Origin of the sequence: Rossellomorea aquimaris, assembly GCF_008180865.1 — a bacterium.
GTDB lineage: Bacteria > Bacillota > Bacilli > Bacillales > Bacillaceae_B > Rossellomorea > Rossellomorea yichunensis.
Map to the genome: position 1 here is coordinate 2,501 of NZ_VTEX01000003.1, position 57,671 is coordinate 60,171.

Annotated in this window: 60 protein-coding genes and 1 tRNA gene (2 of these 61 running past the window's edge); 17 read left to right on the plus strand and 44 right to left on the minus strand. The window is 42.5% G+C overall.

Annotated elements, in window-relative coordinates; translation table 11 throughout:
- Together FZC88_RS12755 and FZC88_RS12760 are read right to left on the minus strand one after the other, a co-directional pair.
- Positions 1-294 carry the 5' portion of a GNAT family N-acetyltransferase gene (locus FZC88_RS12755; RefSeq protein WP_148995189.1) on the minus strand. The gene continues 207 nt to the left of window position 1, outside the view, so 294 of the gene's 501 nt are visible here — the first part of the coding sequence; the start codon lies at positions 292-294; its stop codon lies off the left edge, out of view.
- The gene (locus tag FZC88_RS12760) at positions 275-1,204 is read right to left on the minus strand and encodes a DMT family transporter (RefSeq protein WP_148995190.1); all 930 of its coding nucleotides are present in this window, start codon (positions 1,202-1,204) and stop codon (positions 275-277) included. Before FZC88_RS12760 ends, FZC88_RS12755 begins: the two co-directional genes overlap by 20 nt.
- A gap of 102 nt (positions 1,205-1,306) precedes the next feature.
- Between FZC88_RS12760 and FZC88_RS12765 the strand changes: the two genes are divergently transcribed.
- Positions 1,307-1,999, plus strand: coding sequence for an MgtC/SapB family protein (locus FZC88_RS12765; RefSeq protein WP_148995191.1), 693 nt, complete (start codon positions 1,307-1,309; stop codon positions 1,997-1,999).
- 40 nt (positions 2,000-2,039) lie between these two features.
- Here the strand turns inward: FZC88_RS12765 and FZC88_RS12770 are convergent, their stop codons facing one another.
- The 12 genes from FZC88_RS12770 to FZC88_RS12825 form a co-directional block, all read right to left on the minus strand.
- Positions 2,040-2,771, minus strand: coding sequence for an MgtC/SapB family protein (locus FZC88_RS12770; RefSeq protein ID WP_148995192.1), 732 nt, complete (start codon positions 2,769-2,771; stop codon positions 2,040-2,042).
- 106 nt (positions 2,772-2,877) lie between these two features.
- The gene (locus tag FZC88_RS12775) at positions 2,878-4,749 is read right to left on the minus strand and encodes a PTS fructose transporter subunit IIABC (protein ID WP_148995193.1); all 1,872 of its coding nucleotides are present in this window, start codon (positions 4,747-4,749) and stop codon (positions 2,878-2,880) included.
- A gap of 12 nt (positions 4,750-4,761) precedes the next feature.
- On the minus strand, positions 4,762-5,673 hold the full coding sequence (pfkB, locus tag FZC88_RS12780) for a 1-phosphofructokinase (protein WP_148995194.1): 912 nt from the start codon (positions 5,671-5,673) through the stop codon (positions 4,762-4,764).
- On the minus strand, positions 5,670-6,422 hold the full coding sequence (locus FZC88_RS12785; RefSeq protein ID WP_148995195.1) for a DeoR/GlpR family DNA-binding transcription regulator: 753 nt from the start codon (positions 6,420-6,422) through the stop codon (positions 5,670-5,672). The genes pfkB and FZC88_RS12785 overlap by 4 nt, the downstream gene beginning before the upstream one ends.
- A gap of 343 nt (positions 6,423-6,765) precedes the next feature.
- Positions 6,766-8,745, minus strand: coding sequence for a lipoteichoic acid synthase (gene ltaS, locus FZC88_RS12790; protein ID WP_222928945.1), 1,980 nt, complete (start codon positions 8,743-8,745; stop codon positions 6,766-6,768).
- 422 nt (positions 8,746-9,167) lie between these two features.
- Positions 9,168-10,175 carry an ABC transporter permease gene (locus FZC88_RS12795; RefSeq protein WP_148995196.1) on the minus strand — a complete coding sequence of 336 codons (1,008 nt, stop codon included), beginning with the start codon at positions 10,173-10,175 and terminating at the stop codon, positions 9,168-9,170.
- A 1-nt stretch (position 10,176) separates the two neighbouring features.
- A complete protein-coding gene (locus FZC88_RS12800; protein ID WP_187443616.1) occupies positions 10,177-11,052 on the minus strand; it encodes an ABC transporter permease subunit in 876 nt (291 codons plus the stop codon).
- Positions 11,053-11,725: 673 nt separating this feature from the next.
- Positions 11,726-13,207, minus strand: coding sequence for a C40 family peptidase (locus FZC88_RS12805; RefSeq protein ID WP_148995198.1), 1,482 nt, complete (start codon positions 13,205-13,207; stop codon positions 11,726-11,728).
- Between the two features lie 151 nt (positions 13,208-13,358).
- On the minus strand, positions 13,359-14,744 hold the full coding sequence (locus tag FZC88_RS12810; protein WP_148995199.1) for a Mur ligase family protein: 1,386 nt from the start codon (positions 14,742-14,744) through the stop codon (positions 13,359-13,361).
- Between the two features lie 21 nt (positions 14,745-14,765).
- Positions 14,766-16,181, minus strand: coding sequence for a Mur ligase family protein (locus FZC88_RS12815; RefSeq protein ID WP_187443617.1), 1,416 nt, complete (start codon positions 16,179-16,181; stop codon positions 14,766-14,768).
- A 23-nt stretch (positions 16,182-16,204) separates the two neighbouring features.
- Complete coding sequence (locus FZC88_RS12820; RefSeq protein ID WP_187443618.1) at positions 16,205-17,599, minus strand: UDP-N-acetylmuramoyl-tripeptide--D-alanyl-D-alanine ligase; 1,395 nt, start codon at positions 17,597-17,599, stop codon at positions 16,205-16,207.
- A gap of 26 nt (positions 17,600-17,625) precedes the next feature.
- Entirely contained in the window at positions 17,626-18,018 is a 393-nt protein-coding gene (locus tag FZC88_RS12825; protein ID WP_148995202.1) for a GNAT family N-acetyltransferase, read from the minus strand.
- Between the two features lie 272 nt (positions 18,019-18,290).
- Here FZC88_RS12825 and FZC88_RS12830 point away from each other — a divergent pair, with 272 nt between their 5' ends.
- The 3 genes from FZC88_RS12830 to FZC88_RS24500 all read left to right on the plus strand — a co-directional run bounded on the left by FZC88_RS12830 (position 18,291) and on the right by FZC88_RS24500 (position 22,574).
- The gene (locus tag FZC88_RS12830; protein ID WP_148995203.1) at positions 18,291-20,294 is read left to right on the plus strand and encodes a DUF2817 domain-containing protein; all 2,004 of its coding nucleotides are present in this window, start codon (positions 18,291-18,293) and stop codon (positions 20,292-20,294) included.
- 109 nt (positions 20,295-20,403) lie between these two features.
- The gene (locus tag FZC88_RS24495; protein ID WP_262371865.1) at positions 20,404-21,447 is read left to right on the plus strand and encodes a YheC/YheD family endospore coat-associated protein; all 1,044 of its coding nucleotides are present in this window, start codon (positions 20,404-20,406) and stop codon (positions 21,445-21,447) included.
- Positions 21,448-21,467: 20 nt separating this feature from the next.
- Entirely contained in the window at positions 21,468-22,574 is a 1,107-nt protein-coding gene (locus tag FZC88_RS24500) for a UDP-N-acetylmuramoyl-tripeptide--D-alanyl-D-alanine ligase (RefSeq protein ID WP_262371866.1), read from the plus strand.
- Positions 22,575-22,735: 161 nt separating this feature from the next.
- On the opposite strand, the gene FZC88_RS12840 is transcribed toward FZC88_RS24500, so the two are convergent.
- Positions 22,736-23,986, minus strand: a complete 1,251-nt coding sequence (locus FZC88_RS12840; protein ID WP_148995204.1) for an ATP-grasp domain-containing protein — start codon at positions 23,984-23,986, stop codon at positions 22,736-22,738.
- A 329-nt stretch (positions 23,987-24,315) separates the two neighbouring features.
- Here FZC88_RS12840 and FZC88_RS12845 point away from each other — a divergent pair, with 329 nt between their 5' ends.
- Positions 24,316-25,518: an ATP-grasp domain-containing protein gene (locus tag FZC88_RS12845; protein ID WP_148995205.1), complete on the plus strand. Its 1,203-nt coding sequence runs from the start codon at positions 24,316-24,318 to the stop codon at positions 25,516-25,518.
- An 81-nt stretch (positions 25,519-25,599) separates the two neighbouring features.
- Positions 25,600-26,037 carry a CotY/CotZ family spore coat protein gene (locus tag FZC88_RS12850; protein ID WP_148970703.1) on the plus strand — a complete coding sequence of 146 codons (438 nt, stop codon included), beginning with the start codon at positions 25,600-25,602 and terminating at the stop codon, positions 26,035-26,037.
- Positions 26,038-26,124: 87 nt separating this feature from the next.
- Here FZC88_RS12850 and FZC88_RS12855 read toward each other — a convergent pair whose 3' ends face one another.
- From FZC88_RS12855 to FZC88_RS12875, 5 genes are all read right to left on the minus strand, one after another.
- Positions 26,125-26,946, minus strand: a complete 822-nt coding sequence (locus FZC88_RS12855) for a Cof-type HAD-IIB family hydrolase (protein ID WP_148995524.1) — start codon at positions 26,944-26,946, stop codon at positions 26,125-26,127.
- A gap of 95 nt (positions 26,947-27,041) precedes the next feature.
- Positions 27,042-28,499: a glycoside hydrolase family 32 protein gene (locus tag FZC88_RS12860; RefSeq protein ID WP_148995206.1), complete on the minus strand. Its 1,458-nt coding sequence runs from the start codon at positions 28,497-28,499 to the stop codon at positions 27,042-27,044.
- On the minus strand, positions 28,499-29,455 hold the full coding sequence (locus FZC88_RS12865) for an aminoimidazole riboside kinase (RefSeq protein ID WP_148995207.1): 957 nt from the start codon (positions 29,453-29,455) through the stop codon (positions 28,499-28,501). Before FZC88_RS12865 ends, FZC88_RS12860 begins: the two co-directional genes overlap by 1 nt.
- An 84-nt stretch (positions 29,456-29,539) precedes the next feature.
- On the minus strand, positions 29,540-30,913 hold the full coding sequence (locus FZC88_RS12870; RefSeq protein WP_148995525.1) for a sucrose-specific PTS transporter subunit IIBC: 1,374 nt from the start codon (positions 30,911-30,913) through the stop codon (positions 29,540-29,542).
- Positions 30,914-31,652: 739 nt separating this feature from the next.
- Positions 31,653-32,477 (minus strand): PRD domain-containing protein, encoded by an 825-nt coding sequence (locus FZC88_RS12875; protein ID WP_148995208.1) that lies wholly within the window; start codon positions 32,475-32,477, stop codon positions 31,653-31,655.
- A 147-nt stretch (positions 32,478-32,624) separates the two neighbouring features.
- Between FZC88_RS12875 and FZC88_RS12880 the strand changes: the two genes are divergently transcribed.
- Both FZC88_RS12880 and FZC88_RS12885 read left to right on the plus strand, forming a co-directional pair.
- Positions 32,625-32,858 carry a YczI family protein gene (locus FZC88_RS12880; protein WP_148970707.1) on the plus strand — a complete coding sequence of 78 codons (234 nt, stop codon included), beginning with the start codon at positions 32,625-32,627 and terminating at the stop codon, positions 32,856-32,858.
- Positions 32,859-32,911: 53 nt separating this feature from the next.
- The gene (locus FZC88_RS12885; RefSeq protein ID WP_148995209.1) at positions 32,912-33,655 is read left to right on the plus strand and encodes an SIS domain-containing protein; all 744 of its coding nucleotides are present in this window, start codon (positions 32,912-32,914) and stop codon (positions 33,653-33,655) included.
- Between the two features lie 43 nt (positions 33,656-33,698).
- Here FZC88_RS12885 and FZC88_RS12890 read toward each other — a convergent pair whose 3' ends face one another.
- Positions 33,699-34,424 (minus strand): GntR family transcriptional regulator, encoded by a 726-nt coding sequence (locus FZC88_RS12890; RefSeq protein ID WP_148970709.1) that lies wholly within the window; start codon positions 34,422-34,424, stop codon positions 33,699-33,701.
- A gap of 139 nt (positions 34,425-34,563) precedes the next feature.
- Positions 34,564-35,946, minus strand: coding sequence for an N-acetylglucosamine-specific PTS transporter subunit IIBC (nagE, locus tag FZC88_RS12895; protein ID WP_148970710.1), 1,383 nt, complete (start codon positions 35,944-35,946; stop codon positions 34,564-34,566).
- A 229-nt stretch (positions 35,947-36,175) separates the two neighbouring features.
- Here nagE and nagA point away from each other — a divergent pair, with 229 nt between their 5' ends.
- The 6 genes from nagA to FZC88_RS12925 all read left to right on the plus strand — a co-directional run bounded on the left by nagA (position 36,176) and on the right by FZC88_RS12925 (position 40,988).
- Positions 36,176-37,384 (plus strand): N-acetylglucosamine-6-phosphate deacetylase, encoded by a 1,209-nt coding sequence (gene nagA / locus FZC88_RS12900; protein WP_148995210.1) that lies wholly within the window; start codon positions 36,176-36,178, stop codon positions 37,382-37,384.
- Entirely contained in the window at positions 37,371-38,120 is a 750-nt protein-coding gene (gene nagB, locus FZC88_RS12905) for a glucosamine-6-phosphate deaminase (protein WP_148995211.1), read from the plus strand. The genes nagA and nagB overlap by 14 nt, the downstream gene beginning before the upstream one ends.
- A 154-nt stretch (positions 38,121-38,274) precedes the next feature.
- A tRNA-Ala gene (locus FZC88_RS12910) sits at positions 38,275-38,347 on the plus strand.
- Between the two features lie 119 nt (positions 38,348-38,466).
- Positions 38,467-39,519 carry a tyrosine-type recombinase/integrase gene (locus tag FZC88_RS12915; RefSeq protein WP_148995212.1) on the plus strand — a complete coding sequence of 351 codons (1,053 nt, stop codon included), beginning with the start codon at positions 38,467-38,469 and terminating at the stop codon, positions 39,517-39,519.
- A 133-nt stretch (positions 39,520-39,652) separates the two neighbouring features.
- Positions 39,653-40,426, plus strand: a complete 774-nt coding sequence (locus FZC88_RS12920) for a helix-turn-helix domain-containing protein (RefSeq protein ID WP_148995213.1) — start codon at positions 39,653-39,655, stop codon at positions 40,424-40,426.
- 85 nt (positions 40,427-40,511) lie between these two features.
- Entirely contained in the window at positions 40,512-40,988 is a 477-nt protein-coding gene (locus tag FZC88_RS12925) for a hypothetical protein (protein WP_148995214.1), read from the plus strand.
- Between the two features lie 48 nt (positions 40,989-41,036).
- On the opposite strand, the gene FZC88_RS12930 is transcribed toward FZC88_RS12925, so the two are convergent.
- From FZC88_RS12930 to FZC88_RS13005, 18 genes are all read right to left on the minus strand, one after another.
- Positions 41,037-43,838 carry a phage tail tape measure protein gene (locus FZC88_RS12930; protein ID WP_148995215.1) on the minus strand — a complete coding sequence of 934 codons (2,802 nt, stop codon included), beginning with the start codon at positions 43,836-43,838 and terminating at the stop codon, positions 41,037-41,039.
- Positions 43,838-44,038, minus strand: coding sequence for a hypothetical protein (locus FZC88_RS12935; RefSeq protein ID WP_148995216.1), 201 nt, complete (start codon positions 44,036-44,038; stop codon positions 43,838-43,840). The genes FZC88_RS12930 and FZC88_RS12935 overlap by 1 nt, the downstream gene beginning before the upstream one ends.
- Positions 44,039-44,097: 59 nt before the next feature.
- Complete coding sequence (locus FZC88_RS12940; RefSeq protein WP_148995217.1) at positions 44,098-44,337, minus strand: hypothetical protein; 240 nt, start codon at positions 44,335-44,337, stop codon at positions 44,098-44,100.
- Positions 44,338-44,460: 123 nt separating this feature from the next.
- Complete coding sequence (locus tag FZC88_RS12945) at positions 44,461-45,228, minus strand: hypothetical protein (RefSeq protein ID WP_148995218.1); 768 nt, start codon at positions 45,226-45,228, stop codon at positions 44,461-44,463.
- Between the two features lie 16 nt (positions 45,229-45,244).
- Positions 45,245-45,643 carry a hypothetical protein gene (locus FZC88_RS12950; RefSeq protein ID WP_148995219.1) on the minus strand — a complete coding sequence of 133 codons (399 nt, stop codon included), beginning with the start codon at positions 45,641-45,643 and terminating at the stop codon, positions 45,245-45,247.
- Positions 45,633-45,800 (minus strand): hypothetical protein, encoded by a 168-nt coding sequence (locus tag FZC88_RS24060; protein ID WP_187443619.1) that lies wholly within the window; start codon positions 45,798-45,800, stop codon positions 45,633-45,635. Before FZC88_RS24060 ends, FZC88_RS12950 begins: the two co-directional genes overlap by 11 nt.
- A complete protein-coding gene (locus FZC88_RS12955; protein ID WP_148995220.1) occupies positions 45,800-45,997 on the minus strand; it encodes a hypothetical protein in 198 nt (65 codons plus the stop codon). The genes FZC88_RS24060 and FZC88_RS12955 overlap by 1 nt, the downstream gene beginning before the upstream one ends.
- Before the next feature lie 130 nt (positions 45,998-46,127).
- A complete protein-coding gene (locus FZC88_RS12960; protein WP_148995221.1) occupies positions 46,128-46,682 on the minus strand; it encodes an HNH endonuclease in 555 nt (184 codons plus the stop codon).
- A 122-nt stretch (positions 46,683-46,804) separates the two neighbouring features.
- Complete coding sequence (locus FZC88_RS24065; RefSeq protein WP_187443620.1) at positions 46,805-46,942, minus strand: hypothetical protein; 138 nt, start codon at positions 46,940-46,942, stop codon at positions 46,805-46,807.
- Between the two features lie 32 nt (positions 46,943-46,974).
- Positions 46,975-47,304: a hypothetical protein gene (locus FZC88_RS12965; RefSeq protein WP_148995222.1), complete on the minus strand. Its 330-nt coding sequence runs from the start codon at positions 47,302-47,304 to the stop codon at positions 46,975-46,977.
- A 47-nt stretch (positions 47,305-47,351) separates the two neighbouring features.
- Positions 47,352-47,564 (minus strand): helix-turn-helix domain-containing protein, encoded by a 213-nt coding sequence (locus FZC88_RS12970; RefSeq protein ID WP_148995223.1) that lies wholly within the window; start codon positions 47,562-47,564, stop codon positions 47,352-47,354.
- Positions 47,565-47,635: 71 nt separating this feature from the next.
- The gene (locus tag FZC88_RS12975; protein ID WP_187443621.1) at positions 47,636-48,298 is read right to left on the minus strand and encodes a hypothetical protein; all 663 of its coding nucleotides are present in this window, start codon (positions 48,296-48,298) and stop codon (positions 47,636-47,638) included.
- Between the two features lie 247 nt (positions 48,299-48,545).
- Entirely contained in the window at positions 48,546-48,971 is a 426-nt protein-coding gene (locus FZC88_RS12980; RefSeq protein WP_187443622.1) for a helix-turn-helix domain-containing protein, read from the minus strand.
- A gap of 12 nt (positions 48,972-48,983) precedes the next feature.
- Positions 48,984-49,190 (minus strand): helix-turn-helix domain-containing protein, encoded by a 207-nt coding sequence (locus FZC88_RS12985; RefSeq protein ID WP_187443623.1) that lies wholly within the window; start codon positions 49,188-49,190, stop codon positions 48,984-48,986.
- 634 nt (positions 49,191-49,824) lie between these two features.
- Positions 49,825-50,217 carry a hypothetical protein gene (locus tag FZC88_RS12990; RefSeq protein ID WP_148995227.1) on the minus strand — a complete coding sequence of 131 codons (393 nt, stop codon included), beginning with the start codon at positions 50,215-50,217 and terminating at the stop codon, positions 49,825-49,827.
- Positions 50,218-50,382: 165 nt separating this feature from the next.
- The gene (locus tag FZC88_RS12995; protein ID WP_148995228.1) at positions 50,383-50,637 is read right to left on the minus strand and encodes a hypothetical protein; all 255 of its coding nucleotides are present in this window, start codon (positions 50,635-50,637) and stop codon (positions 50,383-50,385) included.
- Complete coding sequence (locus FZC88_RS13000; protein WP_148995229.1) at positions 50,634-50,924, minus strand: hypothetical protein; 291 nt, start codon at positions 50,922-50,924, stop codon at positions 50,634-50,636. The genes FZC88_RS12995 and FZC88_RS13000 overlap by 4 nt, the downstream gene beginning before the upstream one ends.
- 92 nt (positions 50,925-51,016) lie before the next feature.
- Positions 51,017-51,577: a hypothetical protein gene (locus FZC88_RS13005; protein ID WP_148995230.1), complete on the minus strand. Its 561-nt coding sequence runs from the start codon at positions 51,575-51,577 to the stop codon at positions 51,017-51,019.
- A gap of 93 nt (positions 51,578-51,670) precedes the next feature.
- On the opposite strand from FZC88_RS13005, the gene FZC88_RS13010 reads away from it, so the two are divergent.
- Positions 51,671-51,955: a helix-turn-helix domain-containing protein gene (locus FZC88_RS13010; RefSeq protein WP_148995231.1), complete on the plus strand. Its 285-nt coding sequence runs from the start codon at positions 51,671-51,673 to the stop codon at positions 51,953-51,955.
- A 155-nt stretch (positions 51,956-52,110) separates the two neighbouring features.
- Here the strand turns inward: FZC88_RS13010 and FZC88_RS13015 are convergent, their stop codons facing one another.
- The 4 genes from FZC88_RS13015 to FZC88_RS24070 form a co-directional block, all read right to left on the minus strand.
- Complete coding sequence (locus tag FZC88_RS13015; protein WP_148995232.1) at positions 52,111-52,530, minus strand: hypothetical protein; 420 nt, start codon at positions 52,528-52,530, stop codon at positions 52,111-52,113.
- A gap of 232 nt (positions 52,531-52,762) precedes the next feature.
- Positions 52,763-53,245 carry a hypothetical protein gene (locus tag FZC88_RS13020; protein ID WP_148995233.1) on the minus strand — a complete coding sequence of 161 codons (483 nt, stop codon included), beginning with the start codon at positions 53,243-53,245 and terminating at the stop codon, positions 52,763-52,765.
- A gap of 116 nt (positions 53,246-53,361) precedes the next feature.
- A complete protein-coding gene (locus FZC88_RS13025) occupies positions 53,362-53,670 on the minus strand; it encodes a hypothetical protein (RefSeq protein WP_148995234.1) in 309 nt (102 codons plus the stop codon).
- A 494-nt stretch (positions 53,671-54,164) separates the two neighbouring features.
- Positions 54,165-54,317, minus strand: coding sequence for a hypothetical protein (locus tag FZC88_RS24070; protein WP_187443624.1), 153 nt, complete (start codon positions 54,315-54,317; stop codon positions 54,165-54,167).
- Between the two features lie 1,558 nt (positions 54,318-55,875).
- Between FZC88_RS24070 and FZC88_RS13030 the strand changes: the two genes are divergently transcribed.
- Both FZC88_RS13030 and FZC88_RS13035 read left to right on the plus strand, forming a co-directional pair.
- Positions 55,876-57,093: a lactate 2-monooxygenase gene (locus FZC88_RS13030; protein WP_148995235.1), complete on the plus strand. Its 1,218-nt coding sequence runs from the start codon at positions 55,876-55,878 to the stop codon at positions 57,091-57,093.
- 186 nt (positions 57,094-57,279) lie between these two features.
- Positions 57,280-57,671 carry the 5' portion of a GNAT family N-acetyltransferase gene (locus FZC88_RS13035; protein WP_187443625.1) on the plus strand. Its footprint extends 160 nt past the window's final position, so only the first 392 of its 552 coding nucleotides appear in the window; it begins with the start codon at positions 57,280-57,282; its stop codon lies off the right edge, out of view.

Here is a 57,671-nt window from a genome sequence, read left to right on the forward strand (position 1 = left end):
TTGATATTCTTCCAGAAGATAAATGGCATACAATTCCCCTTCATACTCGCCTGAACGCTCTTTCCCAAATGAAACAAAGCCGATGATTTTCCCATCATCCAATTCACATACATACGTATTATGAGTTCCGGAAAGGATTTGTACCCACTTTTGTTCTCTTTCTTCTATTGATAAAGACTGAAGATAGTTTTCTGAAACGATTCCTTTGTACGTCGTTCTCCAGCTATGGACGTGTACGTATGCTAACCCGGGTGAGTCTTGAAGGTTTGCCTTTCTAAAGCGGAAGTTCTTCATTCTTTTTCACCTCGTTGACTTTTTGGACCATCTTTTTTAATTTCCTTTCTTCTATTAAGAAGAAGGTAACGCCGATAATTATGACAAGACCTCCAACCACTTGAGTCATCATCACTTTTTCAGCTAAGAGCCAATATGCAAGGATTGAAGCGCCGATTGGTTCAAATAGGATGGCCATAGAGATGGTTGAGGTGCTTAACCACTTCAGGGACCAGTTGAATAATGAATGACCTAATAGCGTCGGGATAATGGCAAGCAATAGAAAGTAGACCCAATCCTCTTTCGGATATGGCCCAAGGCTTTCGGAACGCATCATGACATATAAGAATAAAACGACTGAGCTGATCGCATAGACCAAATACGTGTAGGTAATGAGGGATAGCCGTTTTCTTATCGTCTGCCCGAATAACAGGTATCCTGTTACGAGAGCGCATGCCACCAATGCTAAAATATCTCCCCATAGCGCGCTTCCGCTTATTTTAAAATCTCCCCAGCTTATGATGATACTCCCACTAACAGCTAAAACCGCCGAGATGATGGCTCTCCCTGTTAGTTTTTCCTGAAAGAACAAGTAAGCCCCGATAAAAGCGAATAATGGCTGCAATGTGACGAGTACCGTAGAACTGGCAACCGAAGTATAATTTAAGGATTCAAACCAGAGTATGAAGTGAAAGGCCAGAAAGACCCCGGCTAAAATTGAAAACATCCAATCTCTTAGAGTAATAACTTTCAGTTCCTTCACATACTTTAAGAAAAATACTGGGGACATTAATAGAACTGTGAAAAACAACCGGTAAAAGGCCAAAACACCTGCTGGCGCACTCGATACTTTTACCAGGATGGCAGAGGTTGATACGGAGATGACTCCGATTGCGAGTAATAGATATGGATTAACCTTTGTGTCTGACATGACAGACCTCCTGATATGTATTCGTTGCTCCTATTTTATAATCAGCAGGGGTAAATTACTACATGAATTTTCAGGGATACACGTAGAACTGGAGGGGGCTTGATGGAACTATTAGATACAACATTCATGATAAAGCTGGGTGTATCTGCGGTTTTAGGATTAATCATAGGGCTTGAGAGAGAATTAAAGCGAAAGCCTGTAGGTTTAAAGACGTCTCTCGTTATATGTATCGTGAGTTGTTTATTAACGATTGTCTCTATTGAGTCTGCTTATATTTCGGAGGGATCGGATAAAGTAAATATCACGATGGATCCTTTGCGACTGGCAGCTCAGATTGTTTCAGGGATCGGTTTCTTAGGGGCAGGTGTGATTTTACGAAGAGGGAATGACAGTATCTCAGGGTTAACGACAGCAGCCATGATCTGGGGTGCGGCAGGAATCGGAATTGCTGTTGGAGCAGGCTTCTATATGGAAGCTACGGCTGGTGTGATCCTCTTGATTGTCTCCGTTGAAGTGGTGCCGATTATCATTACGTATTTAGGACCGAAACGATTGCGGGAAAAAGAGCTTTCCCTGCGTGCTATCATCTTGGAGAAAAAAGAGATCAAATCAATTATTGAACGAATTAAAGCTGAAGAAATTTCTATTGAAAATATCCGGATCAAAGACTTAAAAAATCAGCAGCACCTTTTGGAATTGAAAATCATTGTGGACTTCAGAAAAAAGACGGTAGACATTTACTATACGATTTCAGAAATAGAAGGGATAAAAGATGTGGAAATTGAAAGCTTATAGAAGTTAAGGAATGAGGATGCATGAACACCCTCGTTCCTTTTCATTTTTTGTGAAGCTGGAACTTTTTCACACATTCTAAATCCTGGACAACTTCCAGTACTTCATTAAATCGAAGGACACTTGGAGTTAATATAAGAAGGGAATATTTAAAGGCATCCACCCCCTCCATTTCATCTCCTTCTTCAATTTGGTATTGAGTGATCTCGATTCCATGATCATGAAGTGCGTCATTTATAGACGTGATATTACCCTTCCCCTTTTGCACGATCAGACTAAGGAGCAGGAGCTTCTTATGCTTCACTTTTTCCTTATAAAAGCTTTCCAGGTTGTTCAAGAAAAATAACGTCACGACGATTACCAGTGTTGTAAAGATCGCTAAATAATACATCCCGATGCCGACTACCAACCCTAAGCCTGCAACAACCCAAATACTGGCGGCAGTGGTTAAACCTCGAACCGTCACGCCTCCATGGACCATAATCGTTCCCGCACCAAGAAAGCCGATTCCCGAAATAACATAGGAAGGAATCCGACTTGGATCAAAACCAACTAATTGAGGGTGTTCGTCTAAAAACGGTTCGAATCCATATAGGGAAACAAGCATCAATAAACAGGAGCCGACACCCACAAGAATATGAGTGCGTAAACCTGCCGGGTGATTTTTAAATTCCCTCTCTATACCAATTAAGCCGCTCAGTAGAACGATTAACATAATACGAATAAGAGCAGTGTAAAACTCATCTGGAATCTCCAGATAATCTATCATCTCCATAACCTTTCCCCTCTCCATCATCTACCTATACTTTTTACCTGGAACGAACCTTTTAAAACGCAAAAATCAAAAAAACCAGGTGGAGTTCACCTGGTTCTTTCATGAATCATTTAATCGGCTTCTTTAATAACCCAACCATTACGGCTGTAATAATAGAGCCAATCAGTACTGCTAACAGATATAAGAACGGATTCCCTTCTACTACCGGGAATACGAATAATCCACCGTGGGGGGCAGGTAAACCAATCCCAAAGAACATCGCTAACGCTCCTGCAACCGCAGAACCTGTCACAATAGAAGGGATGACCCGGAACGGATCGGCTGCAGCAAATGGAATCGCTCCTTCTGTAATAAAGGATGCTCCCATAAAGTAAGCCGCGATACCCGCTTTTCGCTCATTATCATTGAACTTCTTCTTGAATATTGTCGTTGCCAGTGCAAGCCCCAGTGGTGGTACCATTCCACCAGCCATGATGGCTGCATGGGGAGCAAGGTTCCCACCTTCAATCATGGCAATCCCGAATGTAAAGGCCGCTTTGTTGATCGGACCTCCCATGTCGACTGCCATCATGCCGCCAAGAACAAGTCCGAGTAAAATCAGGTTCCCTGTTCCTAATCCATCCAGCCAGTTTTGAATACCCGTATTCACTGCACTCAGTGGCTCCACAAGGAACTGAAGCATGATGAATCCAGTAATGAAAATTCCCAGCAACGGATAGATCAATACCGGTTTGATCCCTTCCAATGAAGGAGGGAAATTGTTTGTTAAACGCTTGATTCCGAGAACTACATAACCTGCTAAGAAACCGGCAATAATTCCACCTAAGAACCCGCTTTGCCCCGTTGCAGCAATCAACCCGCCAATCATACCAGGGGCAAATCCTGGTCGGTCAGCTATACTCATGGCAATGAATCCCGCTAAGACAGGCACCATTAAGTAGAAGGCATTATCTCCGCCGATTTTCATTAGCATGGCTGCAAATTCATTATACTCAGGAGAATCAGGATTCGCTGACTGAATGCCGAATAAGAACGAGATCGCAATCAGGATCCCTCCACCTACAACGAAAGGAAGCATGTTAGAAACACCATTCATCAGATGCTTGTAAAAACCTGACTTTTGTTTTTTCTCAGGACCGGCCCCAGTCTCACCAGATTGCTCTCTACCTTTATATAGAGGCGCTTCTTGTTTCATAGCCTGATTCAATAATTCTTCAGGACGTCTAATCGCTTCTGCAACAGGAACCTCAATCACAGGCTTTCCTTTAAACCGATTCATTTCCACTTTCGTATCGGCAGCTACGATTATAGCTACAGCGCTTTCAATCTCTGCAGAGGTTAAGACGTTCTTTGCTCCACCAGATCCATTCGTCTCTACTTTTAGATTCACACCAATTTCTTTCGCCTTGGCTTTTAACGCATCTGCTGCCATATACGTATGAGCAATCCCTGTAGGACATGCCGTTACGGCCAGGATCTTTCCTTCGCTTGTGGAAGTTTCAACAGGGATCTCTTCCTCGTCCTCTTGATCATGAACATTAATAATTTCTAAAACTTCTTCTTTTGATGAAGCATTCACTAACGCTTTGCGGACCTCGGAGTCCATCAGCATAGAAGAAAGACGGCTTAACGCTTCTAAATGTGTTTGATTGGCCCCTTCTGTTGCTGCAATCATAAAGAACAAATGAGCAGGAGCCCCATCGAGAGATTCATAGTCTACTCCTTGTTCTGATTTACCAAATGCAATCGCAGGTGTTTTGACTGCCGATGTTTTCGCGTGTGGAATGGCGATACCTTCCCCAATACCTGTTGTACTTTGCGCTTCGCGATTAAGAATCGCTTGCTTGAATTCTTTAGGGTCCTCTAGCTTCCCGCTTTTATCTAATACGGAAACCAATTCATCGATAACGCCCGTTTTGAATGCAGAAGATATATTTAGCTGAATCGTATCTTTCGTCAATAATTCCGTAATCCTCATGTTTGTTCCCCCCTATTTTTTCGTAATCTGAATTTCTGTAAATAAGCTTTCCACTTTCTCCGATGAGCAAAGACCGATTGAATAAGCCGTGGCAGATCCAGCCGAGGTTCCTAAGCGGAATGCATCCTCAATGCTCCAGCCCCTTGATAGTCCCGCAAGGAATCCGGCAACGGTAGAATCTCCTGCTCCGACAGAGCTTTGCAACTCTCCACTTGGTACGGAAGAATACAATACCTCTTTACCGGTCAGTAAGAGGGCACCTTTTTCCGCCATTGAAACCATCACGTTTTCTACTCCGTAATCCTTTAACTTCTTTCCGTAGTGAACCGCATCATCAACTGACTCGATCTCCACATCAAACATCTCCCCCAGCTCATGATGATTCGGTTTGATCAAGAAGGGATTCAAGGAAAGAACTGGCTGAATCAAGTTCTTCTCGGCATCGATAATCACTTTCGTTCCTTGTTCCTTACATCGCTCAGCAATCTCCTGGTAAAATGATTTAGGCACCGATCCAGGTATGCTTCCAGCCAGAACGATCATGTCTTCTTCTGTTAATGATGATATTTGCTGGAGTAACTGCTTTATATGTGCCTCACGAATCGATGGTCCACTACCGTTGATTTCCGTTTCATCATCGGACTTAACCTTCACGTTAATTCGTGAAGCTTCTTCTACTTCGACAAATTCAGTTTTTATCTTTTCTTTATTTAAAAATTGTTTAATATACTCACCGGTAAATCCTCCTGCAAATCCAAGAGCAACACTTTCTACATTTAGTACATGTAAAACACGGGAGACATTGATCCCTTTGCCTCCGGGAAATGCACTTTCTTTCTCACTTCGGTTTAGACCTCCTTTTTGAAAGGAGTCAAGTTCCATAATGTAATCGACAGAAGGGTTCAGTGTTAAGGTATATATCATGGTGTCACAACCTTTATCGTAGTTTGTTTCATCATTTCCTTGTCATGTTCGCCGTCCAGTGCGTTCGTTATAATCATGGCTTTATCGAGATCCACAATTTTGCTAAATGCAATTTCTCCAAACTTGGAGTCATCCGTTAAGAAAATGGCTTCTCTTGATAATTCAATGGCCATACGCTTTACTTGAGCCTCCTCGGGATCAGGAGTCGTGAATCCATATTGAGCATGAACCCCGTTCGCCCCCATAAATGCTTTATCAAATCGATACTGTCGTAAGGATTCAACCGCTCCACTCCCGACCATCGCTCTTGTCACCGGCTTTACGTATCCGCCGATCATATACGTTTTAAAACCTTTTTGAATGAGGACGTCCACATGGGTCAACCCGTTCGTTACAACTACAATATCCATTTCCGGTAGATGGTCGATGAGATTCAAGGTCGTCGTGCCTGCATCCAAAAAGATGCAATCGCCTTCTTCTACGAGGGAAGCAGCATATTGACCGATGGACTGCTTTTCATGAAAGCTTTTGGATGATTTTTCAGAAACGCTCAATTCCTTCAATTTCCCTTGAAGCCTAGCAGCCCCACCATGTATACGTTTCAGAAACTTCTCTTGCTCGAGCTGTGTTAAGTCCCGGCGGATCGTTGACTCAGAAGCGTTCGTAACATCCACAATCTCTTGGATTTTTATCGCATCTTTCTCCTTCAACAAGTCTAAGATGATTCGATGTCGTTCCTCCGTTAACATAGCATTCTCCTACTTTCTCCGTTTCTTGTTACTTTCATTATAATGAGAACGGTTACAAAAATCAATCACTTTTAATCAAAAGTAATCATTTTCTATCATAAATCATTCAAAAACAACCATCCGTTTCTTTTTTTTCTCCTGTTGAATTCCTTTCATTATTCAACTGTTAAATTCGAGCCATTATTCGTATGTCAAATCCATGCCGATATTTGCCTGACAAACCCTAACGATTCATTCAACGGTTGAATCCGCCCCCTTCACAAAACCCATCAACCCAACCAACAAAAAAACAAGCCCCATCTCACCAAAATTGGTGGATGGAGCTTGTTTAAAGTTACTTATTTTATTCGTGGGTTTCTTCTTGTGAAGCTTCAGGATCTTCTGAGCTTTTTGGATTTGGATTATTATACTGATAATCCGAGCGATCTATCGGTTTATATCCTTCAGGTTTATAGAAGCGCAGTAAATCTTCGTAAACCACTTTATCGGAAAGCTCTAAACGCTTGTTCGCTTCCTTACTTGCTTCTTCACAGGCATTGTTTCCTTCTTCTACAGGTTGACCTGTTTCGTTATCGTAGCAGACTCCTTTAATTTCAGAGTACTTATCTGTAATGACATCACCATTACGGAAAGGTACGATTTGCTTGCGCTCTTCAGAAAGCAGGTCCTGACCGAAGCTTAGATAATCTTTAGTCTCTTCTCCCAGAAGGTGCATAATTGTAGGGCGAAGATCAATCTGTCCACCGAACGTATGGTTAACTCCACCTTCTGCACCAGAGTTAAGAATGAACAATGGTACCCGTTGTAGCTGAGCACTTTCATAGTTACCCACTTCTTTACCTAATACCTCGGACATCGCCTTATTATGGTTATCAGAAATTCCATAGTGATCACCATAAAGAACGATCATCGTATCTTCATATAGACCTTTTTCTTTTAAATCATTCACAAAGTCTTCTAATACCTGATCCATGTAATGAGACGTTTGGAAATATCGATCCACTACACCGTTACCTGTTTCACCTTGAGGGAAATTAGCATCTTCCTCATGACGGTCAAACGGGAAGTGATTGGATAACGTAATGAATTTTGTGTAGAACGGTTGTTTTAAGCTTTCCAGCATCGGTATTGAATCTTCAAAGAACGGCTTATCCTTTAATCCATAAGGGAGCTGTTCTTCTGGATTACTCATATCATAATACGTTGCATCGAAAAATTTGTCATACCCCATTGAACGGTACATCTCAGAACGGTTCCAGAATGTTTTGTAGTTACCGTGGAATACCGCTGACGTATATCCTTTTCCCTTTAGGATCGAAGGAGCTGATTGATACGTATTGTTAGCATGCGTCATGAATACAGCACCTTGAGGAAGAGGGAATAATGAGTTTTCAATAATAAACTCAGAATCAGATGTTTTCCCCTGACCTGTTTGATGGAAGAAGTTATCAAAGTACATCGCTTCTTTACTATCCACTAGAGAGTTCAAGAATGGTGTAACTTCCTCTCCATTTAGCTCTCTGCCAATCATAAATGTTTGCAGTGATTCCATAGAGATGTAGATAACGTTTTTCCCTTTTGCTTTACCAAAGTATTCAGGATTTGGGTCTACTTTATTTGCTTTTACGTAATTTTCAACTTCTGAAACTTCATTACTGTCGGCCATAGCACGCTTAGCAGACGTTTTAGAGTTTTGAACAATATCATAAAGCGTAAAGTTGTGAGTACCAAGATACTTCACCAGATAGTTACGGTCAAAACTGCGAGTCAATAATTCAGGACGATCAATGTTTGCTAACCCTAAGTTCAATAAGAACACAAGGACTGCAGATGTCATGACCGCAAATACTGAACGGAAACGCAATTTCTCCTGTGGCTTCACTTTCTTAAGAACCATTAATCCAATGATGATGAATAGATCCAAGAAATATAAAATATCGATTGGACTGATCAATTCGAGTGCACTGCCACCAAGACCGTTATTCGTTTTCGCCTGTAAAATAACAGGTACTGTAATAAAGTCATTAAAGAAGCGGTAGTATACGACGTTCGCGTATAGAACGAAGGACATTAACAAATTAATAACGATAAACGCAATATATCGTCCCTTGCCTTTCCAGAATAATGCGAAGGCAAAGAATAATAGGGCAGAACTTAATGGGTTAAAAAATAAAAGAAAATGCTGAAGCGCATTTTGTATTCCCAGGTTAAATTCAGCTAAATATACGGCATAAGTCTTAATCCAAAATAGTATAACGACTGTAAAGAAGAACGATAACTTCCCAGTACGCATATCATCAAACTGTCTTTTTAAGAAGTTCATGCTTCATCACCTTTTTTATTAGTATTTATTTAAATCATGTATGACTGAAAGTTTATTAAGAATTTGTTTAGCAAATGTAAATTCATTTGAATCAACAACGAGTATTATAACAAAAAATAATTTCATGTGTATAACATTTTGTTGAGATTCGTAACAAAAATATTTCATGAAAATTCGACATTCCGTATCAAGCGAGGCAGGAAAGCTTGAGCTGTCAAGGCTTTGTTCATTTTGAACGATTCGTGAACGACCCATACTTTCCCAATCTTGTGGATATATATACTAGAAATGTTAATAGTGATTTAAGATTGTTTACTCAGTGTAAACTTATTCCCTGGAATTCTCTTATACAAACCTAAAGATACTATGAAATTTTTACCAAGTTCTTTGTTTTCTACTTCAATTATTATGCGCATGCCCTTCTACATTTTTACCTTTTCAAAGTCAGCCTGCACCGGTGAACCTTTTCTTTCATTATGTGGCCGATAAGTCGCTTTGAATTTCTCTTTATAATAAGAATGGCCGCTCGTTGTCTGGACATATCCCTCTATCATCAATGAAATTGATAGCATTGTGGCAGAAAAGAACAGAATAGGTGTCAGTGGAACCCACGGTGCTCCTTGAAGGTACCTGAATGAGTCCCCGATCAGCCCCGACCATTCGTAGGTGATGGATCTTGGAGGGTCTTTGATCATTTGATAGTCTACATCGGTTCCCCCTAGGAACAGGGTCAGTAACCCTAAATGAATAAAGATGATCAGGGTCTGCATGAATTGCTGTCCAAGTACGATCACAAGCTTTTCTTTCAATCCGGGTAAAATATGTTTGAAAATGATCCGCCATTTTCCCGCTCCAAGTGTTTTCGCACTCATGATGAATTCCTGTTTGTAGAGCATAGAGACTTCGTTGCCAAACAAAACTGACAAAATGGGCACAATAAGGAAGGTCAAAATCAATATTTCAATGATGAAGCGTTCAACGATCGAATTAGGAAACCCGCCAAATGGTTCCCAAAGAATCGGTTCCAACAAAAAATAAGCAAGAATCGTTAAGGGGATGTAATGGAAGGAATCGATCCAGCCATTGATGTATTTCTTATACTTCACAAGAAATGTCCCTAGAATGAGTCCGATCGGGATCGCTAATAATACACGTAGAAAGGCAATCACTAATGCGGTTAAAATCGTGTACTTTGCTCCGATAATGATTTTACCGAGCATATCAAGCCCCTGGGGGTCGGTTCCAAATGGAAAGAGCCATTTGGGTGAAATAGGGGAGGATTCCACAACAACACCATCAATACTAATGAAATACAGTCTTCTCACTTCATTCCCCCACACCAACGAATACATAAAACTGGACAGGAGCATGAGGGCAATAAACGTAAATCCGATAAGAAATAATGGATTTTTCCACACACTTTTCTTCATATTATATTTCCTCCCCCTTGTTCGCTTTTTTTGAGAGAACGATTTCTCCCACTGTGTAGAAGACAAACAAAGGAATGAAAATGGAAAGAACCGCAATGGTAAACATTTTCGGCTGCAACGTCGACATTAAGAAGCGGGTTATTCCTGCTATATTGAATAGCAGCTCCAGCACAAATAGATTAGAGAGCATAAACCAGATGGTCTTTTTTGATTGAAAGAACACGGAGATAACCGCATTCCTTAAAATATGAAAGGTTACTATCACCAGTTTACCGAGTCCAATGGATTGTGCCAATGTGACATAGTCTTTTCTTTCTTCATTCTCAAATGAAAGAATAGACATCCTGAACAACTGAACTGTGGGCAGAATCGCCAATACCAGAACCGGCAGAAGAAAGGCCCGTTCCATATCAACTGAAGCAATTTCAAAAAACAGTATCTCTGATTGTTTATAGAGAAAGAGGACAAGTAATTGAGCACTCAGGATAACCAGTACATCCGGAACGGATTCGAATAAATAAAACATAAACTTGATTCGATTCCGGTTTTTTTGAGAAAACAACATGGTGAGGATCGTGAGGAGAATACTTAAGAAGCCGGCCAGAAGAAAGGCAGAAAACAACACGAGTAACGAATAGGTGATCGGCTCCCACAAATAAGGAAACAAGTCGCGTTCCTTTTGGCCACCGATAGTGACATATGTTAAATCCCCCGGGTGAAACAGGGCAGACACGATTTCTTTAATGGATTGCCAATATGCCTGCAACCTTAATTCACGATGCCCTATACCGGAAAGGAGAACGGGCAGTCCGCCTATAAAAATAATGCCTACTATAGATAAGAAGAATTTAAGTAAAATACCGCCAATACCCCTCAATGGATTGTCCTCCTGTTGGATTATTATTTTTAATAGTATCATAGATCACCGGTGTTTATACATATTTTTCCTGTTTTCGATATTTCTTTTCGTAAGGCTGTTTTCGTAAACTTTGTTGCTTATGAAAAAGCGAGTAGTGGTTGATTTCCGCTCCAGGTGCTCGCTTTCCGCGGGGCGTGAGTTGAGCCTCCTTGGGCTTTGCCCTGCGGGGTCTCAACTTTCCCGCTATTCCCGCAGGAGTCGAGCACCTTCCGCTCCAATCAACTTTCTAAGCAATGTGTTTTTTAATAAAATCTAAAAAAGATAAAATTAATTTTTAGAAAGCAACCTCTTATAAAGAGCGCCTTTTTAATTTCTGTCAAGAAAATCTCTTATAGATGGTGAGGGGAACTTCGTAGACTCCTGCGGAAGTACGGGCGTGCCGAGACCCCGTTCGGCTAAGCTGAGGAGGCTCGGGCGAACGTCCGCGGAAAGCGGAGCAGTTCCCCTTATCATCCAGCACACACTGATTGACAGAGCCCTATCAGATTCAATGTTATTAAACAAACTTAACGAAAAGAGCCTTTTCAAAAGTCTCCAAAACAAAAAAATGACCGAAATCCTTTAAAGGACTCCGGTCATTTTAGATTTAGACTTTGGAAAAGAACACAAACTTTTGTTTTATAAGCTTTTGCTATTGAATGATTCTGCGGGCAGTTACGTAATTTTCTTGGTACCAGCTTCTATCCAGGTTTCGCTTAACTACGCCCACGCTCTTGCCGGCAGACATGATTACTTCATTGTTGCCTACGTAGATCGCGGTGTTGACAATTTTTCCATTACTTGAAGAATTCGAGAAGAACACTAAGTCGCCTTTCTTCAATTGGGATTTGCTGACGCTTTGGCCTTTTGTCGCTTGACCTGCTGCAGTTTTATCCTGAAGATCGATTCCGTTCTGTTTAAATACATAATAAGCAAGTCCCGCACTGTTGAAGCTCATTGTACTTTCATCATAAGAATACCCATACTGAGCTTTTCCCATTAAATCTTCTGCCAGGCTTGATACTTCTGTGCCTTTATCTTGAGCAGGGGCAGGCTTGTCTTCCGTGTTCTCTGGTTTTTCCTCAGGTTGAACATCCGTTTCTGGTTCAGGTTTTTCCTGAGGGGCAGTAGGTGTCTGTCCATCCGGTTGAGATTCCACTGAAGGTACTTCAGGTTCTGTAGTTTCAGGTTGATCTTCTGTATCAGCCGCTTTCACATCAATCACACGGCGCGCTGTAACATAATGTTCGTCGTAGTAGCCATTAAGAATAACGCTTTTCTTGATTCCTGCTTGAGAACCGGCAGCGTGGACGATTTGATCATTCCCGGCATAAACACCTACATGAACAATCTTTCCGTTACTTGAATTATTTGAAAGGAACACAAGGTCACCCTTTTGAAGGTCTTGACGTTTAACCGGTTCACCAAGTTTTGATTGTTCACTGGCTGTTTTTGATTTCAGGTCGATTCCTACTTGTTTAAACGAATAATAAGTCATTCCTGCACCATTGAAAGTCAAGGTTTCTTCATTATAAGGCGTGCCGTAAGATGCTTTTCCAATTAAACCTTCCGCAATTTCAACTACCTTTTCCCCAGTTGAGGAAGCTGCTTGATCAAACATAAAGGAAGGAAGTACACGGCGTGCTGTTTTATAGTTTTTCTGATAATATTCTTTTCCGTCTAAGTCTGAGATAAGAATATCATTCTCTTCGTCTGCCATATGAATGATCTTGTTATCGCCTATATATATTCCATTATGAGTCACAGGATCATTATCATTCGGATTTGAGTCAAAGAAAACAATGTCTCCCTTTTGCAGCTGATCCTTTGGTACATACTCACCTAATTGAGCCTGTACGTTTGTATCCCTTGTTGCAAGGTCGATACCGTTCTGTTTGAAGGCATAGTAAATGAACCCACTGCAGCCAAATTGATGTGGCGGGTTATAAACATACCTTTCGTATGTCGCTTTGCCTATTAAACTCTTTGCAGTAGATATGATATTATCAGCTTTCTGCTCTACCTCAGCTTGTTGGGGAGCTGTTGCTGCGTTTGCTTGCTGCACAAGCGGAATAGACACAGAGCTGAACGTCAAAGCAACTGTGCAAACCGCTGTTGTCATTAATTTCTTCATGTTTCTACCTCCTGTGAATAAAGTGAAATTTTCTAATAATTAACCACAGAAAGTATAACATTGATTTTCACCCAAAAATGGATGTAATAATTGCCAAGGATGCTTTGTCATACATGCGGGGGTAAGTGAATAGGTCTTTATTCCCACCTGTTTATTCTTTCATTTTAAGGGACTTTGCAAGCCCTATTAATTCTGTATCCATCATAGAACCCTTAACTAAAAGAATGGTTTTTTCATCTAGCAGATTTTCGACATATTCCTTTACAAGAGCTGTTGAATCTGCTGTGAACACCTTTCCTTTAAACCCATATTTTTTTGCCTGCTCTGCTAAATGCTTTGTATTTTCCCCCACCGCAATTAAGATATCGATTTTTGTAGATGCAATTAATTTTCCTAAATCATGATAAATTCCCCTTACATGACTTCCTAAATAGGCAATATCACCTAATAATAAAGCGTTTGTTTTATTATTTCCCAGAGTTTCCAATACTTGAATGGCTGCTGCGACTGATGTTGGGTTTGAGCTCCACGTGTCATCGATGATCACAGAGGCATTGATGCCCTCTTCAACCTGGAGATGCCGTTCCAGATTTTCAAAAGCCCTCAATCGTATCACTGCCTTCTTAAGGTTCAACCCGATTTTATGGGCTGCTGCAAGAGCAAACAGCGCATTGTAAATCTGATGCTCACCATATCCCGGTAAATAGGCTCTATAAGCCTTCTCTTTATGGTGCAAAGTAAATGACATTCCGTTCTTTTTGTAAACCATATCACTTGCCCTATAATCAGCACTTTCACTTGTTCCACAATAAATGATATCGCCGGTGAAACCTGTGAGAGATATTTTTTTTGTGTTTTCATCCTCGCTGTTTAGGATAAGAGTGCCACCTTTCCTGACACCTGATACGATCTCGGATTTTGCTTTAATATATCCGTCTAACGTCTTGCACTTATCCAAATGATCGACACCGATCGTTGTAATGATTCCAATCGTGGGCTGAAACACCTTGCAATGATAGTGAAGATTGCCCGGACCGTTCAGACCCGTTTCAAACACGGCAGCATCTGTATTTTCATCGATTCGCATTAGATATTGGAAGGATTTCCTGGTGGCATTCCTGCTTCTGATGGTGGATTGAATGGAATGTGTGGAGGATAAAAGGTGGGAAAGCATTTCTTTGGTAGTGGTTTTTCCACAAGTACCTGTAACTGCGACAATCGGCAGTTCAAATAATTGCCGGTAATACCGGGTAAAAGCCCAGAAGGCGTCATCTGCATCTTGGACCCTTATCATACCGGCAGCTTCTATATCCTTCAGTTCTTCATCGCTTTTATCGGTTACGATGACATAAGGCGAATATCTTTTCGCCTTATCAATGTGAAAGGCTTTGCGCTTCTTCAAAAAAATTAACGTATGTTTCTCTTTTATTCTGTGTAAATGTGAAACCATTGCATCCTTCACGACGAAATTTTCATCCCCGTATACGACCTCTCCGTTCATCACACCTATCAATTCTTTCAGTGGCAGAGGTTTCATTGTCTCACTCCTGTCCTAATGTTATCGTTCATCATGCTGCTTCCTTTCCATTTCACCTTTCTTGATAATATGTTCTTTAAGTTCCATTAGATCATTATCTGTATTGGAACACTTAAACAAACATAAACTATCAGGTGATAATAATGAGATGACCTTTTGATAGACGTCTTGAATATTTAAATATGAGTATACTTGGATATGCGTGTTTTTTTCTTCTACTCTATCAGCGATTTTTTTAGAGTTCTGTCCATAGGTTATGAGAACATCTATGTTTTGCTCCGAAATCATCTCCCCAACTTCTAAATGCGTTTTTGTCGTGTGATCTCCCAACCTGCCGATATCGCCGATTAATACGATCTTTTTCCGGTTGTACGCAATGGATTGCAGGACTTTCAATGCCTCTTTTAATGCTCCGGGAGTTAAACTCCATGAATCATCAATGATGGTAGAATCCTTGATCCCCTGCTTCACTTGTAAGTGTTTCTCCAGTACATTAAACGATTGCAGTGCATTGATGGCATTGGTGATATCCACACCCACATTCAGTACAGCACCGATCGCTGCCATTGCATTATAAGCCTGATGCTCGCCGAGACAAGGCAGAACCACGGAATATTGTTTATAATCATATGTCATCGTGAACTTGGTTTGACTTGAATCCATTTTAATATCAGTAGCTCTCAAATCTGTCCCTGCGGATTTCCCAAAGGAAACCAGTTTCCCTTTATAGTCTTTTAATGGAAGTGTTGCTATATTTTCATCGTCTCCATTTACAAGTAAAGTCCCTTTGTTTTTTAAACCTTCAATGATTTCTCCCTTTGCCAAGATATAATTTTCCAATGTTTTACATTTATCCAAATGAAAGATTCCTATGTTCGTGATGATTCCGATGGTAGGCTGGAAGATATCACAATGATATCGAAGATTCCCGGGAGCCCCCAAGCCGGTTTCGAATACACCCACTTCTGTATCCTCATCGATTCCCATCAGATATTCGAAGGACTTCCTTGGCGCATTTCTGCTTCTTACAGTGGACTGAACGGAATACTGCTTTTTTAAAATATGAACAATCATATCTTTAGTCGTTGTTTTACCATCCGTTCCAGTAATGGCAATAACAGGTATATTGAATAAGCTTCTATAATATTCAGCAAATGCAAATATGGCTTTTCTGATATTTTCCACCTCAATCACCGCAAAGGCTTCCTGATATATCTCCCTGCTATTCCTCGCATCACTAATGATGACAAAGGGTTCCAGATGTTGTATTTTCTCATAGTTGAATGGCTGCCTTCTATCTAAAAAGATCATGGTGTTGCTCTGAATGATGGGATGGAGATGATAAATGACTGCATCTTTCACCACTACATCCTTTGAACCATGAACCAAGCGCCCTCCCACCACCTCTATTACTTCCTTTAGCTGTAAACGTTTCACCATTCACCCTCCCTTTTCCATTCTTACTCAGATTCCATCAAGCGTTTTCTTAATCTCATCAAGGGTCTACTGCCGGCCCGGCACTTCACCAGCACATATGTGTCTTCATCCAGATGATTCAAAATCGTTTTGTCCATCCCTTTAATACTGGTAAAAGGATGCACAATGATATCCTGACTCTCCCTTGCTGCCTGCTCCGCTATATACTGCGCTTTCTTTCCATACGTGATCAGGACATCTATGCCACATTCCACCACGTATTTTCCGATTTGCTTGTGTACATCCTTTGACTCTGCGCCAAGCCTCTCGATATTTCCGAGAAGAGCAACACGTTTCTTTCCTTTTCCTATAATAGAAAGTGTTTTAATGGCTTCTCTTAAAGAGGTAGGGTTGACGTTCCAAGTATCATCGATGATGGTTGACCCGTTCCGTCCTTTACACAGTTCAAAGTGCCTTTCTATATTTTTAAAGCTACTTAACCTTCTGATTCCCGTTTCAATGTCTTCCCCGAGTTCTATCGCTGCCCGTAAAGCAGCCAATCCATTGTAGACGTGATGCTCTCCGATTTCTGGGATAAAGGCAGGGTATTCTTTGCCGTTTGCTTGTAAGATGAAACGGGTTCCTTCTTCACTGATGGATATTGAGGTTCCCCTGAAGTCGGAATGCTTATGGATACTGAAATAATGAACGGTTCCTTTATACTCCTCCAAGCTGATTTTAGAAATGTTCGGATCATCTGCATTTAAGAGTAGCGTTCCTTTATTCTGCAGTCCTTCAAGCATTTCCGCTTTAGCTGCAAGGTATCCTTCGAAGGTCTTGCAACGATCAAGGTGGTAACTTCCGATGTTGGTAATAACCCCGATGTCCGGTTGATAAACCTTACAGTGATACCGTAGATCACCCGGTCCGCCCAAGCCTGTTTCGAATATACCGAAGTCTGTGCTTTCATTTATCTTCATCAGGTATTCAAAAGACCTATGGGGGGCGTTATCATTCCACTCCGTTGAAGTGACAGAATGATTCTCCTCCATAATATGTGTGAGCATCTCCCGGGTCGTTGTTTTCCCGCATGTCCCCGTGATGGCAACAATCGGGAGTGAGCATATTTTCCGGTAGCCTGTTACAAACTTCATAAAGGCTTCTCTTACATTTTCTACTTGAATGATGGTCAATCCCTCATCCTCGTTTACAGAATCTTGGTCATGATCTGTTATTACGGCACAAGGAGCATTTCTTATCATTCTCTTCCATTTTTTCTCACTGATCGCCTTCCTTTTATCCATGAAAACCAGTGTATGACTCTTCTTTAACTTATGCTGATGGAATATTATCGCATCATGGATGTTCATATTTTCAGAACCACTTACCAGCCTTCCATTTAACAGCCTTCTGATATCCGTTAATTTCAGCGTAATCATTTCGTTCCTCCTGCTCATCTAGTAATCTAATCTACAAACATCAAAACATCTGTATATTTCCTTGACCTGCTTTCTGTTTTCTTAAAACCGTAAGATAAGAAGCACTCTAAAGACATTTTCGTACAGGAAGCTTTAATCTTTCTCACATTGAATTTCTTCACGTAGTTCAATCTCGTTTCAAAAAGTTTTCGATAGATGCCCCTCCGTCTGTACTCCCCCCGAACATAATCACTTTTAAATACCGCCTTTCCATGCTTCTCTCTTATATAACAAGAAACAAATCCAGCCATCTCTCCATCCACTATTGCACAAAACCATACAGATCCCGGCACGTCATTAACCCTCATTCCATCTTTACCAGCAAGTAGAATGAGAGGCTCCAGCTCCTTAAATGTGGATTTCTCAATCGATATATTCATGGGAATCACCTCTCTTAATCTGTTAACCCTCTTCTATGTATTAATATATGTACAAGTTTTCACTGAGGAAACGGCTAAAGGCTATTTATATAAGGCTGTTACCACAAGATGGCTGTTCCTAGTGGTTGTCAAGAACTCGGTTGAGTCGAAAAGCGGTTGAGGTTCAGAAAGACATCCGGCAGTGAAAATGCATCATTTTGTCCTAAAGGGACACTTGTCCATAGCAGAATTACCTCCCCTTGAATTAACTATAGAAAGGAGGCTATGACTACATGGGAAGTACTATACTTTCTTATAAAAAACTAGAAGCATTAATAGAGAAGAAAACGAAACAATGTCCATTCCTTTCCCTCTCCTCAATCGGCAAGTCCATTGAAGGTCGGGACATTTGGTGTGTTACGATTCAAAAGCCTGCCGATTCCGGAACAAAAATAGTTCAAACAAGGAAAAGCTCTTTAGGGGGACGCAAGAAAACGCCAATCGTCATTACCGCTTCCATTCATGGACATGAAGCCACCGGATCGACAGCTTTAATGCGTTTTTTGAATAAGATTCAAAAAGATGGCGATAGCACGAAATGGCTGGATGATTTGATTATATTTTGTGTCATTTGCTGTAATCCAGACGGATATGTGCATAAGACACGCTATAATGCAGAGGGCTTTGATATAAACAGGGATTTCATTACACAATCACAGCCTGAAACAGAGAGCATCGTCAATCTCATTGTGAAAGAAAAGCCTGCCGTCGTATTGGACTTGCATGGGTATGTATGGAAAAAATCCTCTCACATTGGATTGATTGAACCCTGTACCCCACCCCACAACCCGGCTTATGAATATGATTTATATCTGAAGGGCGCACTGCCCCTTGTTCAGCGCATGGAAGACTTTCTAATTGCAGAAAAAGAAACGTTTTCTTCTAAGAGGTTTAAGTCGTTAAAAGGGACATTCATTCCTTACCGTGATGGAAAAGGTGGATGGGATGACTATAGTCCATATTGCTGTTCGATGTATTCGATGCTGCATGGTGCGATTGGGATTACCATTGAATCACCGAGCCGTTCAGAGGATGGCATCACCTGGCTTCTTTTAGCTCTTTCAGCTGCTCTTACCCATATTTCAAAGCACAAAGAGGAACTAAACAAAAATCAAGCTGCCTTTTTCCAGCGTGGAATCAAGAATGTTCATCCCACTCACTCACCGGACTTTTTTCCAAAATACTACGTACTGACAGAAAAGAACGAACGCCATTCAGAGTTCAGGAAACTAAAGCGACATCTTCAGAAGAATGGAATAAAGCTGTACTCCTCTACGAAAGATTTCACGTATGAAGGACATTCATTTTCAGCAGGCACCACCATTGTCCCAATGAATCAAGCACGAGCGAATATAGCTTACTGTTTCCTCACTAAAGGGGAAGATCTCTCGTCAGGATCTGAAAGAATATCTGAATTTTGTTCCTGGAGTCTTCCATTAAGCTGGGGGGTCAACTGTCACCCTGTATTTGAAAAGGTAGATGCAGGTATGAAACCCTTCAAATATTTGAAAAAAAACTCTAAACCTAAAGAAACAAGCGCAGGTGCACCTGTTTCTGTAGGCATTCTTATAGATGATGGCCTTTTTCATAAAAAGGCTCATTCAGGGCTGAAGCTTGCCCTGCAGCAAATGAATATTCCGTTCCAGGAATTTAGAGCGAAGGATTTAGCTTCAGAAAAAGCATTATCCTCTGTGAATGTTCTTATTTACAACGGGTATGAGCACTTATTTTATCCACCATCAAACATAAGAAGCCTTTACCGCGATTTCGTACTCGATTCCCCCGCTCAACAGGAAGCCTGCCGGAATAACCTTCATGCCTTTGTAAAAAAGGGTGGAAAAGTGATCGGAATAGGTGCTGGCGCTTCTAAAGCCTTAACCTCTATTCTTGAGCTGAGTGAAGCTGAGGTTCATTCTGGCGGCTGGAATAAAAATGCATTATTGCAGATCCACTATGAGAACCATCCCATAACCAAAGGATATCACGCTGAAGATACCGGTTTTGTTTACCGGCCAGCCTGGTTTACGAATACCGGCAATATGAAGGTGGTCGCAATATATAAGAATAATCCTGATTCGTTACTTGCAGGCTACTGGCCTGACTATGATCAAGCACAAGGAAAGGCTGCCATCATCGCAAGCCTTTCGGGAAATGTCATTCTCTTTGGGTTGGAAATTTGCTTCAGGGGACACACAAGTTATCTCTATAGACTTTTATGGAATGCCATTTATTCATGAGTTGAACGATGTAAAAAAGGCGATATACCTAATCACAAGTGTCGTTCCCCCAACGGGACGACCATCATTTACTAGTAAGGAAGAAGATATTTTAAAGGAGGTTAGTCAATTGATTCGAATTGGAATGCTGCACCACCGAAAGCATCCTGATAGTGTTATTAAATCATACGCTTATGCAGCTGTTGCCAAGGCAGAAGGAACGCAGATGGTCTATTTTTCTCCAGGGGGAGTAGATTTTATAACGAAAACCATTTCCGGATTTGAATATAAAGACGGAAAGTGGGTGGAAGGAACATTTCCGTTTCCTGATGTTATCTATAACACAGGAAGCCCTGAAAAGCTTGCTAAATCCAATGACGTTATTCAGAAGCTGAAGAAGACTATTCCATTTACCACCCATTCGATCGGCAATAAAATGGCGGTTTATAAACGACTGAAGGAAGCTGGAGAGTTCACACAATATTTGATTCCCTCAGAAGTAGTAAGAGGGACGAATCACTTCTTTTCTTTTTTGGAAGCTTATCGGAAGATTGTCTTTAAACCTGTAAACGGGCGTAAAGGTATATCTATTATTTATATTGAACGTGTCGGAAATGATTTTAGAGTGTTACTGAACACGGACGATCATCTTTATTCCTATGATGAATTAAAAGTATTTGTTTCAGATCATATTCAAGAAGAGGAATTTCTCGTCCAGCCTTATATCAATTGCCGGACAAAAGATGGAAGCGTATTTGACTTTCGGCTTCACGTTCAAAAAGACGGTGATGGGAAATGGGTCATTACCTCTATCTATCCGAGGATCGGCGCACCGGGAACGATTGTCTCAAACATTAACAACGGCGGTTCGATGAATTATCTGGTTCCTTTTTTGAAGCAGGAATTTGGAAATCATGATTACTTTAACATTAAGCGCTATTTAGAAAACTTTTCTTTGCTCCTTGCCCGGCATTTGGACGAATTGCAAAAGGAACGTTATTCAGAAAGTATTGATGAGCTTGGAATTGATGTTGCTTTGGATGACCTGGGGAAAATATGGATCTATGAAGTGAACTGGAGACCAGGATGTCCCCCGACCTTTTATCTTGAGATGGATGTTGTCAAAAACACCATACAATACTGCATCTATTTAGCCAAGGAAAAATCCAAGTAAATAATGAAAGGAGGATTACTATGGATAAAGATTTCTCCGTTGAAAGACCGATCATTGCTGTAACCGGAAGCTCAGGCAAAACAACTACCAAATCATTCATCGCGTCTATTCTCAGAACCCGCTGGATTATCTTCGAATCCAGTGATTATTGGAACCGGACCGACCATACAGAAAAGCACCAGGATGAAATCAACTTCATTCACCGGGCTATTGTACTTGAGTATGGAATGGCGTTTCCCGGCGTAATCCAAAAGCATTGCAAGATAATCCAGCCTAACATAGGAGCGATCACCAATATCGGTACTGCCCATATTGGCAACTTCAATGGCGATATCAGGGGAATAGCTGCTGCTAAATCGGAGCTTATTAAGGGAATGGATCGTGATGGACATTTATTCTTAAATGGAGATGACAAGAATTCAAAGCTTCTTCACTCTAAGAATTTCAAAGGAGTACTGAAGAAGGTCAGCATTCATTCCCCATCAGATTACCAGGCAAAAAATCTGCGCTACAGCGTGGAAGGTATCAGCTTTGACCTAAAGCTTTCTGGTAAATCACATACCTTTTCCATCCCATACCATGGAGAATTTTATGTTTACAATGCCCTTCTCGCCATCGCCATTTCGGACCTTCTCGGCTTTAAGCCTGAAGAAATTAAACAAGGATTGAATGAAGTTAAGAAGCCAAAGCACAGGCTTGATGTTATGCAGCTGAAAAGCAATATCACGCTGATTGATGATACAGTCCATGCTTTCCCTGATGCCATGAAAGGAGCACTCGACGTACTTACGAAATTGGAGGGTGAAAAGAAAGTGGCAGTTCTGGGAAGTATGGCAGGCTTTGGAGACAAACATGAAGCCGTTCACAAAGAAATAGGAAGATACGTCGCTGAGAAAAAGATTGATTACCTCTTTACCTATGGCAACCTTTCCAAAAATATTGGAGCCGGCGCAAGAGAAGCTGGTATGAACAAACAGAGAATCTTTCACTTTAACCGACATTATATGAATGAATTAAATGCGAAACTAGAAAAAATCATCCAACCAAACTGGACGATTCTGATTAAAGGAGCAAGCGGCCTTGAGATGGTGGATACGGTGGAATATTGCAAGAAGATTTTTGGTTAACAGCCTACGGATTAAACACCATCTGAAGAGAAAAATTCATATAAAAATGATACGCCTTGTTTAAAGCCGCAAAAGCTTAAACAAGGCGTTTTCTTTACTAGGTAAACATTTTTTGACTTGTACGTGAAAAAAGGGAGGAAAATGCACACCCTCCCTTTTTCTTATTGAATTACCGTTGTAATCTTTTCCTTCGGAGACTCTTTAATCCAAAACTGAATTTCTGCAGCTGCTTTCTTCGCGTTCGCCTCAGCTTCTATTGCTGTATTTCCAACAGCGGTTACATAGGCGTACCGGTGTCCCATAGACAAGGGCGGTGTAATCACTGATCCTTTACGGGGCTTGACATAAACTTCTACTACCCCCTGGGAGGCAAGGGCTTTTCTTTTTCCTGTAACTTTCTCGAGTGTCCCTTTTTTCTCCACCGTGACGTACTGCATGTACACATTCTTTTGAAACTTAGGCGTTAAATCCGGATCATTCCCCAGCGCCATTTTCAACATTTCTTCAACCAGATTGATTCCATAGGCTGCTTTGATCATATTATTCATTCCGGCACCTGAAATACGTGCATTTATTTCAATCAACTTCCACTGATTTCCTTTGCGGCGAAGCTCTAAGTGACAAGGTCCGGTCTCGAGCCCATGCTTGGCAACGATCTCTTTTATCGCTTTCATCAGACCATTTGAAAATCTTACCCCTGGATTCAGTAATAATTTATAACCCATCACAATAAAGCGTCTATTATACTGAATATCCTGTTTGATGATTGCCATAATATGAACCTTTCCTTTGTGAACCACCACTTCCACCAGATACTGAGGTTCCGGAAGGTATTCTTCTATTAATATCGGCTGATTTTCATAAAGGGTACTCAACGTATTATACCGCTTCCGATACTCTATTAGATTTCCAACCTTGTACACATCTTTAGAGCCGGTAGATTTTGGGGATTTCATGACCAAAGGAAACTTATTCTTGATTTTCGGTTCTAACTCCTTACATTCTGCCTTTGTTACAACCGTCCAATATTCTGGAGTTACTGATGAGTTCTTCAGCAGTTCCCGTGATTGAATTTTATTTTGAATATTTTTCATTCCTTCAGTTGAAAAATGATTTAAATTAAAGTGATCGGCAAGAGTACATGCTGTGTAGCTATGGGGATCGACATAGCTCACAATAGCGGAAATTTCTATCCCTTTCAAAATTAGGGCTTTTACTTCCTTTTGCAGTACTTTCATATCACTGAGATTACATAATTTCATCAAATGGACATCGGGAAATTCCTCCCGCTTCGCCACAAAATTTGGTCTTTCAGTGAACAGGACGGTATAAAATCCAAGTCTGTCTGCCGTCTTAATTGCTTCCCTGCTTGAACCTGACTTAGTGGTTTCTATAAAGATGATAGACTTCATTCAAGGTACGCTCCTTCATTTATCATATTCTCTTTCAAAGCTCAGGATGGGTACGAGCATTGCATTACTGTACAGTTTATTCTGTTGATACTTTGGGGGTGTAGGCTGATTCAATGATGATACCCCTAAATATTTTATATATGTAAAGAGCCGCTTCCCCTCTATTCACTCTATCCTTGCAGGTGGTAGTCAAGCTGTTTCGTTTTTTAACAGGAGTCTAGCAAATTCTCGTCCAATTATCTGTTTTCACCTTTAGTTGCCCATACTTATCAAAAAACAGCTCATATACTGAGTAGAGACTAAACACATAAAGGAGCTGCTTTTCCCCCATGAATGAATACATCCTCTATATAGGTACAAACCAATCAGGCTCCCCACGGGACGGTATTGAAGCAGGAAAAAAATTGGGCTACTCCACTATTCTATTTACTAACCGCAGGAAGTTTATAAGAGAAAGAGAACTCTTTCAGGATGTCGACGAAATGTACGAAGTAGATTTAAGGCATGAAGAAGAAATCAGGAGAGAAATATCTACACTTCAGCAGGAAGGAAAGAAAATTGCGTGCATAATCAGTTTTCTCGATTCTTACGTTTATGTAGCAGCCCGGCTGTCTAATGAATTCTGTGGAACCGACATTTCCTTGGAACCGATTGCTGATTGTATGGATAAAACAGTGCTCCGAACGAAACTGACCGGAAAAGAATATTCTTCTGATTTCATTAAAATGGATCCTCCCTTTTCTAAAGATGGTGTAAAGACCTTCTCATATCCTGTAGTATTAAAATCACCCGTTTCTAACGGGTCAAAGGATGTCCTTCTCATTCGTAATCAAGATGAGCTGACTGCAGGCATAAAAAAATTAAAGCGAAAAAAACCTCCAAGTCTTCTTGTAGAAGAATACTTAGAGGGACCTCAATACTTAATAGAAGTGGTCATCAAAGAACGCAAGCCCGTGATCACAGTGGTCGTCAAACAGCAAATCGACTATCATAAACGATTCATTGTCACCGGGTATAGTGTTTCACCCGTATACCATCATCCGGTACTAGTCAGAAAGGTTGGAGAGATTGTCAATGACCTTGGCTTTGTTAACGGAAGCTGTCATTTAGAAATGCGGCTGGTGAAGAATAAATGGAAACTCATTGAAGTCAACCCTCGAATCTCCGGGGGAGCAATGAACAAAATGATAGAAGAAGCATATGGACTGAGCATAGTGGAGGAAACGTTAAGGGTATATCTTAGTAAACCTCATCATAGCGAACGCAAATGGGAAAAACATATCTACACCTACTACATGACTGTCAACAAAACTGGCAAGCTGTTAAAAGTGATTGGAAAAAACATGGCAGAACAACAAGAAGGCATCATTGAAGTATATATAAAACCCAAAAATGGAAAAACACTTCGCCCTCCAACTTCCATGGGGCATCGTTATGGGTATGTTATGGCGAGCGGGGAGTCCGTGCAGGAATCAGAGAGGCGTGCAAAAGATGCCTCTAAAGACATTCAATTTTATTTAGAATCAATCTAAACCGTTATATATGCACTACACCACTTTTCCAGACTAAAATACACTAATGATAAGAGACAGGTGAAAGGAGGATTTAAGGCGATGATTTGTCATCACGATAGCTGTATATGCGTAACCCTGAATGAATTATTACTGGAACAATTCCAATTGGCCACTCAGAAATTTAAGTTCATTTGTGAATACGACAAGGTAGACACCATTCCATTTATACTATACACAAAGGAAGATAGCGAGCCGTTTCGAGCACACCTCCACACCAACTGCACCATATTCTTTAAGCTCATCGATATAGATGATGGCTGTGCAACACTGAGTCTACTGGTCGGAATGGATATAGACGGATACATTACCGACGATGTCGATGAATTATTTACCCTATATCAAACCGACAAATGTATCAGCATCGACTGCAACTGTTTTCTCGGAATTCAGCCCCTTCCTCCGAAATTAGTCAACCGGAAGCTTCCGGATATCGAGGAGCGGGGAATGGAGTTTGATCGGGAGTGCGATGATAAGTAAGGATAGGGGTTGAATCTAATTTTTTGGGTTTTGCTCTTTTTAAGGGTGACTAGAGCCAATTCAAGGACTCCAATCACCCTAAATCCATTAAACGCGGGACAATCTGTTCAATACAAACTCCTCAACTACTTCTGCTACACCATCTGCCATATTAGAAGCTGTAACAAAATCAGCTTTCTCTCGAATATCCTCAGGAGCATTTCCCATCGCAACGCCAAGACCGGCGAATTCAATCATGGTAAGGTCGTTATAGCTGTCTCCGATGGCAATGACCTCTTCTGCTTTAATGCCCATTGGCTTGATCAGGTAGTCAAGGCTTGCCCCCTTCGTCACGCCCAGCTGCGTAAACTCCAGGAAGAATGGCTTGGAGCGCATCACACTCAGTTCACCTTCCAGTTCGGCTTGAAGCTTTTTCTCGACGTCTACCAATCGACCGGCTTCTTTTAACATGAGTGCCTTTACAACAGGCTCCTGAATCGCTTCTTTAAAGTTTGGAACGACCTTTACAGGCAGTCCTGTCAGTTCACTTTCAATAGAAGCAAATTCACTTGGTTCTTCTACAACAATCGCATCATCAGCATATGTCAGAATGCCAACCTCTTCCCGTCTACTTAAATCGTATAAGCGATGAACCGTTTCAGCTGATAATGTTCGACTGTATTTCTCTTCGTTTGTCTTGCAATCTATTATTTTCGATCCATTGAAAGAAAGAATATAGCTTCCATATTGCTCAAGCTTCAGTTCTTTTACAACCCATCTCATTCCAAACGTTGGGCGGCCGGATGCCAGAACAACTTTCACTCCCGCTTCCTGTGCCAGAAGCAAAGCATCTTTTGTACGCTTTGAAATCGTTTGGTCATCTCGTAATAATGTATCATCTAAGTCCAGTACAATCATTTTATAATTCATCATGAAAAATCCTTTCAGGAAATCTGATTTATATTATCTTACTATAACATCTATCTAGTAGTATGAAAAAGAAAATAGACCACCGTATCGGCAGTCTATTTCAAGTTTACATGGTCCAGATCCCATTTTCTAATGGTAAATCGAGCCTGATTTGAGGATCTGAAAAGTACAGTATCGTTATTTGGTGATGGATAGAATCGGCTTGTAAACGTTTCTTCTCCTTCATTTATAAATACTTCAATAGAGGAAGTGTCGACAAACACCCTCAACGAATCTAAATTCACCACTTTACATTGCCTCTTCTCTACCACTCCATTTACATAGCTTTTGCGCTCAAGAGTCACTATCTTTTCCCCGACAGAATAAATGAGCCTGCATCCATCTCCAATGGAAAGATCAAACCACCCTTCAGAAAAAGACAGATCCCTGATCTCCATTTCAAACGCTTTTCCATTTACACCATTGAGTTCCCGGCTTTCTTTATCCAATATAACCTTGTGTTCTATAGCTTCTCCTGCTCTTAAATCCCGTAATTCTTCAAGGGGAACTTGTCTCACTTTACCGTTCACAAACTTTAACTCCCGAGGCAGAGTCATCGTATGAAGCCATTTATGTTCAATGGTGGGATGATCCTGTTCATTTTGATCAGGTACACTCATCCAGGCAAATAGGATACGGCGTCCTTTGTCATCGACTGTCGTTTGTGGAGCATAGAAGTCAAAGCCGCGGTCCAATTCCTCGAAATTCCCATGTTTAAACGTTCCTGTAGCTGAATCAAACTGACCGGCAACATAGCCTGCCTGATATACATTCTGATACTTCATTCCAGAAGCTTCAATTCCCTGCGGGGAGAAAATTAGGATGTCCTGATCTCCTAACTTAAAAAGGTCTGGACATTCAAACATATAACCGAAATTGGCAAGTTCCCCCTGCCCTCCGCCGGTAAGAACACCCCGATACTCCCAATCAAGGAGATCCTCCGATTGCAATAAAGCGACAGCCCCCTTTAACTCTGTTGTCTGTGCACCTACGACCATAAAATACGTTCCATCTTGTTCCCACACCTTGGGATCGCGAAAATGGGCTGTAAATCCTTCCGGTAAGTGAACGACAGGGCCTTTCTTGTCAAAATGAATGCTGTCTTCTGAAAGAGCTAAGCACTGATAAGATTCCCGATTCCTTTCCTCGTCCTTTACGTTCCCTGTATAGTAAGCATAGATTTTCCCGTCATGCTCTATGGCACTTCCGGAATAACAACCATTTTTCTCATACCATTCTGCCGGCGTGAGGGCGATGTCTTCATGCGTCCAGTTCATTAAGTCCCTTGACGAGTAATGCCCCCAAAACTTTGCACCATGTCCGGTTTTAAAAGGCATCCACTGATAATAGAGATGATAGACCCCTTTGAATTGGATGAATCCGTTTGGGTCATTCAAAAGCCCTACAGGCGGCATGAGGTGATAATGAAGGCGGTATGGATCCTGCTCTACAACACCCTTGTGCTTTTCCATTTCTTCATAGGCTGTTTGTCGCAATTGTTCATCTCTGGTCATCAAGCCTCCCCCCTCTTCAGATGATGGTTTACTTCCTTTAAGGAAGGCAAAGCAGTCATTGCCCCTTTGGTTGAGGCAGCAAGTGCACCGGACACGGCTGCAAACTGAGCCATTCGTGCTGCTTCTTCAATTGATAAAGATTCAATATCCCCAGTGTATTCATGTACTGAATAGAGGATCCCAGATACAAACGCATCCCCTGCCCCGGTTGTATCCACTGCTTTCACCTTCATGGCAGGTACATACTGCCGAGCATCTCCTACGTACACAAAGCTTCCTTCTGCCCCCATCGTGATAATCAAGAAAGGAATATTGTATGCTTTCAGTTTGGCTACCCCTGCTTCAATCTTCTTTTCACCAGTGATAAATTCCAGTTCCTCCTCAGAGATCTTCAATACATCCGCTTCAGGCAGCATGCTCTTAATCGTTTCTCGGGCGCTTTCCTCAGAATCCCATAATCCTAATCGTAAATTCGGATCATACGAAACCAATAAGCCATTCTCTTTCGCCACTTTCACAGCATGATGCGTCGCTTCCTTCGCCGGAGAGCTGATCAGGGAGATGGAACCAAAATGAAGGATTTTATGAGTTAAGAAATCCTCTTCGTCTATATCATTCACCTGGAGGAATCGGTCGGCACTCGGATCAATATAAAAGTCAAAGCTGCGCTCCCCGTCTTCTCCGTTCGTAACAAATACCACTCCCGAACGGGCATCAGGAGTTAAAAGCATCTGATTGGTCCGAACCCCATATTCCTGAAGAGTCTCTTGCAGGAACCTCCCTAATACATCATCTCCCACTTTTCCTACAAAGGTGGACCTCGCGCCTAATCTAGCGAGTCCAACTGCTACATTCGCAGGAGCTCCTCCGGGACTTTTTTGATAGGTAGTATTTTGTTCGTCCAGAGGGATGAAGTCTATCAGTGCTTCACCCAGTGAGATAATTCCTTGTTTCATATCGAGTTCCTCCTCGTTCTAATGGATTCTACTTTAAATATAGCAAATCCTTACTAGTCAGGTGACTAGTAAGGATAAAGATTTCTATTTTGCTTCTTCTTTCCAACCCAGTAATAAGGTTGCTGCAAATGCGCCTGCTACAGCGATGATAAATCCGATTCCATAGTTAAGTGGATCTTGAGCAATTGCGAACATCGGAATACCCGTTAGTCCTATTCCGTTCGCCATCACTTGAGTGAATACCACGTATGCTCCACCAAGCGCTCCACCGATGGCTGCTCCTATAAACGGACGGCGATGCTTCAAGTTAACCCCGAAAATCGCCGGCTCTGTAATTCCCAGGAAAGCAGACACGGCTGCCGGTACAGCAATTTCCTTCGTTTTCTTATTTTTCGTTTTAAAGAAGACAGCGAGTGTTGCCCCACCTTGTGCGACGTTCGCCATTGCCCAAATCGGCAGCAAATAGTTTCCGCCGATGTTTGATAACAGCTCAGCCTCGATGGCATGGAAGCTGTGATGAACACCGGTTAATACGATCGTTGAATACAATCCACCGAATATCAGTCCCGCTATCGGTCCAGCTGTGTTGTAGACAACATCCAGAACCGTTGTAATTCCGTTACCAAGGACTCTTCCAAGTGGTCCAACGATAAGCAGGGCGGTAAATCCTGTGAAGATGACCGTCAAGAACGGTGTCACCAATAAATCAACGGTATTCGGTACAATTTTGCGTAAGCCTTTTTCAATCTTTGCCATTAAGTAAACGGTTAATAGTACAGGAATAACCGTACCTTGGTATCCGAGCATTTCTACACCAAATCCGAAGAAATCAAGGGTGTCCGGCTGGGCATCGGCAAGACCCCACGGATTCAGTAATGCAGGGTGGGTCATGATTCCCCCGATAACAGCACCTAAATAACCATTCGCACCAAATTCCTTCGCAGCACTCATCCCTATCAAGATCGGTAAAATGATGAAGGCTGCAGAAGAGAACATGTCCAGCATAACGAATAGACCGCTTTCAGGATCGACCCATTTATATGTTCTCATCAGGCCAAGGAGCCCCATTAACATACCAGCCGCTACGATTGCCGGGATGATCGGTACAAAGATGTTTGAGAGTGTACGGGCAAAACGGGCAAACGGGTTCATCTTCCGTTTTGCTGCATCGCTGTGAGTCTCACCTGTTGGAGACTTATCTTCAACAGATGCACCAACAAGAGGGCCGAAATGTTCAAATACTTTGTTTACATTCCCTGTCCCGAATATTATCTGGAACTGACCGGAGCTTGAGAATGCCCCTTTCACACCATCCAATTCCTCGATGGCACTTTTATCTATCTGACTTTCATCGTCAATCACGAGACGAAGACGCGTCGCACAATGAGTGGCACTTACAACATTATTCTTGCCGCCCAATAACGGGACAAGCTGTTCTGCAACTTCACGATAGTTCATCATGAATCCCTCCTGTTTTTTTAAAAAAATATTTAATTAAAAAGACTCTTTTCTCAAAGATTGTTGATTTTACATATGGTCTGCTCGGGCTCTGTCAATCAGAGAGTTCTGGATGGTGAGGGGAACTGCTTCGCTTTCCGCGGACGTTCGGCCGAGCCTCCTCAGCTTAGCCGAACGGGGTCTCGGCACGACCGTACTTCCGCAGGAGTCTACGCAGTTCCCCTCACCATCTTTAAGAGTTTGTCGTGACAGAGCTAAAACATGTCACTGAACAATGTAACAAAAGCAAAATCCTCCTTCCTTAATAGGAATGCTATCTTTGATCACCTTAAATGAGGTTGTTTGCTAAATTTCTTGTTTTTTATTTATTCCTATTTAAGGATTCATACTAAGTTGATTGGAGCGGAAGGTGCTCGACTCCTGCGGGAATTGCGGGAAAGTTGAGACCCTACAGGGCAAAGCCCGAGGAGGCTCAACTCACGCCCCGCGGAAAGCGAGCACCTGCAGCGGAAATCACCCAACACTAGCTTATGCACAAGCAACAAAGTTTCAAAAAGAACCTTTAAAAGAATCAATAAAAAAAGACCTAGTACCCTTAAGAGGATAGAGGTAGGTCAAAGAGAGACGCTTACCATTATCGTCTTAAAGATTCTAGGTCTTGCCTGCATGAACAGTAACAATCCTACTGTATGAAATTGATGAGTTTATTCTACAAGATGAAAGCGGTACCGTCAACCATTTACTTTATGAGGCGTTCGATATGCAGAGCGATATACGCAACCTCTGATGGTGGGAAGTCAATGCTGTATTCTTGTTGCAGATACTTTGTAATTTCCTTCGAGCACTCGTAAGCCCTTTGGTATTTCATCTGTATGAGTTCAAGCATGTCTTCATCAATGGGATCAAACTGGTCTCCCTGCTCAATCCGATTTAATGCAAAACGGAGATGGGTGATCAATCGTTGGTAGTTGATGCTCGACTCTTCTACTTTTATGGACAGAAGGGACTCTACCTGCTCGACAAATTCCCTCAGAATCGTTGCATGCTTCAATGATTCGCTCATAGACGGGGCATCCATCTTTGCAGTATGAATATGAAGGGCAATATGAGCCGCCTCATCATCAGGGATTTCGATACCGAGTTTCTGCCTGATCTCTTCTTTTGCCCACACTCCGACTTCAAATTCCTTTTTATATAGGAGCTTGATTTCGTTCAAGAGCTTATTTTGGATTGGGATTCCTTGCTGCAGTCTTTCAAGCGCAAATGAAAGGTGATCCGTCAGTGCAATATGGATATGATCGCTAAGAGGGGCATTTAAATGCCCCTCTGCAAAGCTGATGATGTTTTCAGCGATTTCAATATGTTCCTCCGGCAAGGTAGCCAGGAGCTGCTGGAATTTCTCTGAGGATTGCTCATGAAGGACAAAGATCTTTTCAATTTTGTTCTTGGGGATGATATCATTTCTCTTCTTCTGAAAAGCAATCCCGCTACCCATCACAATTTTCTCCTGCGGCCCGTCCACCACTACAACAGCATTGTTGTTTAAAATTCTAAAAATACGCATAGATGTCCTCCGTACAGTTCATTACTCTTTATGTTACCACGATTCAGCGTAAAGATAACATGTAAAGTGTGCAGAGCAAAGATTTTCAAATGAGAGTGGAAATAAATGTTATTATTGTCTTAATCTATAGTATCAGGAGTGAATGTCATGTTGTTCAAGTTAAGAATCCTATTTTCGACCATCGCTATCGCCTTTGCCCTGTACGGGTTGGTAAGTGAGGATCCACCTGAGTTCAATACGACCATCATGCTTCTTTCTTTAGGTGCCATGATGTTTGTGTTGGGGCTTTCAGAATACAATTCCAACAAGAAAGCTTCCGCCTATTTTTCATTAATTGCAGCATTATTTGTAGGGTTTGTCAGTATTTATTCCCTCTTCTAAGACGTTCACAAGAAATATGATATGCTGAAAGAAAAAAGGAAAGCAGGGAGAAAATGATTTCTACATACTTTGAAAAAATCCAGGAAAAATTACATGTTGTTCAAACCGAAGAAGCTGAAAAAATGGCAGAGCTTGCTCAAAAGATATCTTCTTCCATCCAACAAGATGGAATCATTCAGCTCTTTGGATGTGGTCACTCTCACATCCTTGGAGAAGAAGTGTTCTACAGGGCAGGTGGACTGGTTCCGATCAATCCAATATTGATTGAGCCGCTCATGCTTCATGAAGGAGCCGTACGATCTTCTCAGTTAGAAAGAGCGAAAGGGTATGCGGGTGAGTTTATGAATGCGCAAGATATTCAGCCCCATGATGTGGTGATCGTTCTCTCCACTTCTGGAAAAAATCCCGTTCCCATCGAAGTAGCTCTTCACGCCAAAGAAATGGGGGCTTATGTTGTGTCCATCAGTTCCTTTGATTACGTAGAGAAGGAGATGTCCCGACATCCCAGTGGTAAATTTCTGAGTGAAGTAGTGGATCTTGCCATTAATAATCACTCCGTTGTAGGGGATGCAGTGCTGACTGACCCAAGAGTGTCTGTTCCATTCTCTCCATCTTCAACCGTCATCGGCGCGGCGATCTTGAACAGCGTCATGGCAGGTGCCATTGAATATATGGTGATAGACGGATTTGAACCGCCTATCTTCATCAGTGGAAACGTGGATGGCGCAGATGATCATAACGAAAAGTTAATTAATAAATATCGCAAGCGTATTCCTCTGTTAACAAAAGGATTATAGAGAAAAAGAGTAGGAGCCCATTAAATAGGATTCCTACTCTTTTTCACAGTCTGTCCAAGTTGATTTTGAATTTATATTTATCAGCTCGATAAATCGATCGTACTAACTCAAAAGGGGTACCGTCCTCTAAAAATGAATCTCGTTGGATGAGCAGCACCGGCTCCCCGCTCTTCACCTTTAAATGCTTCGTATTTTCTTCCGTCACAATTGCCGCTTCCACTGATTGAGTGGCATGGCTGATGTGAAGATTCAACTCACTTTCAATATAATGATACAGTGATTTCCCCAATATTTCCTGATTCAATCCTGGCAGCAGCCTCACCGGGATATAACTTGTTTCCAGTGCCATCGGTTCACCATTTGCAAGACGGATTCGTTTCATTGTATACACAAGTTCCTCTTCTTCTAACGAAAGAAGCTTCTGAATATCCTCACCGACGGGAGAAATTTCAAAATGCAATAATTTGTTGCCTGGCTCGAGTCCTCGACTCTTCATGTCTTCGCTAAAGCTTGTTAAGCCTTGGAGACTTTGTTCGATTTTTCGATGAGAGACGAATGTCCCTCGCCCTTTTTCTCTATATAACACATTTTTATTCACTAGATTGGTAATCGCCTGTCTCACGGTCATCCTGCTGATTTTGAACGATTCAGCCAGCTCACGCTCAGACGGAAGGGCATCACCCGGTTTTAACTCTTCAGACTGTATTAGATGCTTTAGGTGCTCTTCTAACTGATAATACAAAGGAAGAGGAGAATTTTTATTTACCACGAACGCTTCTCCTTTCGAAATAACGATTTATCTATTATTTTAGTATATACACCCTGTTTATAACAGACAATTATCCGAGGTCCATGTGAAAGTGGCAGACGATTTTGCCAAATACGACAAACCCGTCTGCTCTCTCCATTTATTTTAACTTTCTTAACTCATCGGCAACAAATTCCACATCTGTCCCGACAATGACTTGAAGATTTTTATTGTTTACCTTCATCACACCTTTAGCCCCGTGTGCTTTTAACGCTTTTTCATCTACAAGTGTGACGTCATTGATTTGTAATCGTAATCGTGTGGCACAGTTATCGATCACTGCCAGGTTTTCTTTCCCGCCAAGGTCCTTCAGAAAATGTTCAGCCATTATTTCATATTTACTATTTCCACCTGAATTCTCATCTGCTACTACCGCATCTTCATCATCTTCACGACCTGGAGTTTTCAAGTTAAACTTCTTGATCAAGAAGGTGAATATGAGGAAATAGATGATTCCATAAAGAATGCCTACCCCTAATAACAGCCAAGGTTTTTGGCCGATGTTAAAGTTTAAGATGTAATCAAAGGCGCCTGCTGAGAAACCAAAACCGTGATGGATGCCAAGCACGTACGTGATGACCATGGAACTTGCTGTTAATACAGCATGAATTCCATAAAGAACAGGAGATAAGAACATGAAACTGAATTCAATCGGCTCTGTGATCCCTGTTAAGAATGAAGTGACGGCTAACCCGATTAACATCCCCGATACATTGGCACGTAAATGTTTTTTCGCTGTCACGATCATCGCAAGGCACGCTGCAGGCAGACCAAACATCATGATAGGGAAGAAGCCTGTTTGGAACGTTCCCGCTGTCGGATCACTCGCGAAGAAACGTGGAATATCTCCCTTTACAATTTCTCCTGCTGCATCTTTAAATGTCCCAAATTCGAACCATACAAGTGTATTCAACACGTGATGCAGACCGACTGGAATCAAGAGACGATTCAGTAGGCCGAACACACCGACTCCCGTAGCTCCCGCACCGATGATCCATTCACCAATGGAGTTGATCCCGCTCTGGATCGGCGGCCAGACGATTCCAAATATTCCTGCGAGTGCAACCATGGACGCAGCGGTTACGATTGGAACGAAACGTCTGCCCCCGAAGAATCCCAGCCAGGCCGGAAGTTTAATATCACTATAACGGTTATATAATAAACCTGCCACGACCCCGGAGATGATCCCCCCGAAAATCGCCATGTTGGAATCCGGATCAAGGGCTTTTAACCCGCCCGTTAAGACCAAATAACCAATGGCACCAGCCAATCCAGCCGTACCATTTCCATCTTTTGAGAATCCGATTGCCACCCCGATGGCAAAGATTAATGCTAAATTTTTAAATATGGCATCTCCTGCTTCGGACATGAACGCGATTCCTAATAAGTCATCCTGACCTAAGCGCAGCAATAATGCAGCTGCAGGAAGCACCGCGATTGGAAGCATGAGTGATTTACCGATTCGTTGTAAGAATCCTAACATATCATTCTCTCCTTTTGTTTCAGTTGAAAGCGTTTAACCAGTCCATATCATATCATCATAAAGGAATAGATGTCTATACCAATTTTATGAATAAAAAAGTTAGATTAATGATTTTATAAAGTTAGATTGCAGTTTCACTACAAATATACTGTTCAAAAATAAACTGGTATAGACATCTATACTATCAGGTGTTATTGTAGAGATGTAAAGTACTCAAGGAGTGATTTCAATGATCTCAAATATAGAAAAGCTGCTTATTCTGGATGGCAACATCTATGGGGAAGATACAGTATATGAAAAAGGGTATATCAAAATTGAGAATGGAATGATCACCGAAATGGGTGAGCGTTCCCAGTTAACCAATACAGAAGAATTCAAAGTGATTTCACTTCCTCATGGGTATAGTGTTGTCCCGGGAATGATAGATATTCATATTCATGGCGTAAATGGTGCCGACACAATGGATGCCACACGGGAAGCTCTCGACACGATGGCCGTGACACTTCCGAAAGAAGGAACCACAAGCTTCCTTGCGACAACGATGACGGAAGCATCCGGTGCAATCGAAAAAGCCTTGAAGGCAACGGCAGACTATATGTCAGACCATCAAAAAAGCGGTCAGGCAGAAATACTCGGCCTTCATTTAGAAGGTCCATTCATAAATCCGGATAAGGCAGGAGCACAGCCTCTGAATCGTATCCAGAAGCCAAATGTCGAAGTGTTTAAAAACTGGCATGCTCTTTCAGGAGAGAATATTAAGTTGGTGACCCTTGCCCCTGAACTTGATGATGAATACGAACTGATCCGTTACTTAAAAGAGAATGGGATTGTCGCTTCAGTCGGTCATTCCAGTGCAACCTATGATCAGATCGGGGAAGCCATCGATGCAGGATTGTCCCATGTTACCCACTTGTTCAACCAAATGTCGGGACTTCATCATCGAGAGCCTGGCATCGTCGGAGCATCCTTCCTTCGAAAAGAATTAATGGTGGAATTGATTTCAGACGGCATCCACGTTCGTCCGGAAGTGGTCCAATTGGCATTCGATCAAATTACAGACGAGCGATTAATCCTCATCACTGATTCCATGAGAGCCAAATGCTTGAAAAACGGCCAGTATGATCTTGGCGGTCAGATGGTGACGGTTAAGGACGGGAAAGCATTATTGGACGAAGACACTTTAGCAGGAAGCGTATTGAAGATGAAAGACGCCTTTACAAATATCCAGGAATTCACTAGGGGAGATATGAGAAGCGCGATCAGAATGACCGCTGAAAACCCTGCCAGACAATTAAATGTCTTTGATCGAAAAGGTAGCCTTGCTCCCCGGAAAGATGCAGATATCGTCATATTAGACGAAAACAAAGACGTATACACAACGATATGTAAAGGAAAAATAGCCTATATTCGAGAGGATGATACTCATGAAACTAATTGAAGTGAAAGACTACCAGGAAATGAGTCAAGTCGCTGCAGACTATCTGTTATCCAAGGTGAAAGAATCTGATAAGCTGACCCTTGGATTAGCCACAGGCGGAACACCACAAGGGCTTTATGAAGCATTGATAAATGACCATAATAAGAACAGGACCTCCTATCAACATGTATCTTCGTTTAACCTGGACGAATACATCGGATTGTCCGGTAAACACCCTAACAGCTACTACCATTACATGAATGACCACCTATTTAAACATATTGATATAGATTCAGAAAACACCCATATCCCTTCTGGAAAAGCCGTCGACCTCGAAAAGGAATGCGAGGCATACGATGAAAAAATCCGTTTACATGGCGGAATCGACCTTCAAATACTGGGAATCGGCAGCAACGGACATATCGGTTTTAATGAACCAGGTACTCCTTTTGAATCCAACACCCACATTGTCGAGCTTGCCGAGTCTACACGTGAGGCTAATGCCCGTTATTTTGACTCGATTGATGAAGTACCTGCTCAAGCCATCACGATGGGGATTTCTTCGATTATGAAAAGCAAAGAAATCCTTCTCCTTGTTTCAGGTGAGGCGAAACAAGTGGCCATGAAAAAGTTAGTAGAAGGAGAAATCTCTGAGAACTTCCCTGCTTCTATCTTGAATCGCCACGAGCATGTCACGGTGATTGCCGATCAAGAAGCGCTGGCAATGGTGAAAGGGTTAGAGTTGTTGAATAGATGAAAGGATGAAGATGTGGAGTGAGTATGTTTAGTCCATGTCAGGAGAGCGGCGGACAATGGTTCGCCGCTTTTATATAAATTAAAACTAAGAATATTATAAAAAAAGATTGACGAACGCTATGAACATTTCTTATAATTAATCTTGACCGATTAACGGGGCATTAGCTCAGCTGGGAGAGCGTTTGGCTGGCAGCCAAAAGGTCAGCGGTTCGATCCCGCTATGCTCCATACCGCGTTATATCAACGTTTGTAAGACGTTAGAATCACAGTAGCGAAACGGACCTAATTCCGTCAGCGCAACGCCCTCTTTTTCGATAACTTATCGAGAAGGGGGCTTTTTTGCGTTTATGTCGCATTCAGAAAAACGTCGAGGCAAACGGGTCAAGAATTCCACCGTTAAAACTCACCGCAAAAATCAATTCCATTTACCCGCATTGCTCGAGAAATCATACGCTATTAAATTGTCGGAAGGATTGTCGGATTCCACTTTATACATGTACCGGCATGCTCACAAGTTGTTTATCGAATATCTTGAGGCGATTAACCTATCGCTCAATTACCGGGAGCTTGACGTCGATGTTTGCCGGGGTTTCTCCGTTTGGTTATTGAACGAACGCCCTGCCAATGACGGCCATAAGTTTAAGCCCGAATCAGCGAAACAAAAAGGAATCAAGCCGCGATCAGTCAACGACATGATTAAAACCATGCGGACAAGTTTTCGCCTATTGATTGAAGACGGAGAAGTCGACCGTAACCCCTTCGAAGGTGTGAAGTCCGTAAAGCAACCGCAGAAGCTTATTAACGTACTCACTGCTGAGGAGCTCAAGCAGATACTTATGTCGCTCGATAAACGGAACTATCCACAGTTTAGAGATTACGTATTACTTACACTGCTCATTGAGTCGATGGGAAGAATCTCGGAAGTAATTACGTTACAACGTGCTGACGTCGATTTATCAGCGAAGGAAATTGTATTTAAGTCGGAAATCACTAAAACTAGGGCTGGCCGCATACTGCCGATCCAACAAAGGACGGCGCGACTGCTGAAGGAGTTAATCGCAGAGGTTGAGGAGTTTGAAAGCGACTATATCTTTCTTTCTAATTACGGAGAACCATTGCAGCCGAATAACTTCCGGAAGCGCCTGGCTAACTACGCGAAAAAGGTCGGCATTAAGAAGAAGGTTCATCCGCATCTTATTCGCCATTCAGTAGCGACCATTTACCTTGAGTCGGGCGGTAATCTACGTTACCTGCAATCGATACTGGGTCACGTCGATCAGCGAATGACATCCCGTTATACTCACCTATCGCGGGCAGCTATCGCCGAGAATCACGAACAGTTTTCCGCATTGAACGAAGTCATGGGCAAGTTGAATAAACCGCGCAAGACAAAAAGATAAAATTGCGCATAAAAAAAGGCGCTCTGCCGAAACAGAACACCAACCCTACCAATATTATATTTGAAAAAAGGCGTTCATGTCAACGCTTATTCAAGTATGCCTGTTTCCGGTCGAGCCGGAGGAGAGCCGAACTATGCAGTTATCCTGCGAATCTACATATCGCAACCTATCCACGTTCGATTCAGTCGAGCAGTTAAACGAATCAGCCCGCAGTCATGCCCGGCAGTTGACCGGCACCGAGGCGGCCGTCTTTGACGAGCTCTCGCGTCATAGCTGCAAGTATCCTGGCGTCAGCTTTCTAACGAAGACCAACATCGGCAAGCTAGTCGGTAAGAGTCGCCGCACGATCATCCGAGTGTGTCAGCGATTAGAGGAGCTGGGGATCATTCACCAATATGAACTACGCCGGCAGTCAGACGGGCAGCAGACGAGTAATGCGATTGTGATATTACCGGTTAAATCCGACCATGTGGTCGCAAATGAGGTCACGTACCCACAAACAGGTTGCTTGTTGCAAAATGCAACGACTAAAGCGTCTGATGTCGGACGAAATTGTGTAACCCCGGAGTTACATGTCACACAAGCACCTGGCGAAAATGACACACCAATAAGCTCGTCTTCTTTAAGCAATCAACCGTTACTATGTAATACGTCTAGTCCATACATACGTTTCAAGAAATTGATCGCAGATAAAAAGCTTCGGAATAAAATTTACGGAGTGTTTTTAGCTCATACGTCATACCTCAAGAACGCCTATAATCCAGCAGTATTATTAAACGTGGGCATCACGGCAGCTATGACCGCCTTTAAGTCGCCTGGTGTAAAGAATATAGTCGGCTATTATAACGGAGTCCTCGATAAGATGCTGGATAAGTTATATTTCGCAGAAGTTATTGCAGGAGAATAGCGAATTAGGTCGAATTACTTATGCGATGGGTTGCATTCCTATAAAACTTAATAACGTACCCATCATAAGACGAGGAGGAAGATAGATGGAAATTAAACCTACACTAAACGATGCACTACAAAACGTACACAACTCTTTTGTAGATATAAATAAGCGAACACAACAACAATTAAACGATGTTGGCAGATTAAACAGGGAGCGAATTGAAAGAGAAGAAAAAAACCTTGAATACCAAAAAATAAATATCGATCAAAATAAAACTCTAATAAAATTACAAGAAACTGAATTAGCTTTTTTGAATTCCATAAATGATGACACTAGTAAATTGGTTAAATTGTTAATATCATTAGAACAAGTAAATGCGATTAACGGCAAAATAGTTGAAGCAAATATGCTAGAGATTGAAAAAAGATTAGATGAAATCATTAATAAAACTCCAAGCGGAAATCTTCAAGATGAATTATTAGATGAAGTGAAGAAGCAAATGGTTGAAAAAGGGGTAAATTACGGAGTTCAATTTTTGATTACTGGAATCAAAGCGATGGTAGCTAGTCAAGGATAAATACCAAGAAAAATGGCCCAACGGCGATTAAACCGAAGGGCTTTGCTTTTATAGTTTTACTCCGTTCGTCCTAAGTTCTTGGCTGAGGTTATTCCTAAATAACTGATCGTTCTCACCAAAGCTTGCATGAGCGATTTCTCTGCCGTCTAGCTCAACTTTAACCGGACGGTTGGCTAATTGTTCAATCGACTGAACGAGTGATGAAATATTCGTCGATTCGGATACGTTTGCAGTAGAACCCGTCAATCCTGCATCAATCATCCGCATTAGGTTCGCCTGTTGAGACTCCGTCAGCACCATTTCATTGCGGAGCAGCCTGACGTCAATCTCGTTGTGTTTCGGAGAATTAGCAAACTGGCTCGCTAGACCTCCCATGTGCAGCTTCGGCATTTGATTAATCGCATTTTCACCTACGATTCCGCCTGTATGATACGTACTAGCCCCGACACCTTCTGCCGCCCTTCTTGCCTGCGAATAGGTCTTCGCGCCGTACTCTTGGATGTACACGCGCTTGGTAACATCGGCACCTAGTCGACTGTTTAACGTGTCAGCTACGCCAATAATTGAAGCGATTTTACTTCGAACGCCTTCGAGCTTGCCGATTTTCGCATCAATTTCCGCCTTGGCTTGGCGATATTCCGTCGTGTTACGAGTAGCCGCATCCTTAATGTTATCCATTTCGGCTTTCTGCTTGTAGAGATTCGTCAGCTCAGACTCGAGCGTTTTCATTTCTTCGCCTCGCTTGGCATTAATACCGCTTTGCTTCAGTTCGATTTCGACCATGCGATATTTAACCTCGTCTAGCTGGCCGATTTGCTCCTGAATCTTATCGAGTTCCTTCGAGCGTTCGAGCACCACGTTGGCAGCTTCAGAACGTTGGTCTTTAATCTCTTGCAATTTCTTCTTCTCGAGCGCTAGGTTGAAGGTTAACTGCTGCGCTTCACTGTCATTTCCTGACTTTTTCGCCGCGTTTAGTTCGGCTTCAATACCACCAATAATTCGGAGCTGATCGCTTTCCTGAATGTCGAGGTCGATCATCTTCTGCTTTTCCGTGTTAATTTCGCTAGCGATTCGCTTCTCATCGAGCAGTAGGCCCTTCATATTTGCCTCAAGTTTTGTTCGCTTGGCCTCGAGTTCAAGGCGGATCATCTCGACTTGCTGAGCGTTGAATTCTTTCGCAGCACCCGTATTTTCTAACAGGATGTTTCCTTGTTCCGTTAGGACAGTATTAGATTCCGGTACTGCAGCAACTATGTCCCCGTTTAATTTAACCAGGCGATCAAGCTCTTCGTTAGATAAGCCTGATTTCTCATATAGATTCGCCTGTTCTCTGCCAAGTCGTGCAATTGTTTCCGGATCCGCAGTCTTTGTTAGTTCGGAGTTAATGTCTACGAATCGAGCAAATTCGTCGTTTGATAACCTTAATTTCAACGTTAGCTTATCGTATTCAGCGATGTTACCTGCAAGGGCCTGGCGATTCTTCTCCATCTCGTTAACGCCGTCGAGCGTCACCTTGTTAAACTCGTCCTGACCAACTTTCGCGGCCATCAGCACGCCTCCAAGAATAGATAATGCACCGATTGCAATTCCAACAGGGCCGCCGGCAATGAACATCGTCCTTAGTGCAAGCGATAATTTCCCAAGCGTAGAAACGACTAACGCGATACTTGTGGCAGTTCCGGCAAATGCAAGGCCGGTCTTAATCGTCGAAGTATCAACTTCGGTCAAGGTACGAACCATATTGGATCCTTCTTTTACGATTTCCGTAAAGATTGGCAGAAACTCTTTTCCGATTTTGATTCCGGCTTCCTCTGCTGCGGATTGAAACTCCTTAAATGCCCCGATCAGGTTATCGTTCATTTTCTTCGCAACCTCTTCAGCCGTTCCTCCGCTATTTTCTAGCGCCTTCGAGTAGTCCGCAAGCTTTTGTTCTCCGTCAGAGATTAAGCTAAGGAAACCGGATGCTGCTTCCGTTCCAACTAACTGAGCGACTGTAGCCGTCTTCTGTGCTTGCGTCATATCCTTCATTTTCTCGCCGATATGTCCGACCAATTCCGGTAAAGACTTCATAGCTCCGTTTGCATCCGTTACTTTAATTCCGAGCTCTTCCATTGCGTCTTTTGTTTGTCCGGTAGGATTCGCTAAGCTAAGTAAGGCAGCACGTAAAGCTACCCCGGCACTTTCGCCTTGGATTCCGGCATTTGACATGCTCGCGATTCCTGCAGCCGTATCTTCAAATGAGATTCCCAACGATTTAGCGACCGGACCGACATATTTAAGTGCTCCGGCGAGTTGTGGGAGGTTTGTGTTGGCCGTATTCATCGTTTTGACTAGGACGTCAACTGCGGATCCTGTTTCCTGGGCAGTTATTCCGAACCCTGTCATGATGTTCGATACCATGTCGGAAGCACTCGCTAAATCGATTCCTCCTGCCGCAGCTGCGTTTAACACGGCAGGCAATGCTGAGATTTGATCCTCGACCTTAAAACCGGCCATTGCGAGGTATGTTAAGGCGTCAGCTGCCTGGGAAGCGCTAAATTGTGTAGTTGAGCCCATTTCTCGGGCGACTGATTCTAAACGTGATAAATCCTGCGCTGAAGCGTTTGAAATTGCCCCGAGCTTGCTCATTGATTGCTCGAAGGTCGCTGCCGTCTTAACACTTGCTCCAATCGCTCCGGCTATCGCTGCGCCCATCCCTATGGAGGCGGTTTGAATCACCGATAAATCCTTGCCGACTTGTTTCGCACTCATTCCGGTTTGCTTCATAGCCTGACGCGAATCAGCCATCTTTTTCTTAAAGTCGCTATTTTCTAAGACTAATCGTGCTCTAATTTCTCCGACCGATGCCATTATTCTTCACCAGCCAATCGGAATAACTCGAGAATTTCATCCGGCTCAAGGGTTGCTAATAACTGACCGGCCTTTCCAATTCGTTCTACTTCTTCAATCGTGAAATCCGCTTCTCCTCTTTTAACACGTGAACTCATTCCTATTAACACGCCGACTGCTTCGCCCAAGTCAGCGCTTGCTTTTTCGTCAAAATATTTCATGCGATCAATTCCCTTCCGTTTCAAATTAAAAAGAGCCGCCCGTAGGCAGCCCGTATGACTTATGCGCTAAATGTTTCAAGATACTTCTGTTTCATTGCAGCGTATAGCTTAGCTGCCTCGAGACTATCCGGCTGACTCGCTGCATCATCGTGCAAAATGGATAAATTGTCGGCGGTCAGGCGATAGTCGCTGACGTCAACTGCGCTCAGGTCTTCTCCTTGCACGCTTTCCATTACCTTCTCATCGCCGTTAATAACAATCTTTCCAGTTTCTCTAACTACCATTTCAAATGAATTCATATATCCCATTCCCTTCGTTTTTTTTGTAATTAAAAAGACGCCCCGGTGAAAGGCGTCTAATAGGAAGGACAAAAGCTCCAGGCCGGCATGTCATTCCGACCGTTCATCGCAAGATATTCAGTTTCACAGTTTCGCTTCTTCTTCCAGCAGTACTTCTTCCGTAGTTTTCAAGTCTGACTGCGGCTTATCATCTTCCGGAAAGAGCTCGAAATACTCGTCGCTTCTATTAAGGAACATTTTCGCAGCGTCTCCTAAGTCACCGCCAGCCCTATCCTCGACTAGCTGATCGAAGAATTTCGACTGCATCATGCTGTCAGCGAAGTCTGCTAAGTTTTGTGCCTCAGCCGTTTCCGGATTTCGTGCTCGACTTTTGACGTCTTCAAACAGCTTGGAGATTTCCGGCTTACTACTGTCATTAAGAATCGGCTGGATAATCTCGGAGAATTGATCCTTTACTTGGGCTGCCAACGCCTGGTCCTCAACTGAGCGTACGAAGTCTTTCAATAACTGCGTCCCACGCTGCGGATTAGTCAGCATGAGCTCCGTCTTGAACTCTCGGAGGCGTTTATCGAATCGCTCCTGCACATCGGCATCTACTTTAGGCGCTTTACTGTGAATCAAGTCCTTGGCATCTTTCTTTGCTTGTTTTAGTAGGTCTCGATATTGAGAGTGTTGTGAGCGAGCTAATTGTAGTAACTTGGTTGTTTGCTTCTTTTGTAGGGATTCAATAAGTTTCTGCTTGCCAGCGTGTGTAAAGTCCCTATTGTTTCTAATGTCAGACTGTTTAGAACGGAATTCTTCTTGAAAGCTACGATAAAGGCCAGTTGATCCGTTCCTTAATTCGTGAGCCTTATTTGTTAGTTCGCGGATTTGTTCGATTGATTTTTTCATATTAAATCTCCTCCATTTATAATTTTTCGATTATTGATGTTTTTCTTTTAGCCGCATCAAACTGCAGCAATTTCGTATGCCTCTTCACGTTTTTAACACGCCTAAAGCTTAATTTTCTACCGTCTGCATACAGTCCGGCTTTACGTTCCTGCTCTTTGTATTGCCCAAAATACGGCGAATTTGAAGTAAAGGAAATCAACTTATCTGACTCCGGTACATATTGAAACACTAGCGAATAGATATAGTGCAACGTCTGTCTTTTCGAAGGGTAATCCGATTTATCAAAATAGAGCGACATGATTGTGTAAGGTATTCCGTTCTTTATTAGCTCTACGCCACAAGCAATTGCAGTCGTGTCGTCTAACAGCGATATACTTACGTCAGTGATGTCTTTATTGAAGATCTTATCGGTCATTCGCATTCCCCTTATCCTTCTCGAGTCTAGCGAAAACTGCTGCCGTCCAATCTCTACTGTCATTCTTCTTCGCGTTCTGCTTTTTCTTTTTCAACTTTCGCTGGTTCCATTGCGTCATGTTGCCGAACCGGACATCACCGGAGCTTTTTCGTCCCATTACTTAGCACCTCGCTTTCGGTTGTTCGTTGCCTTTCGGTCGGCCACCATGCGGGGCAATAGAGCGTCGATTTGGCGGTTCGATAAGTAGCATCCGAACAGATACACGCTCTTTTGTCCGTTTTCATCAACTGTTACCTCGATCGGCTTTTTTCCGTTTCGTTTAATCTCAAAAGAATACATCGGCAAACCACTCATTGCGATTCCTCCTCCAATTTAAATAAGCCCGCTATCAGCCGGCCGTCTTTGATTACTTCTGCGATTAATTTGTATTTACTATCGGCCAGCAGGGTTTCGATTGCACCTCGCCGGTCGGTGTAGACGCTTTTCATGTGATTTCTTTCCGCATCTTCTCGAGCTCATGGACTGCGTGCTGGTTCGTCATCTGCCAAACTAAATCCTCGACAGGCTGCTTCGATTGGAACGCAAGATAATGAGCGAGCATCGCAAAATGTTCGTCCTTAAATCGATCATCATTGAAGAAGTGGCTGACAACCGGTAAGTCTCTTTTTCGCCCATTACATCCTGGACATGCAAGGACTAGATTCGAAATGTGATGACGTCCTTTGGCTCTACGAGGTATTACGTGCTCTAGGTGGAAAGCGCGGCCATCCGGTGATTCTTTAGCGTTACAGTAAATGCAGGTTCCCGAAAAAATATCAAATAGTGATTTAACTTCCTCGAGCGTGACCTCGATTTCTTCCCCGGCTTCGTTTGCGCGTTGACAAAGTTTGTAATAGGCGTAGGTTGCTTTATCGCGAGACTTACCTTTGCAGGTATAACAGCGATTAGTCCTTCCGTCTTTTACACGCTTATCAAGTTCAAACTCGGTGATTGATTTAGTTTCGTTACACAGGCGACATGTACGCTTCTCTTTAGACATTAGCGCACGCCCCCTTTAGTTCCGTTGATTTCATCACATTTTCGGCTGATTTCCTTGACGTCTTTCAGTATTGCGTTTAACTCTTTCAAAATGTTCTCCATCCCATTCCATCCCCTTAATAATCATTTTTTAAGTTTTAATTCTTTTTGAATCTCATCTAATACGGCTCTGATTTCGCGCTGAACGTATGTGTTTCCGGTCTGCTCAAGTATCGCTAAACCGACCAGGTAACTCGACAATGCCTCGGCTCTCCCATCCATCCCATCACCTCCCATTAATTATGTAGCGCCCATTAGAGGGTGCCTTGTAGTTCCTGCAACGCCTGAAGTATTACGTGGCGAATATACTTCTTTTGTAAGCCGGCTCCAGTTGTTGGCGAATATGCTACACAAAACTCCGTTGCCAATCGTTCCACTAGTTTGTATACTTTTTCCGAATCCAACTTCGCCAGTGTTTTGCGGTCAACCTTTTCGAGTGTTTCCTCGTAAGCGAGTGTCAGCAGCGAAAACTGGACTGGAGTTAATTCGGTGTGAGGCATTTCGTAGGTGAACACCCTTCTTCCGCCCCAATCCACGATATAGCCGGTCTGATTTTCGTTTAAATACGTGATTTTCACGCCCATTTTTTGATCCCTCCTTGACATCGATTTGTTTTTAGAGTAGATTATAATTAGGATAGTTTGCGTAAATTTTCATAAAACGCAAAAAAGGCCTTTTCATCGTAATCCAAGCGTGCCAGCTTCGCTTTTACTCGCGGAGTAACTTGCAGGCTTCCATTCTCTATGCGTCCGATTGTGGCGAGTGAAAGCCCTAAAGTGTTAGCAAACTCAGCCTGTGTTTGATTCGTGTAATACCTAAGTGCTCTAAACTTATCTCCGGTCATCATAATACCTCCTTTTATTACTTTCATTCCAAAATAATAACGGGCTAAAACGCCCTCTCCTATATATACACTTATTTACTGCACTTAAATTGCGATGCTCTTAAACGTTCCATCTTTAGCTTTCTATCACTATACTTATCTGCGAAATACTTCTCGACCGCCGCAGGATCCATGCGCGATTCTTCAACCGGTCCAAAACTATGTCCATGCCTGATTCCACGAAGCACTACTCGATCGCTACCATCCGTTGGTGTGTTTCTTGATTTCCTACGCCCGCCGTTACTTGTCTGTTGAGCACCTTGAATAAGCGCAAGTTTATCCGGCGCAAATGACTTCTCATGGCGATGATACTTAAGCATGTACGTTTCATTGGCGAAAAACGGGTACTCCAAGTGACCTGCGTAATAATCAGACATTTTAGAACTGCGCTTTTTCCTCGGGCTAACAAGTTCCTTATCGGCCTTTTTATTCTTCTTTGCGAAATTATCCTTGGCATACTTACAAGGCCGGCAGCACGTCTTCGCCCGGTTCGGCCTTGACTTATCACGGAACAGATAACCGCACCAATCGCAATTCTTCACACGGACGTCTTCCGTATCATGAAGCTTTCCCTTCATTAGACGTTGAATAACTGGCATAGCGTCCGTCATCATTATTCCTCGAGTGAATTGTTCAGCGAATTCGATAGCGCCTTCTCCTGGTTCTCTATATACTACTCTCTTCGTCTCCTCCATCATTAATTCCCCCATGTATTCCCTACGTATCAAAATGAACCGTAGGAGTATTTTTATTTGGTTTCTCTTTTCTTTTCTGCGATTAATACCTACCAATAGATGACGCCGTTATTTTTTTTTAAAAAATGACGGAATGTATATTTCTTTCGGTATATTTATATCGGTAAATTTATATAACGTATCAAAATGAACCGTAGCTACGTATCAAAATGAACTGTACCTACGTATCAAAATGAACCGTAGTCGATTATCCGGCTGCAAACCTCTTCTTACTCGTCTGCTCACTATCCTTAATTTTCGCAAGTCGTTCTTCTCTATATTTTTCGACTTCCGGAAACTTAGTGATTAACTCATCTACTGACTTGACTGGTTTATTAAATACGTAGACATTATTCGCTGCGATCGGAGAACGCTTCTTCTTAATAAGCTCGAGCGTCTCTAATGTCGTTATGCACCTTTTTACTGTAGATTCGCCTAGACCGGAATCCGCGGATAGTTGCCAAATGTTCGGGAAGGCATATCCATAGTTAGGGTTCCAGTAATCGAAAAGCAACTCGTATATTAATAGAGAGTTTCCGTTAAAATTCGGATGTTGCGTGTAAATCCTCCTTAGACTGTTGACGCTAGGAATGTAATGCTCAGTAATTTCGTACGGATATTTGTGTTCTCCCACGTAAATCCCTCCTTAATTTTCTTCCAAGAACTTGCGGCACTTATCTACATATTCATCGCCGAATAATTCTCGGAGTTTCTTATTTACTCTATCGCTGACATTCTTCTTTCCTTTTTCGATCATACACACCATCGGCTCACTGATACCCAACATTTCGCTGAGACTCTTCTGCGTTAACCCTCTTGACTGCCTGATGAATCGGAATAAATTTGAACTCATGTACATTTCCCCCTAGTTACGTATAATTTTCTTAACCCCCACGTAAAACAAAAACAGAAAGCGAACCATGGGAGTAATCCGCCTTCTTACTTATGCACTTATTTACTGCACTTAAATAATGGGTTTGACATATACTATTTCAAGGTGTAATATAGTAGTATAAGATAGGTTTAATATGGTCAAAAATGGTCAATCTGTTATAGAACCCTTTTAAATCCGTCTAGAGGGCTCTCAGAGCGATTCTAAGCGTTTTGGCTACTATACCCTTAAAAAGGAGTTACAGACCCGTTTACGCCTATTCTACACGGTTAAAAACAACCTCAAATCGTTTTTGCTCGCCAGACAGGTTAGAAATGAGACTTTGTGAATAAATTCACGAAACCTCAAAACTCCTCTCACTATAACCATTCAAAAAGTTTGTGAATTACCAAAAATTAGGGATAAAAATGACAATAGTCCTACTGTTTGTGACAACTTTGTGAACAAAACTTCCGATAACCCATTAAAAAAGGTACTAAAGTACTACAATTACACTGTGCGTCCACACGTTAAAGCGTTAAATTTCACAATCTCCTGTACCAATTCGACCGGTACAGATTTTTTATTTTCCTCTATAACAGAAAGCCCGCGCCAATCAGCGCAAGCCCTCTACTCCCATTTCCGCAGCTACCTCTTCGACTGTCATACTTATGTTTACTTGCTGACGGATTTCGAAACTGGCCCGTAGCGCTCCCTCGTACCTTACCTCGATCTCATTCAACGCTTGTTTAGCCATACTATTAAACGGCTTAAGCCTCGCCATTTCATCTTTTACACACCTTCTACGAGTCAATGCCGCTTTGAGTCTGAGCGTGCAGGCAATGGCGTCCAGATCCTCTTCGCTTGTACACTCTATTTCGTGATATATGTTGCTTATCTGCCGGTCGAGCACCGACAACATCATCCCAAGCTTCTTAAATGTCTCGCGAACCTCTGTGTATGTATCGATCAATCTACGATGGTAAACGTCAGAAATAAAATCCTGCATTTTCGTAACCTCCGATTTTATTAGTTTGATAGTTTCGCCTCATACTTCTCCAACGGCAGGTCGACCAACGTCTAAGGTTGCCGTCTCACACGCTCGTCCAACTGTCGCGATGAGTTAAACGGGGGACCGATGCGCCCTGCCTCCGCGCACCGACCGTCCGTAAACTTACCTTGCTACTTTCCTGATGTATTCTAAAAGCGTGAGCTGCTCGATTTGGTCTGCCGGAACCTTATCGCCAAGCTCCATATTGTGATATGCGTCGAGATAAACGTGATTGCCGTCAACGTAACCTCGAACAATGATTCGGAAATACATTTCAAACGGATAATCAAACATTAATACGTTGCCATCAATTAATGTCGCCTGTTCGTCCGGTGCTTGAGGATCGTCAGTATAATGAACCGTTACCTTACGCGTCATTCAGACCACCCGAAACGCTCAATTAGCATTAGGAGACTGCCAAGAGACATATCCGGATTATCGATAAGAGCTCGCGTCTCTTTGTTAGCTTTGAACGAAATGAGGTCGTTAAGCATCTCATAGTGGCCTTTGTATTTATTACTCGGCAAAAGAGTTCCTAAGAAAAGCACGCCTTCGATTTCCGTGCAGTAGTACGACCCCATATCGCTGACTAAGTGACTGCGAAAATATTCCGGTTGATCCAACTCGACCTCTAATACGACTGAAACGATTTTACGATTACCCATTTAATTTTCCTCCTTTAAAGTTCCGCTGCGATCCATGCCGACAAAATAACCGATTAAATAACTTCCGAACAACGAAAAACCAATTGCTGCTATCATTTTTCAATTCCTCCTATTATCGATTCCCTTACCTGAGCGAGCGCCAAGACGTCTCTCTCATCGAGCACAACGTAGTCACCTGCCGTGATTAACTTGCCGTCGATTGTCGACACGGTACCATTAGGATAAACGTGAACGACCTGCCAAATGAACCTTTCTTTAGCTTCGTAGATGTGATCGCCAGGATTAACACCTGCGACAACTTCACCGCCGTCCCAATTGACAAGATAGCTAATGAACTCCGGAAAAGTCATTTTCGCAAGCTTCACCGCCTCAAGATTCTGCGGTAAATTAAAGGCGTTCATGTCGAGTGATAAAACACTGTAGTCATCTTCGCAATCTACAACTATTCGCCCCTCCTCTTCCTTATAAGTCCAAACCGCTAGGCCAGTGTCGCCAATCAGCAAAAGAAGATCCTCGTCGATGATTAAGCCTTGCATGATTTCCGTGAACTTACGCTTTTCACACATACAATACACATCTGTCGGTTTCATGTTGTCATCCTTCCATATCCACGATTGAGTATTACCGATTCGGTATGACTTTATTATATACACGTTACGGTCATACCGTCAACACAATTTTTATCTTTTTTTATTTAAATTAATTATGTATAATAAAATCATAAGTAATTGATCGGGGATGATACTGTGGGGTTAAAGTTTAAACTAGGCGAGATTCTTGCTGATATGGATATGGCTAAAAATAGATTAGCTGTAGAAGGAAAGATAAGACCAGCCACTATAGCGAAATATGTGGAAGGTAAGATGGGAAGAATTGAAGTAGAAACGCTAGTTGCCATTTTGAATACGTTAAACGATCTAGCGCCTATCGTGGAAAAAGAAAACGCAGAGGATCCGAAGAAAAAGCCATATACTGCGAAGCAATATTCTTTAGAGGATATAATCGAATATAAATACGACGGCGCCAATTAAGGCGTCTTTTATTATGCGCAAAATAAAGAGGCCGCCTCGGCAGCCCCTACATTATTATCGCGAAGAGTAATAGAATCGCCCCGCATATCAGCCAGTCGATGTCCCTATCGTCTACCACGTTATAACTATTGTATGATCCGCGAATCTTCTTCAGCTTAATTGAGCGCGAACGATATGGATCCGCCTGTCGCCTTGATGACTCCCTCGCGAATCGACCCTTCTCGTCGCGTGTTCTCTCCTTGCGTTGTGGCTCCTGCTGCTCCGGCTCTACTGACGTCAACAACCTCGCTAAAACTTGCTTCTCTTCCATCGATAACATGTGACGTCCCTCCCTCTTCCATTTCCGTAGGCTCCTGCGACTGCCATAAAGCCGATTGATTAGGTGACCACTTAGGGCGGGGAAGAAGGACGTCTGCATACTTATATTCGCTGAGGATCGCATTGTATTCCGGCGAGTTAGCAGCTACGAATAAAGCCAGGCGAATGATTTGATTACGGTCTAAAGTGGTCGCATGGAATACCTCCTCAATATATGTCTTATAAATCTCCGCGTAACGAACGGTCGGTCTATACATACGAAAACACTCCTTTAGGTTAGCGATAGTCTATCATATGCAGAGACGTCTAAAGTATGACCGAATAAGTTTAACCGGTGAGTGACGTCAGGGCATAAAAAAAACGCCCGTAGAGGATCCACGGACGCCGGCGTTCTTCACTGCCAACTTATGCGATAGATTGTGAAATGTTGCTAGTCTAGCGAAAAGACGTCAGGATACTGCTCGCCCAATTCGTTCGACAATCTGCGCGTTACTTTGTGATTTTTCTTTTTAGTATATCAACAAATTTAATACAATCTTGGTTTCTTGTTTCGTATTTTGAATAGCGATGGTTAAAATCGTTGTTTTTATTTACCGATATGGGCTCACGATTCTTAAAAGTAACTTGAACCAAACTTGGCAAAGTGTCTGTAGAGTTAATATCAACAAAAACTTCTTTGACCGCGGTAACTTCTCTGTAAGGGATAAAGGAAATTTCAACATCAAAAGGAGCCAATCTACCATCTTCCTGGTACCCATCTTCGACGATGTCTTTTTTTATGACCTCAATCCCATCTTCTAAGAGAACCACCAAAGTATCTTGCTGCTCCTCGCTCGTAACGGTCTTTTCAATTGCGACCAGCATATCTTTTCCTTCATACCTGTCTTGGAGCGCCGCGGCAAACTTCCTAATTATAAATGAATTATAATTATTCAATCGATCTAACCCTGTAAATCTTTCTGTACGTTCCATATTTTCATCACCTCCAATAATAGTATTTCGACATATTCCTTTATTTTCCTTCTATCTAAATAACAAAAAGAACGCCTCCCGTTATAGGCGTTCTTTTTGTTAGATGCGATATTTATTTAACTCGCATTTTCCAACCTATCGGACTGCTTGCGAATTAGCTCGTTTCTTTCACGACCAATATCTATTAACGTCCCTATCCCCATAAACAGCGCCCCGACTGCCACGCCTGATACAACCGATATAATGGCCGTGTTAATCATTCCGCGATACAATGTTACTTGCGCAAGATACTCAAGATCATCATACGAGGCCATCTTTTTCGCAAATCCATAAGCGTCCCAGTCTACTCCGTTTAAAGATGCAAATGCTCCAATTACTCCCGCTACAATAAAGGCGATTCCGACCTTGCCTATCCAGTTTCCCATTATTTCACTCCTATACCTTTTATTAGTCCAATCATACTACGGGAAAAGATATTAGCCAACAGTTATTTTTATGCCGATAATCGCATGATGACGCGGTTTTTCCGTGTTTTATTCCGTCTTACTTCCGTCAAGTTACCGCCAGTTAGAGTAGTTCTATCGCCTTGTTAATCGGAATATATTGGTATTATCACGGAAAGGAGTTGGCGACAACATGAGCGGCTACAAGACAGGTAACTCCGGCTCGCTTTACGATTATGATCCGAGCATGAATACGAAGGAATGTAACGAATGCCGGCAACGATTGAGCGACAATGAGACGTATGAGGCTTACGGAAGGATATACTGCGGAACATGTTATCAATCGCAATGACGTAAATTAATCTTCGCAAATTGTTGCAATTTTAATTGCGTAGTTGTTATACTAGTCGTGTTAAGTTCATAAGAAAAAAAAGACCGCTAATGTCCCTACAACACTAACGGTCAGTATTAAAGAGTTATTTGCTACCAGGCGATGACTCTTTTTTATTTTCTCCGTCATTATCTCCGTCAGACTTATCGATACGTCTCGCTAAAAACAACGTATAACCAAGTCCTGTCAAATTTTCGATACGATCAAATACGAAACTCCATAACTCTAAATCTAGCATTAATTCACCCCTCTATCGCCAAATTGGATTAGAAATAATATCCAAAGAATACGATATCACTACTCTATTAGAAATGCAATAAAGTAACACAACATATAGTGTGCAAAAAATTATTCAACACACCCTATATTGTGTTTCGGGTCAATAGGTACTTTGTTTGTCAAATCAGTAATTCTGAGAAAAAGAGAGCATGAGGGCCATATTCGGTAATTGATTGCAGTTCTTCAAATAATTTAACTATATACGGTGTTTTTCAACCGGAAAGATAATACACCCCGATGTTAAAAAATTGCGCGCTAATTCCAAACGTCAGACAAGGGCCGGGCGAGGGGGTGGCCTTGGGGTCAGCGATTTTTCTATGCATTTTAGTGAATATTATATTCATTTCTACTTAACATAATAAAAATTCGAGGAAGTTAAACCGACTAACAAACGTTGATTTAATGCGATTTCACAATCTATCGATTCAACCGTTTATACACGATTCTATACATCGTTGATCTGACGCATGTTTGAGCGCCAAGCAAAGTATGTGAATCACTATTATTTCCCGGCATACTGCATACTACAACCCCGTGAGTTCCGGCAGCCCTTCCGCCCCAGCACCCTCGTGCAGGTGTAATCACTTCCGCATTCTCTATCCGCCAACATGTAAAGGCGGTAACCTTGACGCATCCCATTACGTTGCCTTACGCAATCCCACGTTCTCCAATCCGCATAACTCTATAAATAATATCGCATACCCCACAATGTAATACCCCCTCCCCTATCGTGCTATATGAACCCTCGGTATGGCAGTATTTCGGAAGTGTTCGGAAGGCCACGCGCAAGCTCCTCCGTGCAGGTGTAGGCAATGATATAATCGCAGTAAGGAGGCGATACATATGAGCGACCATACCGACCTATTATCCGGACCCTTCACGCTAGAATTCGCCCAGGCGCACTTGTTACCGGATGAGGCTATCGTTACTTGCGATGACAGTACGTACTACATTGTGCGGATAGGTGACTGCGATAAGGTTGAACATGAGGGCTACCGCAGAGTTAAATAAATCGCAGCGAAATGGTATTGCCTATTGTAACGAAAAGGTGCTATCGGTTATAATGGCATTAATCGAAAAAGAGTGGCGGAATGAAAACGGCAGCGCATCGGGCCTCTTTCCGTTAACTTAACGTCTAATACATACGGAGACATGCGGCAACTGGCTGGCAGCCAAAAGGTCAGCGGTTCGATCCCGCTATGCTCCATACATAAAGAGGCGTCCTTATTTGTAAATAAGGACGCCTTTTTTTATGTTTTTAGATGATTGGCGGTTCATCGATTCAGTGACAATGTATGTACGACCGTCGATACTATAACACATGAAGAGATAACGTCTATATATATAAATAACATAGGGTCCGGACGTTTAATCGGAATCTTTTTTCACCATCAATAAATTGACTTTTCTGAATTCTATAAGTAACATTTTCCTTATAAGGAAAAGCTCGCCGATTACATACGCTTCCTTCTTATTATTTGCACCTGTTCCGGCAAAGGAGAAAGGAGAAGAATACCATGAATCAGTATGGAAACCATGTCCAAAATGAAATCTATCAGAGGAAGGTCCGTCCCTCCATTCCATTCCGGCTTGAAGAGCTTGAAAGAAAGGCCCGGGAAAAGCTTGAAGACGGTCCTTATTATTATGTAGCGGGAGGTGCGGGCGGTGAAGATACGATGCGCGCCAAAAGAAATGCCTTCGACCGCTGGCAGATTGTTCCCCGTATGCTGAACAACGTTGAAAACCGTGATCTGAAGGTGACTGTCTTGGGAGAAGTCTACTCCTCCCCTCTTATGCTCGCTCCCATCGGAGTCCAATCCATCGTTCACCCTGATGGGGAACTCGCGTCTGCACGTGCGGCATCATCCATGAATGTTCCGTTCATTGCAAGCTCAGCCTCTACTTACTCCATGGAGGAAATCGCTTCTGTCATGGGTAACTCCCCAAGATGGTTTCAGCTTTATTGGAGCAACGAACGTGAGATTGCAGCCAGTATGCTGAGGAGGGCTGAAGCGTCCGGATACTCCGCTATCGTCGTTACTCTTGATGCTGCGATGATGGCATGGCGTGAATCAGACCTTGAAAACGCGTATCTTCCCTTTCTGTCAGGAGAAGGAGTCGGGAATTATGTGAGCGACCCTGTCTTTCGTTCAATGCTGAAAGATCCCCCTGAAGTTGACGCGAAGGCAGCTGCCACCCTATGGGCCAAAGTGTTTGGCAATGCCAGTTTGACGTGGGATGACCTGGAGTTCCTGCGAGATCATACAAGCCTGCCAATTCTTCTTAAAGGAATTCTACACCCCGATGACGCAAAGCTTGCCATCGATCACGGAATGGATGGGATTATTGTATCCAATCATGGTGGAAGGCAGGTTGACGGGGCCGTTGGAGCTTTAGACTCATTGCCGATGATATGTCAGGTTGTGAATGGACGGATCCCTGTACTATTTGACAGTGGAATCCGACGGGGTGCGGATATAGTGAAAGCATTGGCCCTGGGAGCGAGTTCCGTTCTCTTAGGCAGACCCTATATGTATGGATTGACCCTGGCTGGTGAACAAGGGGTGAAGGATGTCATCCGGAATGTACTGGCAGATCTCGATTTGACGATGGCCCTTTCCGGTCAAGCATCCGTTTCTGAATTAGATCCATCACTCCTGACTGACGTGAAAGACGCATCAATTCCTTCAAGGATAGGAAGACCGGATTCACAATCTGCGGGAATGAAGTCATAATGAATCAGCCTCTGTCTTACACTGACAGGGGCTTTTTTGTTCAGTTCATTTGTGTCCCTAGAAATCATTCTCCATCAAAACTGCATTTATGACAAACCATCACCAATACTAAAAGATACGATGAAATTTCCCATCCTCCCCCGTTCCTGACATGGTATACTTTCATGTACAAAGGGGTTGATAATTTTGGAAAAATATCCAGTATTTGAAACGGAGAGAATATTACTAAGGCAAATCACTTTGCAAGATGTCGATTTTCTTTATGGACTCTATACTTCCGGGGACGTTCTCCGATATTTCGGAATGAGTCCGATCGATTCGAGAGAAGTGGCGGTAAGTATGGTCGACAACTACGAAAAGCACCTGGAAACAGGTGGTCCCATGCGCTGGGCCATCGAGGAGAAGCATTCGAATAAGATGATCGGGACATGTGGCTTCCACGGCATTTCGAAAGCGTATAAGCGCTGCGAAATCGGATATGACCTTAGCCCTGATCACTGGGGTAAAGGAACCATGGGTGAGGCACTCTCCCCGTTACTCAGCTACCTATTTGCAGATAAAGGAATGAATCGTGTAGG

Coding starts and splice junctions, on each gene's coding strand:
- FZC88_RS12760 (WP_148995190.1), bottom strand. CDS start 1,204: ATGTCAGACACAAAGGTTAATCCATATCTATTACTCGCAATCGGAGTC.
- FZC88_RS12765 (WP_148995191.1), top strand. CDS start 1,307: ATGGAACTATTAGATACAACATTCATGATAAAGCTGGGTGTATCTGCG.
- FZC88_RS12770 (WP_148995192.1), bottom strand. CDS start 2,771: ATGGAGATGATAGATTATCTGGAGATTCCAGATGAGTTTTACACTGCT.
- FZC88_RS12775 (WP_148995193.1), bottom strand. CDS start 4,749: ATGAGGATTACGGAATTATTGACGAAAGATACGATTCAGCTAAATATA.
- pfkB (WP_148995194.1), bottom strand. CDS start 5,673: ATGATATATACCTTAACACTGAACCCTTCTGTCGATTACATTATGGAA.
- FZC88_RS12785 (WP_148995195.1), bottom strand. CDS start 6,422: ATGTTAACGGAGGAACGACATCGAATCATCTTAGACTTGTTGAAGGAG.
- ltaS (WP_222928945.1), bottom strand. CDS start 8,745: ATGAACTTCTTAAAAAGACAGTTTGATGATATGCGTACTGGGAAGTTA.
- FZC88_RS12795 (WP_148995196.1), bottom strand. CDS start 10,175: ATGAAGAAAAGTGTGTGGAAAAATCCATTATTTCTTATCGGATTTACG.
- FZC88_RS12805 (WP_148995198.1), bottom strand. CDS start 13,207: ATGAAGAAATTAATGACAACAGCGGTTTGCACAGTTGCTTTGACGTTC.
- FZC88_RS12810 (WP_148995199.1), bottom strand. CDS start 14,744: ATGAAACCTCTGCCACTGAAAGAATTGATAGGTGTGATGAACGGAGAG.
- FZC88_RS12820 (WP_187443618.1), bottom strand. CDS start 17,599: ATGATTACGCTGAAATTAACGGATATCAGAAGGCTGTTAAATGGAAGG.
- FZC88_RS12825 (WP_148995202.1), bottom strand. CDS start 18,018: ATGAATATATCGATTGAGAAATCCACATTTAAGGAGCTGGAGCCTCTC.
- FZC88_RS12830 (WP_148995203.1), top strand. CDS start 18,291: ATGGGAAGTACTATACTTTCTTATAAAAAACTAGAAGCATTAATAGAG.
- FZC88_RS24500 (WP_262371866.1), top strand. CDS start 21,468: ATGGATAAAGATTTCTCCGTTGAAAGACCGATCATTGCTGTAACCGGA.
- FZC88_RS12840 (WP_148995204.1), bottom strand. CDS start 23,986: ATGAAGTCTATCATCTTTATAGAAACCACTAAGTCAGGTTCAAGCAGG.
- FZC88_RS12845 (WP_148995205.1), top strand. CDS start 24,316: ATGAATGAATACATCCTCTATATAGGTACAAACCAATCAGGCTCCCCA.
- FZC88_RS12850 (WP_148970703.1), top strand. CDS start 25,600: ATGATTTGTCATCACGATAGCTGTATATGCGTAACCCTGAATGAATTA.
- FZC88_RS12855 (WP_148995524.1), bottom strand. CDS start 26,946: ATGAATTATAAAATGATTGTACTGGACTTAGATGATACATTATTACGA.
- FZC88_RS12860 (WP_148995206.1), bottom strand. CDS start 28,499: ATGACCAGAGATGAACAATTGCGACAAACAGCCTATGAAGAAATGGAA.
- FZC88_RS12865 (WP_148995207.1), bottom strand. CDS start 29,455: ATGAAACAAGGAATTATCTCACTGGGTGAAGCACTGATAGACTTCATC.
- FZC88_RS12870 (WP_148995525.1), bottom strand. CDS start 30,913: ATGAACTATCGTGAAGTTGCAGAACAGCTTGTCCCGTTATTGGGCGGC.
- FZC88_RS12875 (WP_148995208.1), bottom strand. CDS start 32,477: ATGCGTATTTTTAGAATTTTAAACAACAATGCTGTTGTAGTGGTGGAC.
- FZC88_RS12880 (WP_148970707.1), top strand. CDS start 32,625: ATGTTGTTCAAGTTAAGAATCCTATTTTCGACCATCGCTATCGCCTTT.
- FZC88_RS12885 (WP_148995209.1), top strand. CDS start 32,912: ATGATTTCTACATACTTTGAAAAAATCCAGGAAAAATTACATGTTGTT.
- nagE (WP_148970710.1), bottom strand. CDS start 35,946: ATGTTAGGATTCTTACAACGAATCGGTAAATCACTCATGCTTCCAATC.
- nagA (WP_148995210.1), top strand. CDS start 36,176: ATGATCTCAAATATAGAAAAGCTGCTTATTCTGGATGGCAACATCTAT.
- nagB (WP_148995211.1), top strand. CDS start 37,371: ATGAAACTAATTGAAGTGAAAGACTACCAGGAAATGAGTCAAGTCGCT.
- FZC88_RS12915 (WP_148995212.1), top strand. CDS start 38,467: ATGTCGCATTCAGAAAAACGTCGAGGCAAACGGGTCAAGAATTCCACC.
- FZC88_RS12920 (WP_148995213.1), top strand. CDS start 39,653: ATGCAGTTATCCTGCGAATCTACATATCGCAACCTATCCACGTTCGAT.
- FZC88_RS12925 (WP_148995214.1), top strand. CDS start 40,512: ATGGAAATTAAACCTACACTAAACGATGCACTACAAAACGTACACAAC.
- FZC88_RS12930 (WP_148995215.1), bottom strand. CDS start 43,838: ATGGCATCGGTCGGAGAAATTAGAGCACGATTAGTCTTAGAAAATAGC.
- FZC88_RS12935 (WP_148995216.1), bottom strand. CDS start 44,038: ATGAAATATTTTGACGAAAAAGCAAGCGCTGACTTGGGCGAAGCAGTC.
- FZC88_RS12940 (WP_148995217.1), bottom strand. CDS start 44,337: ATGAATTCATTTGAAATGGTAGTTAGAGAAACTGGAAAGATTGTTATT.
- FZC88_RS12945 (WP_148995218.1), bottom strand. CDS start 45,228: ATGAAAAAATCAATCGAACAAATCCGCGAACTAACAAATAAGGCTCAC.
- FZC88_RS12950 (WP_148995219.1), bottom strand. CDS start 45,643: ATGACCGATAAGATCTTCAATAAAGACATCACTGACGTAAGTATATCG.
- FZC88_RS24060 (WP_187443619.1), bottom strand. CDS start 45,800: ATGGGACGAAAAAGCTCCGGTGATGTCCGGTTCGGCAACATGACGCAA.
- FZC88_RS12955 (WP_148995220.1), bottom strand. CDS start 45,997: ATGAGTGGTTTGCCGATGTATTCTTTTGAGATTAAACGAAACGGAAAA.
- FZC88_RS12960 (WP_148995221.1), bottom strand. CDS start 46,682: ATGTCTAAAGAGAAGCGTACATGTCGCCTGTGTAACGAAACTAAATCA.
- FZC88_RS24065 (WP_187443620.1), bottom strand. CDS start 46,942: ATGGATGGGAGAGCCGAGGCATTGTCGAGTTACCTGGTCGGTTTAGCG.
- FZC88_RS12965 (WP_148995222.1), bottom strand. CDS start 47,304: ATGGGCGTGAAAATCACGTATTTAAACGAAAATCAGACCGGCTATATC.
- FZC88_RS12970 (WP_148995223.1), bottom strand. CDS start 47,564: ATGACCGGAGATAAGTTTAGAGCACTTAGGTATTACACGAATCAAACA.
- FZC88_RS12975 (WP_187443621.1), bottom strand. CDS start 48,298: ATGGAGGAGACGAAGAGAGTAGTATATAGAGAACCAGGAGAAGGCGCT.
- FZC88_RS12985 (WP_187443623.1), bottom strand. CDS start 49,190: ATGAGTTCAAATTTATTCCGATTCATCAGGCAGTCAAGAGGGTTAACG.
- FZC88_RS12990 (WP_148995227.1), bottom strand. CDS start 50,217: ATGCAGGATTTTATTTCTGACGTTTACCATCGTAGATTGATCGATACA.
- FZC88_RS12995 (WP_148995228.1), bottom strand. CDS start 50,637: ATGACGCGTAAGGTAACGGTTCATTATACTGACGATCCTCAAGCACCG.
- FZC88_RS13000 (WP_148995229.1), bottom strand. CDS start 50,924: ATGGGTAATCGTAAAATCGTTTCAGTCGTATTAGAGGTCGAGTTGGAT.
- FZC88_RS13015 (WP_148995232.1), bottom strand. CDS start 52,530: ATGTATAGACCGACCGTTCGTTACGCGGAGATTTATAAGACATATATT.
- FZC88_RS13020 (WP_148995233.1), bottom strand. CDS start 53,245: ATGGAACGTACAGAAAGATTTACAGGGTTAGATCGATTGAATAATTAT.
- FZC88_RS13025 (WP_148995234.1), bottom strand. CDS start 53,670: ATGGGAAACTGGATAGGCAAGGTCGGAATCGCCTTTATTGTAGCGGGA.
- FZC88_RS24070 (WP_187443624.1), bottom strand. CDS start 54,317: ATGCTAGATTTAGAGTTATGGAGTTTCGTATTTGATCGTATCGAAAAT.
- FZC88_RS13030 (WP_148995235.1), top strand. CDS start 55,876: ATGAATCAGTATGGAAACCATGTCCAAAATGAAATCTATCAGAGGAAG.